Origin of the sequence: Moraxella sp. K02 (genome assembly GCF_041154755.1) — a bacterium.
Lineage (GTDB): Bacteria > Pseudomonadota > Gammaproteobacteria > Pseudomonadales > Moraxellaceae > Faucicola.
Genome location: NZ_AP031590.1, coordinates 1,499,453 through 1,557,123, shown reverse-complemented (window position 1 = coordinate 1,557,123; position 57,671 = coordinate 1,499,453). Strand labels below are relative to the sequence as shown.

Below are 57,671 nucleotides of genomic sequence, written 5' to 3'. Positions count from 1 at the left end.
CCACGCCGATTTGGCTAAGTGTGCCATTTTTGACTTTTATGGGGGCGTGTAATTCGCTACAATTTAGCACGATGAACACCATCAGTATCGCACGGCTTCGCCCAAGTCAAACCAGTAGTGGCAATAGTTTATTATCCGTCAATCAGCAATTGGCGATTAGTTTTGGGATTGGCTTTGGGGCGATGCTGCTACATTTACTGACGCCCGCTCGCGCTTCGCTGGCACAGACGCAAACCGCATTTTCATACAGTTTTATCATATTGGGTATCATGACGATTTTATCTGGGTTGTATTTTTTGCGGTTGCACCGATTTGATGGCAAAGGACTATACCAGTAGTCGCCCTTATATTCTTGCCCATATTGTTGATACTATATTGTCAGTATAAGTTGCCAAGCCATAACGATGGGTAGCGTGGTGATTTATTTCACGCATTTTTATGATAATTTTAATCCTTTAACCCGATTGCCCTAGATTGTCCCTAATTGCTATTCTATGGGCGCAATCGTTTTGGAAACCCTATGCTCTCCAATGCTTTTTCAATGATAATTGATACCCGTTGGTGTCTTGATGAACTGCTAAAAGATGGCATCATTGACCAACGTGATTATAATTTGGTGATGACCCATAACCGCAAAACCTTGCATCCCTTGCAAGTGATTGCAGGCTTTCATCTGGTCGATAAAACCACACACATGGCGCTCAGTCTTGACCAGCTCAATCGCTGGTTGGCACAAAAAGCAGGCGTTGATTATGTACGTATTGATCCGCTGAAAACCGATGTGCCCTCAGTGACATCGATTATGTCATTTGAATATGCGCGCTCGCAGCACATTTTGCCAGTCGCCGTCACCCAAGATACGGTGGAAATCGGCACTGACCAGCCATTTTATCAAGATTGGCAGCTCAATATTGCGCATATCGTGTCGCCCAAAAAAATCAAAACCGTATTAATCAGTCCCGAGCAAATCAACCGCTATCGCCAAGAATTTTATCAAGTCACCAAAGCCATTGCGGGGGCAAACCATCAGCAAAAACGCGCGGATGCCGATATCACCAATGTCGAAGCGTTATTACAACTAGGCAATGCCGCCAATATTGAAAATCCCGATGCCAATGACCAACATATCGTCAAAATTGTCGATTGGTTACTACAGTACGCTTTTGACCAGCGTGCCAGTGATATTCACTTAGAGCCGCGCCGAGATAAAAGCAACGTGCGTTTTCGTATCGATGGTATTTTACATACCGTTTATCAAATGCCGACTGGGATTATGACCGCGGTGGTGGCTCGGATAAAAATTTTAGCCAGACTCAATGTCGCTGAAAAACGTAAACCGCAAGACGGACGGCTCAAAACCCGTACCCCCAAAGGTCAAGAAACCGAGCTGCGGCTATCGACGCTCCCGACTGCGTTTGGCGAAAAGTTGGTGATGCGGGTATTTGACCCCGAGGTACTGGTGCGCTCTTTTGAACAGTTGGGGCTGACAGGGCGGGATTTGCAAAAATGGGATGACATGACCCGTAAAGCCAATGGCATTATTTTGGTTACGGGTCCGACAGGCTCGGGTAAAACCACGACGCTGTACAGTACCCTCAAAAAACTGGCGACAGAGGAAGTCAATGTCTGTACCATCGAAGACCCCATTGAGATGGTAGAGCCGTCGTTTAACCAAATGCAAATTCAGAACAACATTGATTTGACCTTTGCTGACGGTATTCGCTCGTTGATGCGTCAAGACCCCGATATTATCATGATTGGCGAGATTCGCGATACCGAAACTGCAGAAATGGCGGTACAAGCCTCGCTGACTGGGCACTTGGTGTTATCGACTTTACATACCAATGATGCACCCAGTTCGTTAACAAGGCTACATGATTTGGGCGTGGCGCCGTTTTTAACCTCAGCGACCATCTTGGGCATCATGGCACAGCGTTTGGTGCGTACCCTTTGTCCACATTGCAAATCTAATAAGCCCATGAATGACATTGAGCAGCAGACTTGGCAGGCGTTAGTCAGTCCTTGGAAAGCCATAGCCCCAGATACCATCAATCATGCCGTTGGCTGCGAACACTGCCGTAATACGGGTTATCTTGGGCGAGTGGGATTGTATGAAATCATGGTGCTCAGTAATGCGCTTAAAAAATTGATTAGCGAAGGCGCTGACTTGTCGCAAATCGCGCAAAAAGCCTATCAAGATGGGTTGCAGCCGTTAAGGCTGGCAGGCGCGAAAAAGATTGCTGAAGGTATTACCACGTTTGAAGAAGTGATGAGAGTAGTGCCATTGACTTAGGCAGCGGGACATTATTTGAAACACAATAAGTAAAAGTTAAAAAATAACCAACAACAAAAAGCCTAAACGTAAAAGTTTAGGCTTAATCAATGGTGCCCGGGGCCGGACTTGAACCGGCACGCTCGTAAGAGCGAGGGATTTTAAATCCCTTGTGTCTACCAATTTCACCACCCGGGCAGGGTAGTCACAGCACTGACGCTTGGCGTCGTGTGGTGTCTGTGTCAGAAGTGGGTGCTATTATAATCAGTTTTGTTAACTTTGCAAGCAGTTTTTTACGATATTTTTTCGCGTTTATCGCTCACCAATAATAACAAAACAATAGTACCGAAAAATGAAAATGGAGGCTGAGGCCGGAATCGAACCGGCGTCCGCGGATTTGCAATCCGATGCATGGCCACTGTGCTACCCAGCCATTTCATTTAGGTTTGCTATGATAGCAAAAATTTTTAAAAGTGCAAGGACTTTTTTAGCCATTTGAGCGATGTAATGAAGGATGGTGAAGGGTATTTGAGCGCTAATTTAGCGGTTAAACATTTTCAATGGATGTTATCACGCCGCGAAATCGGTTAAAATAACGCAAATTTTTTGCTAACCGACTTTTTGTTAACCGATTCGTTATTGATTGAGGAACCACCATGACTGCGACAGTGTTAGATGGCAAAGCGTATGCCAAACAAATGGAAGCTGAACTTGCCGAGCGGGTTGCCAAGTTAAAACAAGACTCTGGACGCACGCCGATTTTGGCAACGATTTTGGTGGGCGATGACCCTGCCTCTGCAACTTATGTCAAAATGAAAGGCAATGCCTGTCAACGTGTGGGTATGGATTCTTTAAAAGTTGCCATGCCACAAGCCACCACCACCGAGCAGCTATTGGCAAAAATTGCCGAGCTTAACAACAATCCAGATGTACATGGGATTTTGCTACAACATCCTGTGCCCAGCCAAATTGATGAGCGTGCCTGTTTTGATGCCATTGCACTGGCAAAAGATGTGGATGGCGTGACTTGTTTAGGGTTTGGCAATATGGCGATGGGCGAGCCTGCGTATGGTTCTTGCACCCCGCAAGGCATTATGTATTTATTAGAAAAAAACGGCGTTGAACTTGCTGGTAAGCATGCGGTGGTCGTGGGTCGTAGCGCGATTTTGGGTAAACCGATGGCGATGATGCTATTAAATGCCAACTGTACTGTGACCATTTGCCACTCACGTACCCAGAACTTGGCAGAATTGGTCAAACAAGCGGATATCGTGGTGGGTGCTGTGGGTAAACCTGAACTTATCAAAAAAGATTGGATTAAATCGGGCGCCGTGGTGGTTGATGCAGGGTTTCATCCGCGTACCCATGCGGATGGTACGAGCGGTGGCGTGGGTGATATTGAGCTGACAGGTATCGAAGCTATTGCCTCAAGTTATACCCCAGTGCCAGGTGGCGTAGGTCCAATGACCATCAATACACTCATCCGTCAAACGGTAGAAGCGGCAGAAAAAGCAGCAGCAAAATAATGGGTTTGAATTAAAAAAGGAAGTGCTTAAAGCTTCCTTTTTTTGTATTCATTTTTTCACCATGACTGGAAATCTCTACGTGACTGATGCTGAAACTTCCGCTTATAAAACTTCCCCTTATAAAAATTCAATGCCATCAAATGCTTCTGACTCATCAACCGTTTTTCATCGACTGATTACCGCATTGCAGCAAGTGTTGCCTAGCGCTAATCTTGCCAAGACATATGTGCCGTTATTATCTGAGCCGAATCAACCTTTTTATTTATGGCTCGTTGATCCAGATTTTTGTCATGAAGATTTGACGCCAGCGGTGATAGAAAATCTGTGGAATAATTGCCCATATTGGGTGTTTGCATGGGCGTCAGGGCAAGTGTTGGCGCAGTATATTTTGCAGCAGCCACAGATGGTGCGCAATAAAGTGGTGATGGATTTTGGCGCAGGGTCAGGGATTGTCGGTATTGCCGCAAAAATGGCGGGTGCCAAACGAGTCATTTGCTGTGATATTGATAGCGTGAGCCTAACTAGCTGCCAAGCCAATGCGCAATTAAATGGGATAACGGTTGAGCTGCTAGATAATTTATTTGAGTTAAAACAGCAATTTGGCATGGATAAAGTCGATGTGCTGTTGGTCGCGGATGTGCTGTATGACAAAGCCAACTTGCCGTTATTAGATGTGTTCTTACAATACGCGCATGAGGTTTGGGTGGCTGATAGCCGCGTCAAAAACTTTGCTCACCCGCGCTACCACAAGGTAACGACGTTGGATAACACAACCACGTTGCCCGATATGGACGAAGCCAAGCAGTTTAACCAAGTAGTGCTTTATCGCAGTACCGATTGACCCAGACAATAGCAGGGGCACAGTAGTATGGGTAGTGTATGCTCACAAAAACCCCTCGACTTTGTTTTCTGTACTTTTAAGGCTATGAAATAATTTGTAACATAGTTATCGCATTATCGCTATTTTCAAGGCATAATAAGCCACACCCCTATTTTTAATCATTTATTTGTTCAATACCATCCCCGATGGCATGCACCGCGGCATCATTATTGATGGCGACAGCTAGATGATTACCTTGCCGTTTTACGTTTAGAAAAGGAATCCTAATATGAGTATTTGTATCACTGCCACAGGATTATATACCCCGCCTTACAGCATCAGTAACGAAGAGTTGGTCGCTACTTTTAACCAATACGTTAACAACTATAATGCAAAAAATGCCGATGCCATCGCCCGTGGTGAGAAGACAGCACTTGTGCATTCGACGGCTGAATTTATCGAAAAAGCCTCAGGTATCAAATCTCGCTATGTGATGGAAAAAGACGGAATTTTGAACCCAGATATCATGGCACCTGTGATTCCTTATCGCAAGCTTGGCGAAGAGATGTCCATCATGGCAGAAATGGGAATAGATGCGCTCAAACAAGCGCTGGACAATGCCGGTCTACAAGGTAAAGATTTAGACGGTATTATTGTTGCTTGTTCAAACTTCCAGCGCGTTTATCCTGCGATTGCGATTGAAATCCAACAATATATTGGTATGCAAGGCGGTTTTGGCTTTGATATGAACGTCGCCTGTAGCGCAGCAACCTTTGGTATCGCCCAAGCGGTCGGTCTGATTAAAGCTGGCACTGCCAAACGTGTCGCCATGGTCAATATCGAAATCACCTCAGCGCACCTCAACTGGCGCAACCGTGACAGCCACTTTATCTTTGGCGATGTGGCAACAGCGACCATCATTGAAGAGCTTGCAACACCCAAAGGCTATGAAATTTTAGATAGTCATCTGTTTACCCAGTTTTCAACCAATATTAAAAATGAATACGGCTTTTTGGATCGTAGTGAATTCTTAGCCGCTGGCACACCGATGTATCCTGATATCGACGCGCCTGTGACCGACAAATTGTTCTTGCAAGAAGGTCGCAAAGTATTTCGTGAAGTGTGCCCTGCCGTGTCCAATTTAATCCTTGAACTGCTCCATAAAAACCACGTTGAGCCACAACAGCTCAAAAAAATGTGCCTGCACCAAGCCAATGCCAACATGATTGATTTGATTTTACGCACCGTGTTGGGCAAAGAAGCGGATAAGTCGATTGCGCCTATGGTGTTAGCAGAATATGCCAATACCAGCTCAGCCAGTCCTATGATTGTGTTTCATAAACACCAAGAAAATATGCAGTCAGGTGATTTGGGTGTGATTTGCTCGTTTGGCGCAGGTTACTCAATTGGGGGTGTGTTGGTCAAAAAAGTCTAAGCTTTTTATTGCCTCTCACGAAACCCATGCAAATCCCCCCAAAATGTGGCAAAATATCCGATTATTTTGCCATTTTCTATTTTTAAGCCGTAAATTAAGCCAAAACTATTAAGCCATTATTTTTAAGCTATCATTATGAAAGAATCTTTACGTTTTCGCCTTGACCAAATGTCTGACCGTTTCGAAGAAGTCACCGCCATGTTGTCTGAGCCAGAAACCATGAATGACAACAAAAAATTCCGTGAATTATCGGTTGAGCACAGTGATTTATCCGCATTGGTCGATGTCTGGGGCAAATACCGCCAAGCGGAAGAAGATTTGGCAACCGCTGAAGAAATGCTGTCAGATTCAACGGGTGATGGCGACATGAAAGAAATGGCGCAGGAAGAAATCCAAGCCGCCAAAGACACCATCAATGAGCTTGAAGACGTGCTCAATGTGATGATGCTGCCTAAAGACCCGAATGATAAAGTGCCTGCCTTCTTAGAGATTCGAGCAGGGACGGGCGGCGATGAAGCGGCAATTTTTAGCGGCGATTTGTTCCGTATGTATGAGCGTTATGCGGCAACCCAAGGTTGGACAGTGGAAGTATTGTCCGAGAACGAAGGTGAGCATGGCGGCTATAAAGAAATCATCAGCCGCGTATCGGGCACGGGTGTGTATGGCCGCTTAAAATTTGAGTCGGGCGCACACCGGGTGCAACGGGTGCCAGAGACTGAAAGTCAAGGACGGGTGCATACTTCGGCTTGCACGGTCGCGGTGATGCCAGAGGTTGAGATTGATGATACCGTCGATATCAACCCTGCCGACTTGCGTATCGATACTTATCGTGCCAGTGGGGCAGGTGGTCAGCATATTAATAAAACCGACTCTGCGGTGCGTATCACCCATATCCCAACAGGCACGGTGGTTGAATGTCAGCAAGAGCGTAGCCAACACGCCAACCGCGATAAAGCTATGAAAATGCTGGTATCCAAAATTCAGCAAGAAAAAGTACAAAAACAAATCGATGCGTCAAGTGATATGCGTCGCAATTTGGTCGGTAGTGGTGACCGCTCGGAGCGCATTCGCACTTATAATTTTCCCCAAGGGCGGATGACCGACCACCGTATTAATTTAACCTTGTACAAACTCGATGCCATTATGCAGGGTGACTTAGATGAGTTACTTGACAGCCTACTGCGTGAGCACCAAGCCGATTTAATGGCATCGGTGAGTGGGGAAGAATAAGATGGCAAAATTTTTAAATACCAGTGGTACGACATATCATCTTGAAGAAATGATAAAGAAGGCTTCTGACCGCCTTATTTTAATTAGCCCTTATCTAAAGCTCAATGAACGAGTTAAAGAATTACTCGAAGACAAAAATCGCCTAAAAATTGATATTCGCATTGTATATGGTAAGAGCGACTTACAACCTGAAGAAATTAATTGGCTCAAAAATTTAACGTTCATTCGAACCAGTTTTTGCAAAAATTTGCATGCCAAATGCTACATGAACGAGAATGAATGCATTATCACAAGTTTAAATTTATATGAATTTAGCCAAATCAATAATAATGAAATGGGCATTTTGATCGCTCGTGATGCAGATAATCAGCTATATAGCGATGCATATGAAGAAGCGCAGCGTATTATTCGTATTAGTGAAGAAGTGAGAATGTCAGTTGACAAGGTAAATGAAATGTCAACGACATCAGAAAATAAAGAGTATGGCAAAATAACGATTGCTAAATTAGCCAGTCAGTTGGGTATGAAAACCTCAGAACTCTCTGCCAAAATGATTGAAAATGGTTATTTACAAGAAATTGCAGGCGAATTGCGTTTGACCCAACTTGGTAGTGAAAAGGGTGGTGAGGAAAAACGCGGCAAGTTCGGTATTTTTACCATTTGGCATAAAAATTTTAACTTTTGATAGTGTAACTAAAATTGTGGGAAAACATCATGTCACAGCAAAACCAAACTGAAAATGCAGCAACCGAAGCGCATTTGGAAGATAGCCAAGACGTCAATGAACTTATCAAACAACGTCACAGCAAACTTGATTTAATCAAACAAGCCGGTAAAAACCCTTATCCAAACCAATTCAAACGCAAAGAATACGCCCAAGACTTGCAGCAGCAATTTGCCGGTAAAGACAAAGAAGCATTGGCAAACAGCGATAAAGTGATGGTGACTGTCGCCGGTCGTATCATGCTTAAACGCGTGATGGGTAAAGCCAGCTTTGTGACGATTGCCGACATGACAGGTCGTATCCAAGCCTATGTCAGCAAAAACGACTTGGGTGAAGATATTTATAATGACTTTAAAACATGGGATATCGGTGACATTATTGGCGTGACAGGTTATGTATTTCGCACCAACACCGGTGAATTATCTGTGCATGCTACCGAAGTACAGTTATTGACCAAATCATTACGCCCACTACCAGACAAATTCCATGGGTTAAGCGATACAGAGGCTCGCTATCGTAGCCGTCATCTTGACCTGATGACCAATGAAGACAGCCGTAACGCCTTTATTATCCGTAGTAAAGTCATTGCTGGTATTCGTGAATATATGCTAAATGAGCGTTATATGGAAGTCGAAACCCCGATGATGCACGTCATCCCAGGGGGCGCTGTGGCTCGTCCATTTGTCACCCATCATAATGCGCTTGATATGCCGCTTTTTTTACGCATTGCGCCAGAGTTATACTTAAAACGTCTAGTCGTCGGTGGTTTTGAGCGTGTGTTTGAGATTAACCGTAATTTTCGTAACGAAGGGGTATCGGCGCGTCATAACCCAGAATTTACCATGATTGAGTTTTATCAAGCCTATGCCGATTACGAAGATTTGATGAAACTGACCGAAAATATGTTTGAAAAACTGGCAAACGATATTTTAGGTACCACGGAGATTGATTATCAAGGTGAAGCAATTAGTTTTAAAGCACCATTTGAACGCTTGCCAATGACCAAAGCGATTGAAAAATACGCGGATAATTTTGACATGAGCAAAATCGCAGACCGTGATTATCTAGCGGATTATGCCAAAAACGTACTCAAACAAGACGTTAAAGATATCTTTGGGATTGGCAAACTGCAAACCATCATTTTTGAAGAAACCGCAGAAACCAAACTGCGTCAACCAACCTTCGTCACAGAATATCCTGCCGAAACTTCACCGCTAGCACGTCGTAACGATGACAATAGCGAGATTACTGACCGTTTTGAGCTGTTTATCGGCGGGCGTGAGATTGCCAACGGCTTTAGCGAACTCAATGACCCAATCGACCAAGCCGAGCGCTTTAAACAACAAGTGGCTGAGAAAGACGCAGGCGATGATGAAGCGATGCATTATGATGCAGAGTTTATCGAAGCATTGTCCTATGGCTTGCCACCGACTGCAGGCGAGGGCATCGGTATTGACCGTTTAGTGATGTTATTTACCAATGCACCGAGTATTCGTGATGTGATTTTGTTCCCCCATATGCGCCGTAAAGACGTTTAAAAAATGCCAATATAGCATTAATATAGCGTTAGCTTTCAAAACCGCAGTCATTATGGTGACGGCGGTTTTTTATGATAATCCAGTCCTCATCAAAGCCAGCCGTCATTGAATACAGTAATGAAGCCAGTAATGTCAAAGATATCTTTTGAAACAAAACTAATAAAAAATCGGCTCAACTCACCAAATAATCAGTGTTAGACTAAACTGTATTTTTCGCTCAAACCCGTCTATTTTCTGACCTATCGTTGAGAAACGTTGACTATGACAGACCCCCGTTCAGACAAGCCTTTGGAAACCCCACCCGTTTTGCCGCCTACGTATCGTAAACCTAACAAATTTACTCTAATACTACCTTGGATTTTGTTACTGCTACTGCTGTTGGTGGGCTTGTGGATGATGACCAAGCCACAGTTGCCTTGGCAAAAAAATCAAGCGATGGTAGCCAGTCAGCCCGGTTGGCAGCCGCCGAAATCTGAGCCTGTCGATACTAAAAAACTCGGTGACAATCCAAATGCTGCGGTGGCATCTTATCACAATGCTGTTGCCGTCGCTGCCCAGTCAGTCGTCAATATCTATACCACGCAAAAAATCGAGGAACATCCCTATATGAATGACCCGATGATGCGCCGCTATTTTGAATATCACGGTATCCCCAATGGCGAGAGCGATAATACCAATTTAGGCTCAGGTGTTATTATTTCGCAAGATGGCTATATCGTCACCAACTCGCATGTGATTTCCAAAGCCGATAACATTATCGTGATGCTCAATGATGGTCGCAAGGCAACGGCGAAAGTCATCGGCAACGACGTGGAAAGTGATTTGGCGGTGATTAAGGTTGCTTTGATAGGGCTGAAACCCTTAGGATTTCGCGAACAGTCGACCCAAGTGGGCGATGTGGTGTTGGCAATTGGCAACCCGTTTGGGGTCGGTCAAACTGTCACCCAAGGTATTATTTCGGCAACGGGGCGCACGGGACTGGGTATTAACACGGTGGAAGATTTTATCCAAACCGATGCCGCTATCAATCCCGGTAATTCAGGGGGTGCGCTGGTCGATGCTTATGGTCAGCTGGTTGGTATCAACACCGCGATTTTTTCACGCTCGGGCGGCTCAATGGGGATTGGATTTGCGATTCCTACCGAGATTGTTAAGCTTGTGATGAATGGCATTATTAAAGATGGTAAAGTGCGCCGCGGCTGGCTTGGGATTGAATTACAAAGTTCGATGAAAGACCCAACCAAGCTAGGTGATGACACGCAGGGCGTTGAAGTGATGAACGTGATGCGTGATGGTCCTGCCGCCAAAGCGGGCTTGCAAAAAGGAGATATCATCACCGCGATGGATAATAAACCTGTCAATGATGCCAATACACTAATTCAATTGGTCGCACGCAAAGCACCCAACAGTGTGGTCAATCTACAAGTGATGCGTAATAAAGCACAAAGCAGCGTCAATGTGACCCTAGGTGAAAGACAACCCCAAGAGGCTTTGACCGAGCTACCCACGTCACAAAACTTTGACCAAAATAATGACAGCGCTAATCAAAATGGCGCCAGCAATGAGGATGACATTCCAGCAGAATTAATGGAATTATTGAAAAAACAGCATTAAGCGTTATTTAAAACTTTAAAAGTTTGCTGCGTTATGGCTAGTCGGGTGCCTGCTCTGGCTGCCTGCTGTTATTACCTGCTTTCATTACCTGCTAAGGTCAAACTACGACCGCCATCCACTGCAATAATTTGCCCTGTGATATACGGGGCAGCTGCCAAAAATACCGCCACTTGCGCGATATCTTGCGGTGTGCCAATTCTTTTTAACGGTACGGCATGGCAGATTTTTTCAATCGTTTCAGCGGTGAGGGCTTGCTCAGTGCCTTCCATGGGTAGAATGTTGATACCCGGCGCGATACCATTGACGCGGATATCGGGCGCTAGTTCGATTGCTAGGGACTGCACCATCATTTGGTGTGCGGCTTTTGCCATGTTATAGACTGTATAACCCCCAAATGGCTTGCCATTGGCGTGAATGTCCAAAATGCTGATAATGCAGCCTTGCGATTTTTTTAGATAAGGGTATAAATACTGGCTGATAAATAACGGGGTTTGCGCATTGGTCAAAAATAAATTTTGCCAATCTTGCTGGGATATTTGACCAAAGGGCGTTGGGTAAAAGCGTGAGGCATTATGAACCAGACAATCCAATCGACCAAAACCGTTGATTATTCGCCAAGTCAATTGTGGCAACATTTCAAAATCCTCTAAATCCCCTTGCACGCTTTTTGCTGACTGTGGGCGAATGGCATTACAGTAATCAACAAGTTCAATGGCTTCTGATTCACTGGTATGGTAATGGATAATGATATTATAATTGGCTTGGTGCAGTGCCAGCACAAGCGCCCGACCAATTCGTTTCGCGCCACCTGTGACACACGCCACTCGGCACGGATTGGATAATTCGCTCATCGCTGCTTGATTCAACATCATTTGCTACCTATGTCTATTTGATTAAGCGTTTATTTGATTAATCAGTTTGTCGTTTTAATTATTCATGCTTTAATCCATATAAGCCCAATGGGTTGGGATTGGAAAACCTCATGATTATCACACACCTTGAACGAGCGACACAACTTTATCAAGCGCTGCAGGATTATCAGCAAAGCACCCATGCCTTTAGCCAAAGCCTCACCGAATCACGCACCAAGTCCTAACGATTTACCTTAATTTCACATAAAAAAAGAGCAGGGCTTATCCTGCTCTTAATTTTTGACACTTAAAAATTAGTTAGCTTTAAAATAGTTAACTTTAAAAAAATTAGTTACCTTGCTCAAGCGTTTGTTGATAGGCTTGGTCAAAATTGACAGGCGCAAGTAACAATTGTGGGAAGCTACCACGGGTCACAATGTCACTGACTACTTCACGGGCATAAGGGAACAATACGTTTGGACAATACGCACCTAAAATTGCGCCCAATTGTTCTTCAGGGATATTTTGCAACATAAAGATGCCCGCTTGATGTACTTCTGCGATAAATGCGGTTTCACCACCGTTATTGGCAGTTACATTAACCGTTAATATTACTTGGTAATGGTCATCGTCCAATTTTTCAGCGGCACTTGATAGGTTGATATCAAGCTCTGGTTGCCATTCACGGGTAAATACATCTGCACCCGGTACTTCTAATGACATATCTTTTACATAGATACGTTCTAGTGCCAGTTGTGGTAAGTTTTGTTCGTCTGCCATGGTAGTGTCCTCAATTAACTGTTCTTACGGGAATTATAACAATATGACAGCTTTAACTTTTTCTAAAAACTATCAACTGTATTTATAATGGGGATTATTTATCTAGTAAAGTTCTATTAAAGTTTTTTAATCTGCGAACGATTAATCCGCTAATAGACCATCAAGTTTGCCTTGACGCTCAAGACCAGCGAGTTGGTCATAACCACCGATGAAATTATCGCCAATAAAAATTTGCGGTACTGTGCGGTAATTATTGGTTTTTTGCGCCAATGCCTGACGTTCCTCTGTGGTCACATCATACATGTTAACTTCTTCAAATGCTTGGCCTTTGTTTTTTAATAACATTTTAGCTTGCATACAATAGGGGCAAGTCGGTGTGGTATAAATTTTCACCATAGCCATAACAATCTCCTTATCTCTAGATTTTTTAAAATGGGTTAAAAGCTTATTATCAGATACCGATTGAGATAAAAGCGTTATTGATAGTTATGGGGCTTGGCGATTTAAATTTCAAATTGTGAACAGCCAACCAATCTTATTTGGTTTTGCCGGACACGGTTTTTTCTACCACTAAAGGTAAACCTGCGGCTTGCCAATTGGTAATACCACCATCGAGACGATAAACGTTGTCGTTACCAATCATTGCCACTGCGGTACCCGCCGTCATACCCATTTGACAAACGATAATAATAGGATGGTCAGCACTGCGAAGTGCGTCAACGTGATCTTTTAGCTCAGTAAACGGGATATTGCGGCTGCCTTTGATATAGCCTTTTTCAAAATCTTTTCGTGGGCGGATATCAATCAGCTGAGCGTTTTGGTTGTTAACCATCAAGCCCACTGCATTTGGATTGATTTTTTTGCCGCCGCGTTTGTTCTCAAGCATAAAAAATAGCACAATTAGCACAAACATGGTGCCAAATAAAAATGGGTGATGACCCATAAACTCAAACCAACGTTCCAAGATATCCTCCACAGGGGCATGTCGTCAAAATTATCGTTTGATTGCCCATAAAAAATTGACTGTATTATAACGGTAGTTGTCAATTTTAAGAAACTTTTATTTAGTCTACTATTTAGTCTAAAACCGCAAGCTTAAAAATCCTGCGAGGCCGCTTCTTGTTGCAAGAGCACCAAATTATCCACCCGCCTTGCTAGCACTTGCCCGTCTGTCACTGCCTGCCACATCGCACAACTGGGCGTGCACTCGGTATGTTTGCAATCGCGAAAACGGCAGTAGGGTGCAAGCGGTGCAAGCTCGATAAAGCCTTGCAAAATATCATCAGGGGTCAAATGCCAAAGCCCATATTCGCGAATACCGGGCGTATCAATAATGGCACCTTTGCTAAGCGCCATCGGGTCAAACGCTAAAAATCTGCTGGTGGTGGTGGTATGTTGACCCAACTGTGAAATGGTTGAAATTTCATTGACTGATTGTCCTGCAGCAGGCAATAACTGGTTGACCAAGCTGCTTTTGCCAACCCCTGATTGACCAGCAAAAATCACATTCTTGCCGGCAACGGTGTTTTTTAGCTCAGTTAAATCACCATTCGATTGGGTGACCAAAGTGGCATAGCCAAGCTGTTGATAGGCTGACAGTAGCTCTGTTACCTCGCTATGACTGCCTTCTGCCAACAAATCGGCTTTATTTAAAATCAGCAATGGCGTGATGTCTGAGTGATGGCAAGCCACCAAATACCGATCAATCAGCTGGGCAGACGGTAGCGGTAGCGGCGCGAATACGACCGCTAAAATATCGACATTGGCGGCAATGGGTTTGAGCTTGTGATAACGGTCGGGGCGGTTGATGATGCTTTGTCTATCATAAATCGCTTCAATGCGTCCAAGCCCTGTATTTGGGTCAGCGACAAAGCGGACTTTATCCCCAGTGGCAATCAGTGGCAAGTTGGTACGGGTGTGACAACGCCAAACACTGTGCAGGGTGATGGGTTGCCAAAACGGTTCTGGCTGGTCAGCGGCGACAATCGGTTTTTCAGGCAGGGTTTGCGGTAGGCTAGTGGCTTGGACTTCGAGCTGCTTGCCAAAGTTTGCGACAACAATGCCATCCATCAGCTGGGCATCGTCCAGCACTTGCTGGGATTTTTGTTGTTTTTCGATGCGGCGGGTTTGCTGGTCAGTGAGTTTACGTTTACGGATTAACGCCATACGCTATCTACTACCTCAGCCACTAGGGGATTTTCTACCATATTAACACCTTATAAAATTTTGCAATACTTTTAGACTCGCTACATGAGCACCCATGAGCAATCGCCAACAAAACCGATATTTTACCTGTAAAATCTGCTAAGATGGCGGATTATTTGTTAAAGAGTATGAAAAGGCAACAGTATGGCGGTTGATAAAAAACATCTGATTTGGATTGACCTTGAGATGACAGGTCTAGATACCCTCAATGATACCATCATCGAAATAGCGACGATAGTGACTGACAGTGAACTCAATATCCTAGCCGAAGGTCCTGTGTTTGCCATCCATACGCCTGACATTGTGCTCAACAGCATGGATGATTGGAACACGCGCCAACATGGGCAATCAGGACTGATTGACCGTATTCGCCGCAGTAACGTGACGATGGCTCAAGCAGAAAGCGAAACCATTGCATTTTTGAGTAAATATGTCGAATCAGGACGCTCACCGATGTGTGGCAATTCGATTTGCCAAGACAGACGGTTTTTGGCACGTCAAATGCCAACGCTTGAGCGGTTTTTTCATTACCGCAATTTAGATGTGTCAACGGTCAAAGAGCTGGCTTATCGCTGGCGCCCCGATATTTTGTCAAGCTTTGAGAAAAAAGGAAATCATTTGGCACTTGATGATATCCGTGATTCGATTCGTGAACTGCGCCACTATAAAGAGCATTTTTTTAAATTTATTGGTTAACAGTAAAATTTTTAAAACGATACAATTCATATCATAATACTTGAAATTATCCAAAATTTTAGGCATCATAAGCTGACAAAAGGAATTTGTTAGCTTGACTTGGTACAAGTAAATCGAGATATAAGTAAATCAGCGTGAGTGTAAATCAGTGATAGTTGCGAGCCCACCGCAAATAAACTGGTTGTATAAACTCAAATTTATTTCAAGCCAGATTTATTTTAAGTCAGCGTTATTTTAAGCCAGTGGGTGACCTTTGACACTGGCTTTATTCCTATCTCATGGACGACATTAGGAGCCAATCATGGACAATCTTGACACCCAAACCCCGCAGTCTACCCATCCTGATTATCAAAGCTACCGCTATCAAAGCTACATCGACCAATTCAATATTGACGAACTTGAACAGCAAATCCTGCAAGGTTGCCGCATCAATGGTATCAACGCCTATGTAGAATGTGTGGGTCGTCATGCCAACTCTGATAAGGCAAATAAAGTCGCGCTAGTGCATGAAGACACCCAAGGTAATATCCATAAAATCACTTACGCACAGCTCGATAAATTAAGCGGTAAAATGGCAAATCTGCTTACTGCTTTGGGGGTGAAAAAAGGCGATCGGGTATCAACCATGCTGCCGCGTACACCGACTTTGTTAGCAGTGATTGTGGGTGCATGGCGCATCGGTGCGGTATATCAGCCATTGTTTACCGCATTTGGTGTCGATGCGATTGAATACCGCCTTGAAAAAGCCGCTACCAAAGTGGTTTTCACCGACAGCCATAACCGTGAAAAATTCAATGACATAAATCCACTACCAAACATGGTGATGGTGGGCAGCGAGCAAGCCGCCAAACAATATGGCGATTGGCATTTTGATAGCCTAATGGCAGCGCAAAGGGAAGACTTTGAACCTGTGATGCTAACAGGGGAAGATCCTTTCTTGCAAATGTTTACTTCAGGTACCGTGGGCAAGTCAAAAGGCGTGGCAGTACCAGTTAAAGCGCTAACCGCATTTTATTTGTACATGGTACACGCAGTGGGTCTAAGCGATAATGATCAGTTTTGGAACATGGCTGACCCAGGTTGGGCCTATGGCTTGTATTATGCGATTACAGGACCTTTGCTAGTCGGTGCTACTACCCACTTTAATGAGTCAGGGTTTGATGCCAAGCATACATTAGATTTTATCAAAAACCATAAAATCACGAATTTAGCCTCATCACCCACCGCATTTCGTATGATGAAATCAAGTGGTGTTTTTGACAACAAAGCTGATGAGTTACCGCTATTGACGCGTATTAGCTCAGCGGGTGAGACGTTAAATACTGAAGTGGTAACGTGGATTAATGACCATCTTGGCGCATCTATTCTTGACCATTATGGACAAACCGAATTGGGGATGGCGTGCTGCTGTCATCATAAGTTAACCCATGATCAGCCAATTGGCTCAATGGGTATGCCATTACCAGGTTATCGCTTGGCGGTGCTCGATGAAAACTTTAATGAACTAGGGGCAGGCGTCCAAGGTCAACTAGCCGTTGATGTGGCGAACTCGCCATCCTTATTTTTCCAAGGTTATACGTGGAACGAAAAAAATCCGTTTGAAAATGGTTATTATCTGACAGGCGATATGGTCGAACAGCATGATGATGGCACTTTTTGGTTTGTCGGGCGTGATGACGATATTATTACCACTGCAGGGTATCGCGTCGGTCCTACCGATGTCGAGAACACGGTAATGGAACACCCGTCGGTAGCAGAGACCGCAGCGATTGGCGTGCCCGATGATATACGCGGTCATATTATCAAATCCTATGTTGTGCTCAAAGACGGATATACAGGTAATGACCAGTTAGCCAAAGACATTCAAAGCTTGGTGCATGCACGGTTATCTGCCCATGCGTATCCACGTATCGTTGAGTTTATCGATGCCTTGCCAAAAACCCCAAGCGGTAAAGTGCAGCGTTTTATGCTGCGTAGCATGAGTGAGGCGCACTAACAAAAATTTTATCCCTATGCAAAAGAGTATCTAGCGTTAGCTAGGCTTTTTTTATCAACTAAAAATAACAGGTTAACGGAAAAACAATGCAAGTACAAAATAATACCTTTTTAGTCACAGGCGGAGCGTCAGGTCTAGGTGAAGCGACAACCCGTTATTTGGTGGCGCATGGCGCAAATATCATCATCGCTGATCTCAACCAAGAAGCCGGTGAGAAATTAGTGGCTGAATTGGGCGACAACGTGATTTTTGCAAAATGTGACGTCACTAGCGAAGCAGATGTCAAAAATGCGATTGAGGCGGGTGTGACCAAATTTGGGAAATTATCAGGGTCAATCAACTGTGCCGGTATCGTGGTGGTGCAAAAATTACTGGACAAAGAAGGCAATCCAGCCGATTTAACCACCTTTGCCCGTGGTATTCAGATTAACCTCATCGGTACTTTCAATGTGGCGCGACTGGCGGCGGCGGCGATGGCAAAAAATACTGCAGACAGTAATGAAGATAAAGGTGTGATTATCAATACCGCTTCAATTGCCGCATTTGATGGTCAGGTCGGGCAGGGCAGTTACTCGTCATCCAAAGCAGGTGTGGTGGGCTTAACCTTACCACTCGCGCGTGAGCTGCAGCGTCATCAAATACGTATCATGACCATCGCCCCAGGGGTGTTCGGCACACCGATGATGGCAAGCCTGCCAGAAGCTGCCCGTACCAGTCTTGAACAAGCCGTCCCTTTTCCTAAACGTTTGGGCAACCCAGAAGAATTTGCTAAATTGGTGGTACATATCATCGAAAATAGCTATCTTAATGGCGACGTCATTCGTTTGGACGGGGCTATTCGCATGGGTTAATTTAGGTGATTGTTGCCAGTAACTGCGCACAGTGACTGGCAACAGAGCCTATCAATTTAGCCATTTAAAAAAGCCACTCTGAGGAAGATTGGCTTTTTTATTAACAATTTCACCGGGACTATTTGGTAAGTCACTATTTGGTGAGTATTAGGCGGTTATTACGGGTCAATCGAAGACGGTATTCTTCGCCGTCATGCTGAATACGAATCTCTTTGGTCAGCGCAAATAAATGATTGGAATATAGCGTAGGCAAGGAACTTTGTTGGATGAGATTGGCGCGATTTAATAAGTGTAGCATGGGATACTCCTTTTCTCTGTAAGATGGACGAATAGTGTTTTTAATTGATAATGATTATCATTTATATTTAATGGGTCGTCAAGTGACTTTTTTCACTTTTTCATCAAATTTAATGCTTTATAATGGGTAACAATCAATAGTTTGAGAAAAATATGTCAAAAGTCGTCAATGTGGCAGTCGCGGTGATACATTTTAACAATCAATATTTACTGGGATTTCGCCATGCCAATCAACACCAAGGCAATCGCTATGAATTTGTCGGGGGAAAAATTGAGCCAAATGAAACCCCAACACAAGGGTTAATCCGTGAAGTCCATGAAGAAATTGGTTTGGATATCGCGCAAAATACCGCAGTCAAAATGGGGGTGATACGTCATGATTATGCTGATAAAACCGTGGCATTGCACGTTTTTAAAATTCAAGTGAGCCAAGCGCAGTTTGATGGTTTACAACAGGATAAAGGCAAGGAAGGTCAAAATGTCACATGGGTTCATCAGTCAGACTTGCTTGCCAATCAGTACCCATTGCCCGATGCCAATGCCCGCATTTTAGAGTGGTTAAAATTGCCTAGTGCGATTTATATCACGCAGCCTTTAGATGGCTTCGTTGGTGTGGATAAATGGGTTGATTTTTATAGCCAAAAACTGCCTCACGATGCCCATTGTTATCTTCGCCCCCAAACCAGCCATGAAAATGCCACCGCTATGATTGATGGCTTACTAACCCTGAGGGCGGATATTACTCCGATTATTCAATATGCAACACGTGAGCACCTATTTGAGCGTTTAGATGCGTGGTTAAAAAACGGCATGGTGCATTTGAATCACCAACAACTCATGACGCTTGATTTCTTAAATTTATCAAAAAATTGTCGCTATTTTGCCAGTTGCCATGACCAATATAGCCTAAGTAAATTAAATACGCTGGCAACCTCGCATACTGTCATGGGCTGTTTTTTATCCCCGGTGAAAGCCACACCGACACACCCAGAAACCTTTCAAAATGGGGGCATGGGCTGGCAAGCGTTCGGCGAATTAGCAAAGCTTAGTGATGTGCCGGTGTTTGCACTGGGCGGGGTGGGGCAGGCAGATTTAGCCACCGCCTATGAACATGGGGCGATGGGAATCGCGGGTATTCGGTTATTGATCGACAAGGTATAAAAAGTAGCCAGCAGGTTGACTTTTTTTACAATTTGGTTACATATTTTGTGGGTGGTATGAGCGGTTTGCTTTTTTAACTTACTTTTTTGACTTAGTTTATTAACTTGCTTTTTTAACTCAATTGGTTTGCTATCGAAACTGTGTACAATCTTTAACCTAATGAAAAACGTCCATAGCCGTTTGGGCGTTGCTATTTGACAATAGCGCATTCATTGTAACAACTGGCTGACAAAAAGTGCCCCAATAGTCACCGTTTGAGCGTTTATTTTGGGCTAAAATGATTACTTTGATGACTAATAAAATCACCAATCACAATGACCAACTAAGGTGACATACACAATGAAACTGATGAATAAAAAAACGCTAGCAGTGGTAGGTATTGCAGGGACATTGCTTGCGATGAGTGCTTGCTCCACCACCCCCACAACCGAAACCACCGCCAAGCCCACAGGCGTTGGCAAAGCTCAGGCCGTGCAAAGCGTCGATTTAAACCGTTATGCGGGCAAATGGTACGAAATCGCCCGTTTACCGATGTTTTTTCAGCGTAACTGCGCCAGTGATGTCACCGCCACTTACACCCTACAACCGACAGGCAAGGTGGAAGTCAATAACCAATGTATGGGCAAAGATGGCAAACCCATGCAAAGCATTGGTGAAGCCACCAAAAATGGCGACAGTAGCAGTAAACTCAAAGTTACTTTCTTGCCGCAAGCATTGCGTTGGTTGCCTGTGGGTAAAGCTGACTATTGGGTACTTGATTTAGACCCCAATTATACCCATGCGTTAGTGGGTACGCCAAATCAAAAATACTTGTGGATTTTATCACGCACGCCCACGATGGATGAAGACACTTATCAAACAATGGTCGCTACTGCAAAATCTCAAGGCTATGATGTCAGTAAATTGCAAAAAACCGTACAAAATAGCCGATAAGCTTGCTAGCTGAAACACCCTGCTTTAAAATTGCTAAAACGCCTAAATTCCGTTACAATTTAGGCGTTTATTTCTTGCTGCATTTTCCATAGATTTTATTTTTCCTTCACAAAAAAAGGTCATACTATGTCTGCCAATCTCTACCAAGACCACCTCACCACTCGCAAAAATCAAGAAGCCCAAGCGGTTCAGTTATTAGTTGAGCTAAATACCCTAGCCAATAAAGGCGTCAATGTGTTGTTTTTTGGCAACCGCATTGCGCTAAATCTTGTTGATATCATCGCTCATCATGACAAAAACGCCCTTAACATCGCTGATACACTTGCCTTTGCCACCGCGTTAAATGACCAAAATCTAAGCCATACCACAGTGGACTTGGGTCAAGCGCTAAAATCAGGCAAACAAGCCGACAGCTTTACCAGCGGTGACGAAGTGCCTGCGACTGATGTCGTGTTGTACGGTTTTGGTCGTATCGGTCGTATTTTAGCTCGTTTGCTGATGAGCCGTCCTGCCTCAGACAAAGGCTTACAATTAAAAGCCATCGTCGTCCGTCCAGCCGGTGAAGCAGATTTGGAAAAACGTGCAAGTTTGCTTGAGCGTGACTCGGTACATGGCTGGTTTGATGGCTCAGTGGTGGTGGATAAAGCAAACAGCGGTATCATCGCCAACGGTCGTTTTATCAAAGTCATTTATGCTACTGACCCAAGCGAAATCGACTACACGTCTTATGGTATCGACAATGCCTTAATCATCGACAACACCGGTAAATGGAAAGATGAAGCAGGTCTTGGCAAGCATTTACAGTCAAAAGGTGCTAAAAAAGTGCTATTGACTGCGCCAGCGTCAGGCGATATCAAAAACATCGTCTATAATGTCAATGATGACACCATCGGCAGTGATACCATCGTATCAGCGGCAAGCTGTACCACCAATGCAATTACCCCTACGCTCAAACTCTTAAACGATAAATACGGTATTGAAAACGGTCACATGGAAACCATCCATGCGTTCACCAATGACCAAAACTTGGTTGATAACCACCATAAAGCCGAGCGTCGTGGCCGTGCTGCAACCTTGAATATGGTAATGACAAGCACAGGTGCTGCCAAAGCGGTCAGTAAAGCAATTCCAGAACTAAAAGGCAAATTGTCAGGCAGCTCGGTACGTGTACCAACGCCAAACGTGAGCCTTGCGATTTTGAATTTGAATTTCAAAAACCCGGTCAATTCAAGCGATGAACTCAATGCCTTTATCAAAGAAGCCAGTCAGAGCGAACAATGGCAAGCGCAAATTGCTTATTCAGATTCGGATGAAGCCGTTTCTACCGACTTTGTGGGCTGTGAAAAAGTGGCGATTTGGGACGCCAAATCTACGCTTGCTCAAGACAACCGTGCAGTGATGTACTTATGGTATGACAACGAAATGGGCTATAGCACCCAAGTATTGCGAGTCGCTGAAACCATGGCAAAAAATGCCTAAATGTTCCTAAGCGCTAAGAACGATTACAAAACCGCTCAAGTTTGGGCGGTTTTTTATTGGATAAAATTTCAAACATCGATTGTTCAAATTTTTCTTGCTAAAATTCATGCTATAATATTTGGTTATTCAAGAATTTAAGGAAAGTCTTCAATGCGTTTTATCGATGAAGCAATCGTAACAGTCAAAGCAGGCGACGGCGGCAATGGTATCGTCAGTTTTCGCCGAGAAAAATACGTCCCCAAAGGTGGTCCCGATGGCGGTGATGGCGGCAAGGGCGGGGATGTATATGTGGTGTGCGACGACAACACCAACACCCTCGTCGATTACCGGTTTACACGTCGCTATGATGCCAAGCGCGGCGAAAATGGCGGCGCCAAAAACTGTTCAGGTCGTGGCGCGGATGATATCTATCTATCTGTGCCCATCGGTACCACCGTGGTTGATACTGAAACAGGTGAGGTTTTAGCGGACTTGACCAAAAAAGGGCAAACGGCGAGGATTGCCAAAGGCGGTGACGGCGGGCAAGGCAATACCCATTTTAAAACCTCCACCAATCAAGCACCAAGACGGGCGACCCCAGGTTTCCCAGGCGAATTAAAAGTCTTGAAGTTTGAGCTAAAAGTAGTAGCTGATGTGGGTCTTATCGGTCTGCCAAACGCGGGTAAATCCACCTTTATTCGTCAAGTCTCTGCTGCCAAACCCAAAGTTGCCAATTATCCGTTTACCACTTTGGTACCGAATCTAGGTGTCGTGGATGTGGGTAAACACCGCTCATTTGTCATGGCAGATATCCCAGGGCTGATTGAAGGCGCCTCTGAAGGGGCAGGACTGGGTATCCGCTTTTTAAAACACGTCGCTCGTACCCGTCGATTATTGCATCTTGTCGATGTACAGCCCATTGATGGTAGCGACCCGGTAGCAAACGCCCAAGTGATTTTTAATGAGTTAGAAAAATTCTCGCCAGAGTTGTCAAAATTGCCACAGATTTTGATTTTAAATAAAATCGACCAAGTACCCGAAGAGTCATTAAACCAACTTTGTACCCACATAGTGGCAGAGCTTGGTTGGACAGGGATGGTTTTTCGTACCTCTACGCTCACAGGGGAAGGGGTTGATGCGGTGGTTTGGCATTTGATGAACGAAATCGAGCAAGAGCGCGAGATGGAAGAAACCGATCCTGACTTTGCTGAAAGTCAGCGGTTGCGTTTTGAACGACTGGAAGCGGAAGTGCGCGCCAATACGGAAGAACAAAAAGAAGCGTATCGTGCCAAACGTAAAGCTGAGCGTGAAGGTCGCGCATTGGATGAAGATGATTTTGATGACGACGACTACGATGACGATGATGGCGTGGAAGTGGTCTATGCACCTTAGCGGTGATGAAAATAGCTTTAAAAAGGTTAGCCCGCGCTAACCTTTTTTATTAGCTGAAGTTAGATAAGGACAGGTCATTTTTTTAATACTTTGACAATGTGGGGTAATTCACCATAAAACACCCCAATGCCTGTTCCCATCAAGCCGTGATTGGCAAGCGAAATGGTGGACACGCGAATGACAGGCAAATCATGCCAACCAAAATGCGTCGCCAATATTTTTTTAAAAAATTCGGTACTTTCATGATGCCCCGTATCTGTCAAATAGATAAACGCGGGTTGATTTGCGGCAAGTTTTTCGACGGTTTTTCCCATGGTAGTCAGGGTTTTTTCAAGTTTGCGCACTTTCTCCACCGCGACAATCTCGCCAATTTGATTAATTTGCATAATCGGTTTGATATCAAATAAGTTGGCAACAAATGCGGCAGGGGCGGACAATTTTTTGTTGCGAATAATATAGTCCAAGTCACTGAGGGTAAATAAAAATTCACTGCGACGTCGCAAATCGTCAAGCTTTTTTGCCACCTCTTCAAACGATTCACCCTGCTCAATCAATACTTTTGCCTCGTATGCTAGCGCCCCTTCAGCAATATTGAGTGTTTTGGTGTCATACACAAAGATGTGCAGACGATTGGCATAATGTACTTTGAGTTCTTCTAGCATGGGCAAGGTTTGGCTAAATTTGGACGAAATACCGCAAACAAATACCTCAGTGACCCCGCGAGCAATCAAATCATTAAACAATAGATGCATCTCATGGATGGATGGCGGAAATGTCCTCGCCACCGATTTGAGGTTGGTTTTCATGATGGTTGCCAGACGCTCATTGGTGATATTTTTACCATCGATAAAATCAACATTATTGATGTTTACGTGTAAGCGCAGAATGTCCATGCCTTGGGACAATTCAAGGGCTTCAAGACAAGATGAGGAAGTGGTGACAACAGCTCTTTTCATAAATTTGATAAACCCAGTAGCACATGAAGATGAGCAAATTTATATAAAAGCAAAGTTGATAGCAAGTTATCCTCATCTAAATTAAGAAAACCTCAAGTCGATATTTTTTAGTTGACAATTTCAATTTGTTTTTTCAATGGTTGCTATTTGATTGGGATAAAAATGCATATGAAAAAAACGTGTGATATTTAACGGCTACCGGCATCGAATTAGCATTTATAAAGCCAGTAAAAATTGTTACAATGCTCAGCCAAGCCATTATGGCATTTCATTTGATTAAAAAATTGCACTTGACTGATTATGACTGCCAACGCCTCACCTAGCTCAACTAAAAAAGCCCTTAAGTCCAACACCATTGTGGTAAAAATTGGTTCATCGCTACTGACCAATAATGGAAAAGGCTTGGATCGCACCGCAATTTATGAATGGGCGAAGCAAATTGCCAAGCTGCATAATGAAGGATACCAAGTATTGCTAGTATCCTCAGGGGCAGTGGCAGAAGGGGTGGTGCGGATGAATTTGGAAGAACGCCCCAAAAAACTACAAGCCTTGCAAGCCTGCGCCGCCATTGGGCAGATGGGCTTGATTGAAACTTGGTGGTCGGCGTTGATTCAGTATGGTGTACAAAGCGCACAATTGCTGCTGACACATGACGATCTTGCCAATCGAAATCGTTATCTCAATACCGCCAGTACGTTAAATCAGCTACTTGAATGGCGCGTGCTACCTGTTATTAATGAAAATGACACCGTGAGTGTTGATGAAATCAAATTTGGTGATAATGACAGTCTAGGTGCGATGGTGGCAGCCATGGTCAAAGCTGATTTATACATTATATTGACCGACCAGCAAGGCGTATTCACCGATAATCCTCGTACCAACCCCGATGCCAAGCTAATTAAGAGCGAACGAGCAATGGCAGATTATTTGTTTGATGTGGCGGGGGATGGTGGCAAATTGGGTCGTGGCGGGATGATTACCAAAATTCGCGCGGCAAGGCTTGCGGCAATGGGTGGTTGTCCCACCGTGATTGTCAGCGGCAGCATCGATAACGTGATTAATCGCGTGGTCAAAGGGGAATCCTTAGGTACGATGCTCACCACCAATGACGATGATAAACGCATTGCCAAAAAACAATGGTTAGCCGCGCATCTGCGTATGGCAGGTCGCTTGGTGATTGACGATGGCGCAGTGGATGCCATCATCAAAAATAACAAAAGTTTATTGCCTGTCGGGGTGATTGAAGTGCAAGGTGATTTTGATGAGGGGGATGTGGTGGAGTGCGTTGATAAAACAGGGGTACGTATCGCGGTCGGTCAGGTGGATTTCTCATCAAATGAAGCTCGGCGCATCGCTCGCAAACGTAATAGCGACATCGAAGCGATTTTGGGTGAAAATGAGGAACGCCACGTGATGGTACATCGTGATAACATGGCGATTATCGTATAATTTTCGACAATTTTTGATTGAAATTTAACTACTTTTAGACTGATTCAATAGTATTTTTACCCAATAGTATTTTTATCCAAGATTATTTTTAAAGGCAACGACATGACCCATAATTTTCCGATGTTAAAAAATGACCGCATTTTAAGAGCCATGCGTTTTGAATCTGTGGATGTGACCCCTGTGTGGATGATGCGACAAGCCGGTCGATATTTGCCTGAGTATAAAAAAACCCGTGCCCAAGCCGGTGACTTTCTATCGCTTTGTAAAAATACCGATTTGGCGACAGAAGTCACCATTCAGCCATTTCGCCGTTTTGAGTTGGATGCGGCGATTTTGTTTAGTGATATTTTAACCATTCCTGATGCGCTCGGATTGGGTCTGTATTTTGAGGCAGGGGAAGGTCCAAAATTTCACAAAACTGTCAGAAGCATGGCAGAGGTTGAAGCCTTGCCAACCGTCGCGATGGCAGATGCACTCGACTATGTGATGAAAGCGGTGACCAGTATTCGTCATGTGTTGGCAGGCCGTGCGCCATTATTTGGCTTCTCGGGTAGTCCGTGGACGCTAGCGACCTATATGATTGAAGGCGGTAGTTCTAAAGAATACCGCTATGCCAAAGCCATGTTGTATGGCGAACCTGACACCTTGCATGCGCTGCTCGCTAAAATCACCGATGCCGTGATTGATTATTTGCTAGCGCAAATAGCAGCGGGCGCGCAGTTAGTACAAATTTTTGATAGTTGGGGCGGGGCATTGGCGCACCGCCAGTTTGTTGAATTTTCACACCATTACAACACTAAAATTGTCGCGGCGATCAAAGCAACATACCCAGAGGTACCTGTGGTATTGTTTACCAAAGGTGGCGGATTGTGGTTAGATACCCAATGCCACAGTGGCGCGGATGCACTAGGACTTGATTGGACAATGCCACTGGATAGAGCCCGCAGCATTGTCTTTGAACAGCAAAAAGAATTGACCAAATTGCACAAAAAGCTGCATACAGGCATCGCGCTGCAAGGTAATCTTGACCCCGCGACATTATTTGCATCGCCTGAGCATATTCGCCAGCAGACGCATTTGATGTTACAGGACGCCTATAGCCTCGGTGACAAAACAGGCTATATAGCAAACTTAGGTCATGGCATTAACCAATGGGTTAATCCTGACCATGCCAAAGCTTTTATTGATGCGGTGCATGAGTACAAACTTTAATACCAACATTAGGAGACGACCATGATCAAAGTAGGTATTGTCGGTGGCACTGGCTACACTGGCGTAGAGCTAATTCGACTATTGAGTCGTCATCCACAGGCAAAAGTTACGATGCTGACATCGCGCTCAGAAGCGGGCAGACGCGTCGATGATATGTTTCCAAGTTTGCGGGGCGTGACCGATTTAACGTTTTCGGATTTGGATGAAAAAAAATTAGCAGCATGTGATGTGGTATTCTTTGCTACTCCCCACGGCGTTGCGATGAAGCATGCCAGATTTTTAACCGAAAATGGCACTAAAGTCATCGATTTGGCGGCAGATTTTCGTTTGCAGTCGCTACAAGATTTTGAAACTTGGTATAAACTTGAACATGCTTGCCCCGATATTTTAAAAGACGCTGTGTATGGGTTACCCGAAGTCAATCGTGATGCCATTGCCAAAGCCAAGGTTATTGGCAACCCAGGTTGTTATCCCACCACGGCGATTTTGGGGTTAAAACCGCTAATCGATGCCCAAAACAGCCAGCAGCAGGCATTAATTGAGCCTTGGATTATTATTGATGCCAAATCAGGCGTCTCAGGTGCAGGTCGCCAAGCCAAAATGAATTTATTGTTTAGCGAGACATCGGATAGTTTTAGCGCCTATGGGGTGGCAGGTCACCGTCACGCTCCAGAGATTACCCAAGGGATTGACCAAATACTGGGTCAAAGCAAACGCTTTCAGCCGCATGATATCCGCTTTGTACCCCATTTAGTACCCATGATTCGCGGTATGTTTACTACGATTCATGTTCGCTTGACGGCGGCGGGTCAAGCATTAGATTTACAATCTTTGTATGAAACTAGCTATCAAAACGAATATTTTGTAGACGTCATGCCAAAAGGGATGTACCCAGATACCCGTAGTGTACGGGGTAGCAATTATTTAAGAATTGCGGTGCAAACACTAGAAAATAGCCCGATGGCGACGATTTTGGTGGTACAAGATAATTTGGTCAAAGGTGCGGCAGGACAAGCCGTGCAAAATATGAACGTGATGTTTGGGCTTGCAGAGCAAACAGGGTTGGCGTTGGTTGCCGTCGTGCCGTAAGTTATTTCTTGAATAAGTGGTTTTCTTAAGCTATTTATGGTCAGCGTATTTAGAAATATTAATACCATAATAAGCATTGCTTTATTCTTTTTAGCCAAAAAAATATGACGCTATGATGAAATGGGTTAACTTTATTATTTTTTCAGTCAATAAATTTAGCTGAATTCATCATAATTTTTGTTTATAATGGGGTTCGCTTTAATGGATGTCATATTCATCAACCCTTTTTGAGCTATCGTCAGTACTGTGATTATCCATGTTTTGATCGTTTTTCAATTTGAGTATCTCTATGGATTTGCCCGAAGATAATAACTCTTCTCAATCTTTGCCAGAAGCACAACGCAATTATATTACCCAACCCAACAAGGTATCTGGGTGGTTGATTGCGTTTGGGGTTAGCTTGTTGTTAGTTGCCATCATTGCACTGGTGTTAGGTCAACGCATTGGTTATCATCGCGGCTTAAGCTTTGCTGCTGAAGAAGCGAAAAAAACCGCCGCAGGTCTTGAAATTTCAGCAGAAAACATCAAATCATTAAAGCTAAAATCTGATACGTTGCAAAGCCAATTAACCACCGCGCAGCAAGAGCGAGATATCAGCTTGGCGAACCTATCAGCACTGCGTACCGATATTCAAGATCTAAAAGTTACCAACTTACAGCTTGAACAAGGTCAGCAATTCTTAACCACGTCGCTTGCCAAAAAAGGCGGTATGAGTTTACAAGTCATCGGGGCAAAAATCGCACCGTTGCCAGAAAATGCCTATGAATACCGCTTTGATGTCGGTATGGTCGATCCGTCAAATCAGCCAAAAAATTTGATACCAAAATTGACCTTGCTCGATGAAGTTAATATGGTCGAAGTCCCATTGCAACCCAATAGTTACTCGATTCATGGGATTGCGAGAATTCGCGGGCGTTTTTTGATGCCCAAAAACTTTGTGCCCAAACAAGTGAAACTTGAATTAACCGCCGGCAACCAAAAAACTGAGCAAGTGTATGATTGGCAACTCGGTCAACCGATTGATAACATGCCGTATACGCTTGAAGAAACGCCTGAAGCGGATAAACGACCTGTGAGCTCGACCGATAGCACGCCAGTGGCAAGCACAGCCAATACGCAAAAACCTGCTGCAAAGTAGTGTAATCAATGTTTAATCTAATCTTAGGTAAATGTTCAATTAATGATGCTTCAACCGCTTAATTTTTCTCGTCAATCAGTCGTGTCACAGCCAACCACCACGAATATGGATTGGCATCTACCGGCATGGTTGCCAACACAGTCCCCTAAACAGCCACCTAGCCAATCACCAAATTCATTGCCAGCCCGTTTGACCGACATAGAAGGCGAGCCAAATACCGACCCCGTCGAAGATGTGCTATTGGCTGACCCTGAACTGAAAAAACCACAGATGTATGCGGTGGTCATGTATAACGATGACTATACACCGATGGAATTTGTGGTGGATGTTTTACAAAATCATTTTAAACATTCGCTAGATTCAGCCATCAGTATTATGCTTGCCATTCATCAACAAGGCAAAGGAATTGCCGGTATATACCCTAAGGACATCGCAGAAACCAAAGCGCAAGCCGTCAACCGTGAAGCGCGTCAGGCAGGCTATCCGTTACTGAGTCAAATTGAACCCCAAGGTTAGTGGCAGTTTGCGATTTAACCCCGTTTTATTTTTGGTGGTATCTCCTTTCTGTTTTTTATTCACCATTGAATTTTTTATTTACTATTAAAATTTTTTGCGATTCTAAAACCCGCCATTAACTACGTTTTATCACTTGAATTTATTAGCAATGTCATTATATTAAACGTAATGATTTTGATTTTTCCCATTTTGTCATCTTTCATTTTTACTTCCTTTTAACTGAACTTAGCATGATTAGCCAGATATCCATAAGATATTTGGTGCTGAGGTGACGGCAAATGAAACTTGAGAAAACATCAATACACAATACACATAACCCTCAACACCAATAACCATATCAAACCAATTAAAGCGCATGGTGTTTTTCAAGTAGGGCAAAATCAAAAACCGTCGGTGACAAGTATTAAGGACATCTTATGTTAAGTTTAGAATTACAAAGCACGTTGCGGTTGGTAGTGACACTCGCAAAACAACGTGCCCATGAATATTTAACGGTCGAGCATTTGCTATTGGCCCTGTTAGAGAATGAAAATGCGGTAGAAGCCTTGGTGGCTTGTGCAGTCAATGTGGATCAGCTTGGCAAAGATTTGACTCAGTATATTGATGAACATACACCAACGGTCGATATCAACGAAGATTACTCGCCACAACCAACGCGCAGTTTTGACCGTATCTTGCAGCGGGCGATTTTTCATGTGCAATCGGTTGCCAGCAGCCGTTTGGTAGAAGGCTCAGATTTGCTAGTGTCGATGTTCTCAGAGCATGACACCTACGCGGTGTATCTGCTTAAAAAACAAGGGGTGACGCGACTTGAGTTAACCCAGTACCTATCGCATGGTCAAGACAAAAAAGTGCGCGACAAATTAACCAGTGTTGAAACTGAGGAAACGGGTGAAAAAGCCAATAAAGACCCATTGACTGAATTTACCGTTAATCTCAATCAAAAAGCCTCTACGGGTGGCACCGATCCGTTAATTGGTCGCCAAGCAGAAATCGAGCGTACCGCGCAGATTTTATGCCGTCGCCGCAAAAACAATCCCCTACTGGTGGGTGACCCAGGGGTGGGTAAAACGTCGATTGCGGAAGGCTTGGCATGGCTGATTGTCAATGACAAAGCACCAAAACCATTATCAGGTTGTGTGGTTTATAGTTTAGATATTGGTGCGCTGATTGCCGGTACAAAATACCGCGGCGATTTTGAAAAACGGATGAAAGCGCTATTAGATGCCTTAAAAGCCAAGCCCAATGCGATTTTATTTATTGATGAAATCCATATGATTATTGGCGCTGGCTCATCGATGAGCAGCAATATGGATGTGTCCAATTTAATCAAACCTGCGTTGGCATCAGGTGAGCTGCGTTGTATCGGCTCAACCACCTTTACCGAATACCGCCAAGTGTTTGAAAAAGACCATGCCTTAAGTCGTCGTTTCCAAAAAGTTGATGTCAACGAGCCATCCATTAATGAAACGATTGATATTCTACGCGGTCTGAAAAAACAATATGAGAAATTCCATAATGTGAGCTATACCGATCAGGCGCTACAAAGTGCGGTGCATCTGGCGGTAAAACACATTCACGAACGCTTTTTGCCTGACAAAGCCATTGATGTGATTGATGAAGCGGGTGCATTTGTTCGCCTGCAAAAACAAGCCGAAAATCAGGTTGAATCTGGTGTGGACAGCAATCAATCCATTGATGCCGTCGCAAATGACAAGCTATCAAATCAGCCTGTGGTAGATGAAGACGCACTTGTCGATGACTTAGATGTTAGCCATGCAGCAGATGGTGTTGTCGAACCTGAAGCTATGTTAAGCGAAGCAGATAATCAAGTGATTGACGCCGCACAACAGGGTGGACAAGTGGTGATTGATGTCCCGCAAATTGAATACATTATCTCAAAAATTGCGCGCATCCCGCCAAAATCAGTTTCAACAGATGACAAATCGGTGCTACAAAATCTTGAAAGCAACCTAAAACACCTGGTGTTTGGTCAAGATGAAGCCATCAAAAACTTGGCAGATGCCATCAAGTTGTCACGTGCAGGCTTAAAACCAGATGATAAACCGATTGGTTCGTTTATGTTCGCCGGTCCTACCGGTGTCGGTAAAACTGAAGTCAGTCGTCAGTTAGCGAATTTGTTAGGCATTGAGCTGGTTCGTTTTGATATGTCTGAGTATATGGAAGCACATACAGCGTCACGCTTGATTGGGGCACCGCCAGGCTATGTGGGCTTTGATCAGGGTGGTTTATTGACCGAAAAAATCAATCAATTTCCGCATTGTGTGCTATTGCTAGATGAGATTGAAAAAGCCCATCCTGACGTATTTAACTTGCTGCTCCAAGTGATGGATCATGGCTCGCTCACCGACAATAACGGTCGCACGTCAAGCTTTAAACAAGTGATACTGATTATGACCACCAACGTCGGCGCTGATAGCATCAGTCGCAACAGCATGGGCTTTACCAAACAAGACCATAGCCGCGACAATAGTGAAGCGATGAAACGGATGTTTACCCCAGAGTTTCGCAATCGTTTGGATGCCATCATTCAATTTAACCCATTGGATCAAAATGTCATTGTATCTGTGGTTGATAAATTCTTGGTTGAGCTGCAAGCCCAGCTCGATGACAAGAAAGTGGTGCTTGAAATTGATGATGAGGTCAGAAATTATCTGGCAGAAAAAGGTTACGATCGTCTCATGGGTGCACGCCCAATGAACCGCTTGATTCAAGATGAAATCAAAAAACCATTGGCAGAGCAGATATTATTTGGTGATTTGGTGAATGGCGGTACGGTGTCGATTCGTATGAATGCAGATAAAACAGCGATTGAGCTTGTGCCCATTGATGAAAAGCAAATCGACAATGTCTAGGTCTAGGTTTAGTAATGTCTAATAAAAAAAAGGAGCCATTGAGCTCCTTTTTTTTATGCTTACTGATGATGTTTAATGACTATACTTAATAAATGGGCTTAATAATTATACAAAACCAAATTTGGGTTTTTCTGCTTGTTTCTCTCGATAGGACAGATGATCCATGTTGGTTAACTCTGCCAATGAGTGCGGTTTATTGACGGTGATAGCTTTATCAATGGATGCCAAAAACGCGTTGGATTTTTCAACGGACAGTTCTTTGAATTTATACTCGGCTATCAATCGACCTTTGCGCAGCAGCGCGGGGTCAATTTTTGAGATATCGGAGTTAAAGGTACAGATAAACTGGCACTCCAACACATCCGACAGCATACCATCAGCAATGTTCAAAATCGCCGATACCACATCGGTATTGGCGTTATCAATGCTACGTTCGGCAATGTAGTTTTCACAGTCTTCAAGTACTAATACCGAGTTTTTATTATCTACTAATAGTGACATAAATTCAGGGTTGGTCAAATACCCAATCATGGTAGTGGGCACAAAGATGAATTTTTTATTAGGTACTTGGCTAGTTAGCCATTTGATATAGTTAGTTTTACCTGAACCCGCCACACCATGCAACAGTACCACGCCTTTACCATCGTGATTGAGCGATTCTTTGATGTGCTGATGCACGGGCAGAAAATCATCGTGATACATGGTATCTAAATTGATGGGAAATGGCTTGATACGATGGGTTTTAAACACAAAACCATGGACTTCTTTGAGTAAAATCGATACTTTAGCCTCTTGCGACACATACTTTTGCAAGTATTCATCAAACACGTTTTTGACACTGGCCGCCGAATGCGGATTGGTCGAAATATAGTAAATACTGACGACTTTTAACAAGCCTGACTCAAAGATGTATTCGTCATAGTCATTGGATAAATCTTCATTGGTGAGCATGAACACTTCATATTTGGGATGAAAATAACAAGCTTCACGCTCATACAATGTATTATTTTTATGCGAATAGGCGACGGTGGTAAAATCGGTGCAACGTTCAAAATCTTTGAGCTGCTCTTTGCGAATTACCATGTCATGGTTGCCAACATGTACCCCAGGGAAAATATCATCGAGTAGCGACTCAAAAGGGTTATATTTGCTAGCGTATTGGATGTTGTCCTCAATAAGTTGAACAGTATAGGGCGGCTCAGAGGAGGCGCTGAGCAGCTTTCGTGGTTGATAATAGGGCGATTGTAAAATTTTCATAGGAATATAGGCTTATAAAAGGCAGTAGAAAAATTAACATAGTTAGCAGTAAACAAGCTAACTATAGAGATGGGGTGGTTAATATTGGATGCAAGCTAAAAAGTAGCTAGTTAGAAATCAGTTAAAAAATTTTTTAGCAACACAGTGAGCAACATACGGGCTAACAGTGAGGCAGTAAGTAAGCAATGGTGAGATAAGATAGACAGGAATTTTGGGCATAAAAAAACCTGCAAGAGGCAGGTTAATTTAACTAATACCGATTTGAGTGGTGGGGCTGAAGAGACTCGAACTCTTACACCTCGCGGCGCTGGAACCTAAATCCAGTGCGTCTACCAATTTCGCCACAGCCCCATGAGTTGCCTCAAAGTGTTGACTCAATATTTGTATCAGTGTCTTTGTGGTTGGCTATTATATAGAAAAATTTCGCTTTGGCAAGGGGTTTTTTAAAAAAATTGCATTTTTTTATTGGTTAAGTAAAATTTTTAGCGCATTGATAATGTTTGCCAAGTCATTAATACGGTTTTCCACGCGTTTTGCCAGCAGCTTGTCAATAAAAGGCTGGCAAGCTTGGCAAGCAAATTCTGATAGCTGATGATTTGGGCATAAAAAAGGCACAGGCTGTTGGCAATGCGCGATTGCCCAACCAGGATAATCATTAGCCATAAAAGGTAGACATCCCATCAATAATTCATACCATACCACCCCCAAGCTATAGTAGTCGCTAAATTTGTCAACAGGCTGTCCTGTGAATTGCTCAGGACTCATATAGGCGGGTGTACCAGCGGTGTAAGTTTTGCAGTTGAGTGAGGCATTTTTTGCCCTAGTATCGCTAAGAGCAATATTATTGAAATCAATATCACTAAAACTAAAATCACTCAGACCAAAATCAATTAACACCACCTCAAGATTGGGTTTTACAATAAAGTTGGCAGGTTTGAGATCTAAATGCATCAGCCCAAATTGATGTAAACGGTTGACCACTTGGCAACTATGTAAAAAAATGGTCATTTTTTGCTGAAGATTAAGTAGTGGCAATTTAGCATGCGCATACATCAAGGATTTTAACGTCTCCCCTGAATGATAGGACATGACCAGACAGGGACTAACAGATTGCTGCGGCTGCTGTTGGTCAAAGATGAGGGTGTCGGGTAGAAGGTTTGAAGCATACAGCGTGGGAATGCCGCTCGTCGCATGGGTGCTGTCAATCGCTAGGCTTTGGCAATGATGAAGGGCGTTGATTTGTTGCTCAAAATGGGCGAGATTGGTTGCGCTAAAGTGAGGTAGTAATTGTTTAACCACAACGGCAGTAGGCGGGGAGTGAGTTGAATGCCATACCCCATACCAAAGCTCGGTATGGTTGAGTGGATTTGAAGCTGATAGTGGCTGTAGGTCAGTAACGACCGACTGAAAGCCATTTTTTATGATAACCAGTGCTGGGTGAGTTGACCTTGTCTCAATCATGATGGCTTAACGGATCTGCCTTCAATCAACTGCTGGTATTTTCGGGTCACGGTATTGCGCCCCCAACCGAGTAGATCAGCTGCTTGTCCTTTATGCTGAGCAGTATGGGCAAGTGCCACTTCAAGTAAACATTTCTCAAACATCGGATAAGCGGTTTGCAGAATGTCATACTGTCCTTCAGCCAGTGCTTGCTGTGCCCAAACTTGGAGTGGCGTGATCCAATCTGCGGTTGCGCCAGTTTGTGAGGCGTGCAAGGTCGGTATGACCGTTGTAGCGGACAAAGGCGTTGGCAGCTCACTCGAATGGGCACTCAAATTAGAACTAGCACTGGGACTGGGACTGTTACTCGGAGTTAGCAAAGATGACGGATGGTCGCTAGCAGGTGACTCAAACTGAGTGTCGGGCTGATAGTTATGTGTTTTATGTGTATTGGGCTCACGCGTAGTTACAGGCGTGGTATCTTGCGATTCAAAAGCTTGTAAAATCTCGGGTGGCAAATCACTGGGCTGAATGGTTTGCCCTGTTGTCATCACACTGAGCCAGCGGCAGGTATTTTCAAGTTGGCGCACGTTACCTTGCCAAGGATAGCTTTGCAAAATATGCATGGCAGACGGCGTGATGGTTTTGTTCGAGGTATGCATGCTTTTGGCGATATTTTGCATAAAAAAATCGATTAACAGCGGAATGTCTTCGCGGCGCTCACGTAGGGAAGGTAGCGCCAGTCGAATGACATTGAGCCGATAAAACAAATCTTCACGAAACTTGCCTTGCTGCACAAGGGTTTCTAAGTTTTGATGGGTCGCTGCGATGATACGTACATCGACTTTAATGGGTTTGAGACCACCGACACGGTAAAACTCACCATTTGCCAAGACGCGCAGCAAACGCGTCTGGGTCGGTAAGGGCATATCGCCGATTTCATCCAAAAATAAAGTACCGCCATGCGCCTGCTCAAAACGCCCTTGGCGCGTGGTAGTCGCACCCGTAAACGCGCCTTTTTCATGACCAAATAGTTCAGCTTCAATCAAATCATGCGGAATCGCCGCCATATTGAGCGCGATAAATGGTTTGGATTTGCGTGGTGAATGTTCGTGTAAGGCACTGGCAATCAGCTCTTTACCCGTACCCGATTCGCCGGTGATGAGGACTGTCATCGGCATATGCGACAAGCGACCAATCGCACGAAAAACTTTTTGCATGGCAATCGATTGCCCGATGATGCCTGATGGGTTAGTGGTGGCTTTTTCTGGCTCGGCTGTCACGGGTTCAGGTGGCGGCTGCTGTGCATCACGAATCAGAGAGTCGTTGTGGTTCTCGGACTTACTGCGTTTCTGTGTTTGGTTTGACTGGCTTTGCAGGCAAGCTTTTTTCACCATGGCAATGGCATCATCCAACTCAAATGGCTTGGGTAAGTAATCAAACGCGCCTGATTGATAGCTATCCACCGCGGATTGCACATCGGCATGCGCGGTCATGATGATGACAGGAATTTGTGCAAAGGCTTGTTTGATTTTACTGCTAAAGTCCAAGCCGTTCATCATCGGCATTCGAATATCGGTGACGATGACGTTTGGCAAGGAGGCACTATTGTTATTGTCACTCTTCGGTTGGCTGTCTTGCTCGCTATCTTGTAGTAGCCGCCACGCCGATTGCGCATTGCCAAAGGTTTGCACTTGAAATCCACTATCTGTTAGCGTATCTTCCAAAATCATGCGTAACGCTTGGTCGTCATCGATGACCCAAACAATAGGCTCGGCGGTTGGCGTTTTATTATTGGTATAAGTCATATAAAAACCCTATATGGGAAACTGTATTGGTTTAAACATTATTGATTGAAAAATTCATAGCCGATCAGTCATGATGCTGTGGTGTATCACGCTTAAACTATCATTTGGTTATTTGCCGAATTTGCCAAGGTAAAAAAATCGTAAATAGGGTTTCACCTGGCTGAGAGGTCACACTGATTTGCCCTTGATGGCGCTGAATAATGTCATGAGCAAGGGCCAGTCCCAACCCCGTACCATTGGCGCGTCCTGTGACCAAAGGATAAAAAATTTGCGGTAACAACTCACTATCAATACCCAAGCCATTATCAATAAAATCAACCCGCAAGACGCTTTTATGCCGTATATCACCAATGGTTTGTTGGTGCTGAATACGGGTTTTTACCGTGATGATAGGCGACACAATGTCATTTTCATTGAGCGCTTGTATCGCATTATTGACGATATTCATAAATACTTGTACCAGCTGGTCTTTATCAGCGGTGATTTCTGGTAACGATAAATCAAAGTCTCTGACTAGACTAATGTTGGGGTTTTGTATCTCTGCCAACGTTAGCACATGCTGCAGAGGCTCATGTACATTGATTAATTGCCAGTTAGGCAAATTTGGCGCGCCCAGCAATTGGGTCACCAAGTTATTGAGTCGTCTGGTCTCATCCATGATTATACTGAGATAATTGGCGACCTTTCGCGCCTTGGTGTCATTAATATAGTTCACAATCCCATCAGATTTCATGATTTGATTAAAATTCTTCTCAAGCAGTTGGCTTGCCCCAAGGATGCCGGCTAAAGGGTTTTTGACTTCGTGTGCCATACTGCGAATCATTTGACGGGTTATCAAATGTTGGTGATTTTGATATTGTTCTTGTTGAATACGACTTTCGCGATCTTTTGCCCAAATTTCAATCAAATAGAAAAACCCCGCCTCGGTTTCTAATGGGGAAACCCCATAATCGACCAATAATGGTGCACCAATCCCTTGGGTACTTAGCCCCAAAATGGTGCAATCATGATGGATAAAGGCTTGGTACATTTTTTTGGTATGTTCAAATTGGTTTTGCAGCGCCACTTTGGCCTGTACTTTGGTTTTTTTATGGGTTATCGGGTCATCATCCGTATGCGATTGCTCTGATGTTTGCGTTAGTAATTTTTCATAGTTTGCGGGGGTTAAAATATCGATAACATTTTTATGAAGTAAATGCTGCTGACTGACTGACAAAATCTGCTCAGCCGTCGCGTTGATATAGACGCACTCATAGTTGCTGTCAGCGATAATTAACCCCGATAATAGGTTATTGAACATGTCATCAAACAGGGTCTGGTTGGATTCAAGACTATGTAAAAAAGTAGGATGGGTCATTGGATAACTACCACAAATTTGAGCAATGGTTAAAGTGCAATTTAAATGCCAACAAACTATTGAATAATTTTTGGATTATTTTCACAACAGATAAATAATGGAACGCGATGGGTATCAAATCAGTCATTTGATATTAAAAAATCCCTCATTTATAGCAACGTGCTAATCGTAGTATGATATATTTTGAACCAAAATAGTGCAAAAGTTAAAACGTAATTACTAAAAAAAGAACTATAAAAAAGGCATATAAAAAAAGGGCATAAAATCTATGCCCTTTGGTGTATGGTAGCTATAAACATTAGAACCATTGATAGGTTAGTGAGGCAAACGCATTGGTACCTTTAGCGTTATAACCATAAACGGTTTGATAAGAGGTGTCTGTTAAATTATTGATTCGCGTATTAATCGTCAAGTTCGGGCTGAGATAATAATTGGCTAAAATATTCAGCAGAGCATAATCATCCAAGGTTTGTCTGGTTTCTGGATAGGTACGGTAATCAGGTGAGATGGATTCGTCAGTATAAGACACTTCAGCACGCAAATCGTATTTAGGTTGCTGATATCCGACATACACTGTGGCTTTATTTTTTGGGTGATAATACAAGGTTTGATTAGTCGTCTCATTCTTGGCTTTTTGATAGTCATAGTCAAAACCAAATAACAGCGCGTTTGATTTCCAATCAGAACTTAGATTGATACCATCAATCGAGGCATTGGGAATCACTTGGGTTTTTCCGTCAGCCCAAATGGTTTTATTTTCAATGTCCGACTGATAACCTGTTAAACGTGTAGTGCGATTCTTGCCGCTATTTTCAATAAAGGCTTCCCAGTTTTTGTTCGTTTGGAAAGGTACTTTGCCACTGCCATAGTATATGTCTTGGACAGTCGGCGCTTTAAAACCTGTTGAATAAGCTAGACCTAAACGGGTTGTTGGGTTGATACGATAAGCGCCGCCAATATTATAAGAGGTATGCTTGTCGTACTCAGAGTGATCATCTTGTCGCACGCCTGCTTGAAAATCAAAATTATTTTGGGTAACTAGGTAGCTAGTAAAAAGGCTTTTGACAGTTCGGTCTAAATCATAAATCGCATTATAGCCGCCACCGTAATCAGCATTAACATCGGCTTCTTGCTTAAGATGCTCTAAGCCTGCAATCAATTGTCCCACGGGTAACTTATAGCCCAATTGAAAATTGAGCTGTATTTGTGTGGTATCAAAGGTATTGCCTTGAGGTGATGTCGAGTCGTAAGTTGTTGTTTTATCAAAACTTTGACCATATTTGAGATTGGCAGAGAGTTTATCTTGATTGAAGTTAATATAGGCTGATGCTGCGCCGTTTTTTTGATCGGAGTAAGTATTGATTAGGGTAGCACCACTATCAAAATCACTGGTAGATTTTGAAACTAAGCCATTGACACCCACATCGACTGCGTCATTTATTTTGTGTTTAGCGACAAAGCTTGCACTTTTTGACTCAAAACCATCTTTATCTGCAAAATAATTAGATCCGACATCGGGTCGCGTGGCATTGATACCATCGGTTTTTTCATAGCCTGTAGATAAGCTTAAGGTAGAAGTATCGTTGACATATTGTCCCGTGATTTGCGCTCTATAGCTGTTTTGTGTACCGCCGCCAATTGTCAAGGCAACATTAGACTGCTGAGCATTTTGACCTTTGGTAAAGATTTGAATCACGCCGCCCATCGCATCAGCGCCATATAGACTAGCACCTGAGGCGCCATACAATATCTCAATACGGTCGATTTGGTCGGCTGGAATAAGATATAATGCAGGCGTACCAATGGTCATCGAGCTATAGCGAACCCCATCAATAAGCACTAAGACTTGCTTGCCTTCATAGCCTCTAAGATAAAAATTACTCGCACTGCCGTCCGCGCCATTTTGGGTAATATGCACCCCTGCTTGACTACGCAATACATCTATCACGCTTTGACCGCGATAACGTTGCAATTGTTCTTCATCAATCACAGTGGTTTGGGCGATGGTATTCTTGACAAGCGTCGGCGTTTTGGTTGCTGTAGTGGTAAAAGTAAGGCTCGGCAAAGTAGATTCAGCTTCGCCATTAGCAGCTTCGCTAGTCGCTGCATGAGCGCTAACACCAGTCATGGACATACCAATAATTACCAAAACGCTTTGCGTTATTGGATGGATATTAAAAAATGGCTTTTTGATAAAACGTGGTGATGTCTGACAGGTATAACGCATAACTTGACCTAAAAAAATAGTTTAAAGACACATTTTAGAAAAATATCGTTACATAAGCTATTACTTTTGGTTGGTCATTGCTCATTAAAGCTTGAGAATTTTTCAATAAAAAACCCCTCTAGTAACTAAAGGGGTTTTAATACAAGCCTTCGTATCAACAGTTAGCTGGCTTGCTGTAATTTTTTAGCTTTTTGGTAGCATTCATTGATGTGATTTTCAGCAATTTTTTTAAACATCAAATAGCCGATGGTACCTGCCACTAATTGACCGCCAAATGGTACAAATTTGGTCACTTGCTTGGCAATAATACGGCTACCAAAGCCTTGGAAAGTTTTTTTGGCGATACTGCGCGACACCACTAGCCCTGCCAAATCCACCGCTTTATCTTTTAGTTGGTTGATTTGCGTGCCGTTGTTCAAATCTACCGCTGCTTGGGCTGGTTCAATTAAACCAAATTTAGCAGAAATTTCAGGTAGCAATTTTGATAATAGACCTGCGTCAACCGCAACGTCTAGGAGCGGCACTGGGACAACTGCTGCTACGGCAGACATTTTGGCTTTACTTTTAATCATCGCCTCGCATTCGCGTTTGATTTTTTCTAAATCAAGTTTTGGGTCGATGGTTTTGGTCAAATTTTCTGCTGACATAATTTTTCCTTCTAAAAAATTTCAATTATCAATAGTAAAGGTAGTATTGCAAAACGCTTGCAACAAGAGATGATTATTCATTAATGGTCATTGATACTATTTCATTAATGGTAAGTGATGACTCTTTGGTTTGATTATAACTGAGTGTAAACGTATGAATAAGCATCTTTTTGCAAAAAAATGCTAATGGTTTGTAGTGGCATTATTACGATATGCAAAATTCACAAATATCTACGGAAGCTGATGGGGTGTTTTTCACCGTTTCGCTGTTGTAATTTTGCCTATTCACTATCATTATGCTAGTTTGTTCTATCCATTTTATTTGACAACCATGATAAGTTTATGTTGACTGTGACTCCCCGTTTTATTGCGACCAAGATTGACGAGATTCCCCGTGATTTACAGCCGTTGGCGCAGACATCGATGACATTAGCACGCGTTTTGGCTGGGCGAGGCGTGCAAGATGTGGCAAATTTAGACACCGCCTTTAATAAGATGTTACCTGCAAGTTCGCTGACTGGCATTACCAAAGCAGTGGCGCTGCTTGACAAGGCGATTGATACGCAGCAAAAAATACTGATTGTGGGTGACTTTGACTGCGATGGCGCGACCAGCACTGCCTTAATGGTAAGGGTGCTCCGTGAGATGGGCGCGCAGGTTGAGTTTTTGGTGCCCGATCGTTTTAAGTACGGTTATGGACTGACGCCAGAAATTGTTGCGCTAGGTATTGAAACCTATCATCCTGATGTCATTGTCACGGTTGATAATGGTATCTCCAGCCATGCTGGGGTCGAACTTGCCAAAGCCAAAGGGCTAACGGTGATTATTACCGATCACCACCTGACGACGCAGGCGACACCAAACGCTGACGCCGTGGTCAATCCCAATCAGCTGGGCTGTGATTTTGCTAGTAAATCATTGGTAGGGGTTGGGGTGGCATTTTATGTGCTAGGCAATCTTGCCAAGGTCAGACGCCAAGCCAACAAATCCACCACCCAAGTGAGTCGCTATATTGATTTGGTGGCACTTGGTACGGTGGCGGATGTGGGCGTATTAGACCAAAATAATCGCATCTTGGTGCACCAAGGTATCCAAGCCATCAAGCAAGGTCGTTGCTGTGTGGGTATTTTGGCGTTGTTGGAGCAGGCGAGTCGGCAGGCAGGAGACATCACGGCTCAAGATTTTGGTTTTATTTTAGGACCCCGCATCAACGCCGCAGGTCGTATGGATAGTATGCGGATTGGCATTGACTGCTTACTGACCGATGATTGGGGAGAAGCACAGCGGCTTGCGCATCAGCTCGATAAACTCAATCAAGAGCGCCGCCAAGTCGAGCAGGGCATGCGACAACAAGCCGATAGTGTATTAACGACGCTTGAGAATCCATCTGAGCAAAGCGCTGTAAATCAAGCAACCCACCGCAAACGCAGTATTATTTTGTATCAAGATGAGTGGCACCAAGGGGTGATTGGTATCGTCGCAGGCAGGCTAAAAGAAAGCTACCATGTGCCTGCTATCGTGTTTGCCCCTGCTGATACGGCGTTGATTGAAGATGACGATGCTATCAAAGGCTCAGCACGCTCCATTGAAGGCATTCATATCCGTGATGCCATTGAATCAGTCGCGCAAACCTACCCCGAACTTATTAGCCACTTCGGTGGGCATGCGATGGCGGCAGGTCTGACAATCAAACGAAAAAACTTTGAGCCGTTTTGTAAAGCGTTCGATGAGGTAATTGCAGCGGTGGCTGATGAGGTATTTGCAGAGACGTTATATAGCGATGGCGAATTGACAGCCCGTGAATTCACGGTCGATTTTGTAGATAGTTTGCAGACGTTGGCTATTTGGGGACATGGTTTTGTGCCACCGATATTTGATGGGGTGTTTGTGGTGCAAGATTATCGGGTGTTAAAAGAGCGGCATTTAAAACTATGGTTATCGTATCCCGATGTACCTTTTACTATTGAAGCGATTTGGTTTAATGCTGATTTTGACGCGATAGCTTTGTCTGCCATCAATCGCAGTTTGTCAAAAGTGCATTTACTCTATGAGCTGGAGAAAAATTTATTTAATGGACAAACTAAATTGCAGTTAAGGGTAAAAAAGGGTGTGCTAATCTAGACAAGCGTTTTTACTCATTCATACACAATCTGATAACCATAACACCCAATAAAGATGATAAACGACATAAAATGACATGTTAATATAATTTATCACCTACACCGCCCCAATTTTTGCTAAATTATGCAAGTATAAGGTGTTAATGTTTAGCGCTAATTTTTTAAACTTTGAATAAAGCTTTGGCGCTTAGCTAGCTAGTATTTATTATTTAATCGTTTGTCTTTTAACTGGTTATTATTTAACCGTTTGCCTTTTAACTGGCTGTTTTTAACTATCTGTCTTTTACCTGCGTATGGAGAATTGCCATGAGTAAATCGCTTGCCAACAATGCAACCGCAACGACGGCTCGGCAATGGCAAATCCTCTCACAGCTGGATCGCAAACGTTGGCTCGGTACAACCCATATTAAAGAACAGCTTGATTTGATGGGTTTTGATATCAGTTTGCGAACCATTCAGCGAGATTTAAACGCCTTGGCAACGCGTTTTCCGATTGAAAAAAATAACACCAATCCACAAGGTTGGCGCTGGCGTGAAGATGCACCGATGCAAAGCTTGCCGCACATGAATTTGTCGCAAGCGGTGGCGTTTAGTATGATGCGCCATAATTTGACCCAGCTATTACCCCCCGCTATTTTAGATGAATTGATTCCGTGGTTTGACCTAGCGAATAGACAACTCAAAGAAAGCAAAGTAGTAAACACTTGGCTTGATAGAGTGCGTATCCTGTCAGCCAATCAACCGCTCATCCCACCATCGGTCAATCCAGCCGCCAAAGACGCCGTCTATGACGCGTTGTTTCAAAATAAAAAACTCATCGCCTGTTATAAAGCTCGTGGGCGAGAGGAAGCGCAAAAATACACTTTAAATCCGCTAGCCATTGTGCAGCGTGGTGTGGTGATTTACTTGATTGCCTCGAGAACTGACAGAGCCTCTGACGATGTACGCCAATTTGCTTTGCACCGTTTTGAAAGTGCGGAAGTCAGCGCAAGCGACGCGCAAACCCCAAAAGATTTTAATTTAGACAATTACATCAACACAGGCGCGATGGGGTTTAATTACCCGTTGTTCCAAAAACTCATGCCTGACAGTGAAAAAAACAACCACGAGCCCCCCATACAGCAAGTGCATTTATTGTTTCATCCGTTATCGGGGGCTAGTTTGCTTGAAAGCCCATTATCAACTGACCAGCAAAGCTGGGAAGATGACGAAGGATTGCATATCACAGCCACAGTGAACATGACGTCGCAGCTAGTATGGTGGCTACGCGGCTTTGGTAAAGGACTGCGAAAAATCGAGCCTGAGATTTTATCAATCGCCGTCTTTGAGACCCAAACGCCCAATCAGCAACTGCCTAATCGACAAGCGTTCGACCAACAACCCACCGTCCAAACAATAAGCGAATAACTAACAAACGCCCAAGTAAACTAACTACTTTGTCCGATTTTTCGAGAATCTTATGAAACATACTGATAATAACACCCTTGAATCCACTGCCACCGACACCAGCTTGCAGCAGCCTAGTAAGCCAAAAACCACAATTTTATACAGTGATTTGACAGACGATTCACCTATCACATCTGTCAAATCGCCTGATAATCTGATGCCCAGCACTACCACAGAGACCTACCAGATTATTTCGACGCAGTTTGCCGACCCAACGCCAGCACCATCGGTTGAAATACTAGCGCCTGTCAACTCACCCAATTTGACCGATAAAAATAGCAATGAGACGGTAGTGTCAGGCACCTTGCCGCTACACCATTCACTACAGAAGGCGCCAAAAATCAACTCAATGACTGATGACAAGATTTTGCAAAAAAGTCATCAGCTAGCAATCACCCAAGACGATCAGCTTGAAGATGATAAAACGGCGACAGGGACAGCCATCGAGCATATGGATGTGGTACTCAAGCAGTGGTATTTTAGCGTGCAATGGCAGCAAACGCAGATGCCAAAAGCAGGGCTTTACAATAAATTTAAAAAACGCACGCAAGCGATAGATATAGACTTATCCTGCTTGCTTTGTAACCGATATGGCGAGGTAATCGAAACCGTTTGGTTCAAAAATGTCCGTGATAAAGCGCAATCCGTACGCCATCAAGGCGATGAATTATTGGGCAAAAAACCATTTAGCGCTATCGATGACCGCAAAGAAGACCCTGACAACGACCAAGGCACCAAGGTCAATGATGCCAACCTCAATCAAGAAAGTATGGTGCTTTTTTTAAGTAAGCTGCCGCCGCAAGTATTTCATGTGGTGATGATTGTGTCATCTTATCATGGCTATGCGCTTAGCAAAGCGAAACAAGCGTCTTGTCAGCTCAGTGATGATGAAGGTAATGTGATTAGTGAACTAGCTTTAGCCAAACTGGCGACTGATACTAAGGCCTTATGGTTTGCCAGTCTGACCCGTTCTGCCGATAGCTGGCGCTACAACACTGAGCATCAACCTTTAGATAATAACAAGATGGCGCTAATTGAAAAAGAAGTGAGTGAAAAATTGGTACGTACGGCCAGATGATTGGGCATGTAGCCTAAGCTTATTGTTTCTCATGGGTAAAATAACCAAGCATTTTGAGAGCCAAAAATTTATACATTTGACGACGTTGCCATAGCGTCTGGCAATGATTGGATATATTCGCCACTGTGATACTATGGTACACTATGACAAAAAAAGGGATTGTCTTAATCGATAGGGATACAGCGCATCTGCATTATTTTTCTCCTAAATATAGGTATTCCTAGATACATTATTGACTCATAATGCGGTAACCGTATACTTTGCGTTTAAAATGGTCAATAACATTTTATCCCCTAATTAGTAATACTCACTGTGAAATTTCTCACGCTGCTAGATGTATCATCTAGTGTCTCAATTAACATTCATATAAAAGAGGTTCTCTATGGCTAGTGGAAAGTCAAATATTATCTATACCTTAACTGACGAAGCACCGCTACTGGCGACTTATTCACTACTTCCTATCATTGAAACATTTACCAAACCTGCTGGCGTTGACATCACTAAAACCGATATTTCCGTTGCCGCGCGTGTATTGGCAGAGTTCTCCGACTACCTGACCCCAGAACAACAAGTGACCGACAATCTTGCTGAGCTTGGTCGGTTGACCCAAGACCCAGACACCAATATCATCAAATTGCCTAATATCAGTGCCTCAGTGGCTCAGCTACAAGAATGTATTGAAGAGTTACAAGCCAAAGGCTATAACATTCCCAATTACCCAGAAAACCCAACCACAGACGAAGAAAAAGCCCTCAAAGCCCGTTATGGTAAATGTTTAGGTTCTGCGGTAAATCCCGTATTACGTGAAGGTAACTCAGATCGCCGTGCCCCAGCTGCCGTAAAAAACTATGCCAAAAAACACTCGCATTCAATGGGTGAATGGAAACAATGGTCAAAAACCCACGTCTCTCACATGGAAGAAGGGGACTTCTACCATGGCGAAAAATCAATGACCCTTGATAAAGCGCGTAAAGTCAAAATGGAACTCATCACCCAAAGTGGCAAAGCTTTGGTGCTAAAACCTGAAGTTGCCCTACAAGACGGTGAAGTGATTGACTCAATGTTCATGAGCAAAAAAGCCTTAATCGAGTTTTATGAAAAAGAGCTAGAAGACTGCCGCGAAGGTAAAATCCTGTTCTCTTTACACGTCAAAGCCACGATGATGAAGGTATCACATCCTATCGTATTTGGTCACTGCGTGAGAGTATATTACAAAGATGCCTTCGAAAAATGGAACAAAACCTTTGACGAGTTAGGTATTAATGTTAACAACGGTATGGCAGGACTATACGAAAAAATCGAAACCTTACCGACTACTATCCGTGAAGAAATCGTCCGTGACCTGCATGCCTGTCAAGAACATCGCCCCGCACTGGCGATGGTTGACTCAGCGAAGGGAATTGATAACTTCTATTCGCCAAATGATGTCATTGTAGACGCCTCAATGCCAGCGATGATTCGTAATGGTGGTAAAATGTGGGCAGCCGATGGCAAGCCTTACGACTGTAAAGCAGTGATGCCGGAATCAACCTTTGCCCGTATTTACCAAGAAGTCATCAACTTCTGTAAATGGCATGGCAACTTTGACCCAGCGACCATGGGTACCGTACCAAACGTAGGTTTGATGGCACAAAAAGCGGAAGAATACGGTTCTCACGACAAAACTTTTGAAATCCCAGAGGCAGGTGTTGCCAATATCACTGACATTGAGACAGGCGAAGTATTGATGTCACAAAATGTTGAAGAAGGCGATATTTGGCGTATGTGTCAAGTCAAAGATGCGCCAATTCGTGATTGGGTAAAACTGGCAGTGACGCGTGCACGTAACTCAGGCATGCCAGCTATCTTCTGGCTTGACCCATACCGCCCACATGAAAATGAGCTTATCAAGAAAGTTAAAAAATACTTACAAGAGCATGATACCACAGGGCTAGATATCCAAATCATGTCTCAAGTTCGTGCGATGCGTTATACCCTTGAGCGTGTGGCGCGTGGTTTGGACACCATCTCAGTCACAGGTAACATCTTGCGTGACTACTTAACTGACTTGTTCCCAATCTTAGAATTAGGCACGTCAGCCAAAATGCTATCAATCGTCCCATTGATGAAAGGCGGTGGTCTTTATGAGACAGGGGCAGGTGGTTCAGCCCCAAAACATGTCGAGCAGTTGGTTGAAGAAAACCACTTGCGCTGGGATTCACTCGGCGAGATGCTGGCGCTTGCGGTATCTTTAGAAGACTTAGGGATTAAAGAAAACAACCCACGGATAAAATTACTGGCAAAAACCCTAGACTTGGCAACAGGTAAATTGTTGGATAACGACAAATCACCATCGCGCCGTACCGGTGAGCTTGACAACCGTGGTAGCCATTATTATCTAGCTAAATACTGGGCAGAAGAATTGGCAAACCAAGAGGAAGATAGCGAGCTTAAAACCAAGTTTGCGCCACTGGCTCAAGCGTTGTCAGAAAACGAAGACAAAATCGTTGCTGAATTAAATGATGTTCAAGGTCAAGGCGCAGATATTGGCGGTTACTATAAACCAGACCAACAAAAGCTAAGCCAGGTGATGCGACCAAGTGCGACATTTAACCAAGCATTGGCTGCGTTTGATGCCTAATTCAATAGTATAAAAAAAGCCGAAGCTGAATGCTTCGGCTTTTTTAATGTCTAGAAATAGTTAAACATAGCTAAGCTAAGAATACAGCTGAAATAAAAACATAGCTGAGCTAGGAATATAGATGAGCCAAAACCGTCAACATCATTATTTTTGCTTTTCCTCAACAAGCGCCAATGCAGCTTTTAGCTGGTTAGTAATATCATTTTTATCATAATTACGAATATCATGAAAATTTAAATGCAAGTTAAACCCAGGTAAATTAAAGTCCACCCAATCGGTTTGTTGCATGGATTCGCTTTTGGGTTCAAGCAATTGCCACACATTCATGACATCTTGAAAGCCTTTAAATTTAAATTGCCCCACGGCTTGGCAATGATGGACATGACCAATTAAATTAAACGTACTTTCACTGATCAAAATTTGATTTTTTTGCGCGGCAGATTCAAGGCGAGAGGCAAAATTCGCTTCTTTTCCAACCACGGTATAAGTCATACGATTGCGGCTGCCAAAATTACCGACATAACAATACCCTGTATTGATACCCATACGTACATGCAGCCCTTCAAAACCGAGTAATCGCCATTGGTGGCGCAGCACTTCCATTTCACGGCGCATCTCAATGGCCATACTGGCACAAGCAATCGCGTTATCACGGTCATTACCACCCACGTCACCAAAATAGCACAATAACCCATCCCCCAAAAACTTATCGAGGGTCGCACCATATTTTTGGCTAACTTGGGTCATACGGTCAAGGTAAGTATTTAAAATATTGGCTAAATGGTCGGGGCTAATATGATCCGACAAATCAGTAAAACCAACAATGTCCGAAAACAAAATAGTTAGCTTGCGCCGTTGATTAATGACTTCAACCTTGGTGTTATTTTTGACAATGGGTTGCCAAATTTGGGGCGGCAAAAAACGGGTTAATTTATTGGTGACATTGACCAAGGTATCAATCCGTGCTTGTTGCTGAGCAAGCATTTGATTTTTTTGGCGTAAGCGAATCACCAAAGAACAGATATGATAACCAACAATCAAAATATCGGTAAATACGATGACAAAATTTAAAATATCTTCTTGCTTGGCGGACAAACTAATGGCGGGTAATAAAAAGTGCGCGAATATCAGACTAAGTAGACCCACTGCTACGGTTAATAATACCAACGAAACAGTGTATTTGGTATCTGAAAAAATCAAGCGAATTAAAATCAACAACCATAACGCAAGGCTTGGGATATAGTTAAACTGCAACATACCCGTTGCCAACGCCATCAGGGTTAATACACTGGCCGAAGTAATGTAGTGATGGGGCCGGATAACACTCAAAGTAGTGACAATAATGCCTGCTACCAACAGCAAAATACTGAGCGTATGATAAATAGGCGGTACATCAAGAGAGGTTAAGGTAAGCAATAAAATAAAAAATGCCGCCAGTTCAATGAATTTCGGACTTTTTAGATTGGTCGAAAGACCTTGAATGGATTCACGCAATTTAGTTTGTCTACCTCGTGCCTCGTGGTGAAAATTTTTTAGACGTTCATTTGCCAATCAAATGGCATATCACGATGACCCCGCAGTGCCATCATCAGTGTCTGCTGCATATGGCTCAAAAATTCAGGCGTATAAGGGATGGCTGGATTACCCCATACCGGATTGGGCCAAGCAATGTCATTTTGGTAGCGCACGATATGATGAAAATGCAATTGCGGCACTTGGTTGCCAAGCGCGGCGATGTTCATTTTGTCGGCTTGAAAAGTTTTGGCAAGCTGACTTGATAGCCAGCTAGATTCACGTAAAAACTGGGCTTGGTCGCTGGCGGATAATTCGTATAATTCTTTGATACCGGGTACACGCGGAATTAAAATCAACCAAGGAAATTGACAGTCGTTCATCAAGCGGCAAGTAGATAACGGAAATTCGCCCACCAAAAAAGTATCTTTTGCTAGTTGTGGATGTAAATTAAACATAATAACTCAATGCATTTAAAAGTGTTTTTGGAATTTAAAACTGATAAAATCAAATAATTCGCGTATTTTAGCAGTTATACCTACAAGACGAAATACTTTATTCAGAATAAGCGCATTGCAATTTAAGATTTCTTAAAGCATAAAGCAAGGCCGTTATCATCTAGGCTAACTATTAGCCTAATTATGTCTGAGCGTTTTACAAATTTTGGGAAGTTTATGCAGTTGTCAAAGTCTCTTAATCAATGTCAGCATCATGCTGATGCAACATCTTTATACCGCCGTTGTTTTATGATGGCATTGTTTGCCTTATTCATGGTTATCACCAGTGTCAAACCCACCGCTGCATGGGCGGCTGATAGCAGCAAATCAGCCAGTAGCGCCAGTGGCACGGCAACCCCACAAGACACCTTTGGGCGTGACACCCCCCGCGGCAGCATGCAAGGCTTTATTGAAGCTTTGGCAAAAAGTGATTGGATGCTCGCGAGCCGTTATGTGGATTTAAGTTCTACCAAAAACCCCAGTGACACGCTCGAATCTTTAAAATCGGCACTCGATAGCGGCGGACGTATCAACGAGCAGCTACAAATTAGCAATGACCCTACCGGCAATCTCGATGACAAACTAGCGCCCAATCTCGATAAAGTCGGGGAAATCAACAATCCCGACGCTGACAAAAAGAGTATCGATATCTTAATGCAGCGTGTCAAACAATCTAACGGCACCCATATTTGGCTGATTTCACAACAAACCTTGCAAGAAGTTGCCTCGTTATCACTCGTTACCCAGCCGACACTGGTAGAAAAGTACATTCCCAAACAATGGATTGAGAAAGATATTAAAGGCTATAGTCTTGGGCATATCGGGGCAGTGATTGCGCTCATGATAGCGACTTATCTCGCCTGTCTATTGATTAGCCAAATCTTATATATGATTATCACGCGGATTTATCTAGCGACCCACCCAGATAAAGAAAAGCAATTTCCGATTGATGGGCGCGTGGTTGTACCTGCCGCAATGGTGCTGACGGCGCTGATTATCAAAGAAGCCATGATTTTGGTGGGTATTAATTTGGTTGTGCGTAATATGGCGTCCAGCCTTGCCGATATTTTATCTTGGGTATCCATGGTATGGTTGATTTTACGTATTTTAGATTTGATTTTTAAACGTGCAGAAAACTATGCCAGTAATAACCATCATCCAGAGCGGCTATCTGTCCTAAATCTGCTGCGAAAAGTGGTAAAATTGATTTTGATTGCGATTGCAACCATTGTGATTTTGGGTAATCTAGGCTACGACTTAACCACAGGTATTGCCGCATTGGGGATTGGTGGTGTGGCGTTGGCCTTGGGTGCACAAAAAACAGTTGAAAACTTGGTGGGCAGTGTATCGGTCGTTGCTGACCAGCCTGTAAATGTGGGCGACTACTGCCGCTTTGGCACGCAAGAAGGCACGGTTGAAGACATCGGTATCCGCTCCACCCGTCTGCGTACCACCGATCGCACAGTGGTGACGATTCCCAATGGTAATTTCTCATCGATGAGCATTGAAAATGTCTCTCAGCGCGATATGTTTCATTTTTCGCAAGTGTTCTATATCTCTCGTGATAGCGATATCGATAAATTACGTGAATTTATGGAGCAAACACAAATTTATATCACCAATCATCCGGACACCAACAGTGTGTGGAATCAAGTGCGTATCTCTGGCACTCAGCAAGACGCGTATCTTGTTGAAGTACGATGCTATCTTAATGTGAAAGGCGCGATGGATTTTAATCAAAAACAAACCGATATGATTTTAAAAATCGCTGAAATGATGAAAGAAGTGGGTCTCAAAAATGCGTTACCGACCAGCCGTGTGATGATGGGCAAACCGATTGATATTACCTATTCAAATTTTGCTAATACTGTACCTGTAAAAGATAAAGTAGCGGCGTCAGCAAAACTGGCACAATCGGACAAGTCTGATACCAAGCCTTAGTGACTCATAGTTTTGGCTTTTGAGTTTGAATTGGGCAGGGTGGTGGCAGGTATGGCATCACCCAAGTCAACATACACAGGAATCGGACTGTCGTATGTTTGCGGCAAAGAAGCACACGAGGTAAGGTTCATCAGTAAAATGGCATAAACAATCAACGGGTTTTTCAAGTTCAAACATCCTATGTAATAAAAATCCATGCAATGAAAATTTCTAGGCTTTTAATAATAAAAACCTAGATGTTACCTTAAAAATGATTTAGGTAATCAATTTAATGGGTTATGCCATTTTTATTTGTATTTACAAAAGATAAATCACTGAATAAAAAACTAGGGATAATCCATCAGTATTATCCCTAAATACTCTCTTATAAAGTACAAGCACCGCCAGCACAGCCATTTTCAAGGTCGTCTTGGGCATCATTTGCACCGTCACGGGTATTATGATAATACAGCGTCTTAACGCCCAATTTATACGCCATCAACAAGTCTTGAATCATCACCTTCATCGGGACACGGCTATCTTCAAACTTGGTTGGATCGTAGTTGGTATTCGCTGAGATACTTTGGTCAATAAATTTTTGCATAATCGCCACTAGACTCAAGTAACCTTTGTTATTTGGCATTTGCCATAATAGCTCATATTGATCTTTGAGCCTATCAATCTCAGGCACTACTTGTTTTAAAATACCGTCTTTTGATGCTTTGACAGATACCAGACCGCGGGGTGGCTCAATGCCATTAGTTGCGTTAGCAATCTGGCTAGAGGTTTCTGATGGCATCAAGGCGGTCAAGGTTGAGTTGCGAAGACCGTGGGTTTTGATATCATGACGCAGCGCTTCCCAGTCGAGTTGTAGCGGCTCATTACAAATCGCATCAATGTCTGCTTTATACGTATCAATCGGTAAAATACCTTGTGAATACGTGGTATCGCCAAATGCAGGACACGCCCCTTGCTCTTTAGCCAGTTTATTGGACGCCACCAACAGATAATACTGTAAGGCTTCAAAAGTGCGATGGGTTAAACCGAGCGCCGTAGGATCTGAATATTTGGTACCATTTTTGGCAAGATAATAGGCGTAGTTGATGACACCAATACCCAGCGTGCGGCGTTTCATAGAGCCATTTTTAGCGGCGATGACAGGATAGTCTTGGTAGTCAAGCAACGCATCTAGCGCACGCACGATCAGTTCCGCGGGCTCTTTGATGTCTTCTAATTGGTTGATTTCACCCAAGTTAATGCCTGACAGCGTACAAAGGGCGATTTCACCGCTTTCATCATTGATGTTGTCAAGCGGTTGGGTCGGTAGCGCGATTTCCATACATAGGTTGGATTGGCGAATTGGCGCCACACTTGGGTCAAACGGACTGTGGGTGTTGCAATGGTCAACGTTTTGCACATAGATACGACCCGTGCTGGCACGCTCTTGCATCATCAAGCTAAACAACTCTTGCGCGGGCACACTGCGTTTGCGAATGGATGCATCTTGCTCATATTGCTGATACAAACGCTCAAACTCGGCTTGATCGGCAAAGAAAGCATCGTACAAACCTGGCACATCCGATGGTGAAAACAGGGTCACGTTTTGATTTTTAATCAAACGTTGATAGATGGTTTTATTGATTTGCACGCCATAATCCATGTGGCGAACACGGTTGTCTTCCACGCCGCGGTTGTTTTTGAGTACCAGCAGATTTTCCACTTCTAGATGCCAAATCGGGTAAAACAAGGTCGCTGCACCCCCGCGCACGCCGCCTTGTGAGCAGCATTTGACAGCAGTTTGGAATAGTTTGTAAAAAGGAATACAACCGGTGTGCTGTGCTTCACCGCCACGAATTGGACTACCTAATGCGCGAATACGACCCGCATTGACACCAATACCGGCACGCTGTGACACATACCGCACGATGGCACTGGTGGTGGCGTTGATACTGTCTAAGCTATCATCACATTCAATAAGTACACATGAGCTAAACTGACGCGATGGGGTACGCACGCCCGACATGATTGGCGTTGGCAGTGAGATTTTGAAAGTGGACGTGGCGTCATAAAAGCGCTTGATATAATCTAATCGCGCAGCCTTTTCATATTGTTTGTCGTAACTGGCAAACAGACACATGCCGACGAGCATGTACAAAAATTGTGGGCTTTCAAAGACTTGTTTGCTGACGCGGTCTTGCACCAAATATTTGCCTTCCATTTGTTTGACGGCGGCATACGCAAAGCTTAAATCACGGTTGTGGTCAATATAGTCATTGAGTATATCAAATTCTTCTTTGCTAAAGTCTTGCAAAATATGCGCATCATACCGACCTTCTTGGGTCAATTTGGTGACATGATCAAACAAATGCGGCGGCTCAAACTGACCAAACGCGATTTTGCGTAAATGAAAAATTGCCAATCGCGCTGCCAAATATTGATAATCAGGCGTTGCTGCAGAAATTAAATCCGCGGCTGATTTAATGATGGTTTCATGGATGCTTTTGGTGGTGATTTTGTCATAAAACTGGATGTGTGAGCTGATTTCTACTTGTGAGACAGACACATTATCAAGCCCTTCTGCTGCCCACTCGATGACTCGGTGAATCTTATCCAAATCAATTTTTTCCAAACGCCCGTCGCGTTTTTGCACGAGGATATCTTCAGTACGAGTCATAATACGTTCCTTTTTTTACCTGTTTATCAACGTCATATCTGTATATATTAAAAAGGCGCTGAGTGAGAGGTGGTGAGATAAAAATGCCAAGTAAAACAGCTAACCGAAAGTATAGTGAGTGTGTGGACCGCTTTTAAATACCGCTTTTGAGCCGAAGCCACATCACGTATGTAGCATTGCAAAGTCAATGCCGTATTATTGCAAGGTTTTGCAAAAAACTACTATATCTAGGGGTTATTTTGTTATTTCGCACAATATAGCGTAAAAAAATTTGTAATTCTAGCTTGTATTTTTTTCAATTTTTTGCCTATTTTTTTGCAAAAATCCTAGACGCTTGATTTTATTAGCAGTTCATCAAGTCAAGCAAAAAGATAAAAAATTTGTAATTATTAAAATCAGATGGATTCATGAATACGTAGTCATTGTCATAAAAATTTGAAAAATTTATGCTATAGTCAAACTTATAGTCAAACCATCAAAACGATTTTGCAATCGTGGTTTTTTATGAAGTTAATCAACAAAAACAAAAGGACGGACAATGACAACTTTTAGTAATTTTACCTATGATGAATTAACTATCGGGCAAACTGCCAGCATGACCCGCCAAGTGACCGCAGATGATGTTAAAGCATTTGCGCTTGTTACCCATGACTACAACCCTGCGCATCTCGATAATGAGTATGCCGAGCAAAGCCAGTTTAAAGGCGTGATTGCGCATGGTATGTGGACAGCCGGTCTATTATCAGCCTTGATTGGCACCAAATTTCCAGGCTTGGGGACAATTTATTTGAACCAAAGCTTGTCGTTTCGTCGTCCTGTGCATATCGATGATACCTTAACCGCGACCTTGACCGTGAAAAGTAAAGACGATAGCAAAAAATGGGTGGTGTTAGATTGCCAAGTGACCAATCAAGACGGTAAAGCAGTAGTGACAGGCGAAGCGCAAGTGATTCCCCCCACTGAAAAGAGCAGCCGTGAAGCGGTCAAATTAGACGATTTTACCCTGCGTCAAACCTTCACAGAATAATTAGTGAGTATAAAATAGACAGCATCAAAGTGTTGCAGTTATTGATGACAATTATTTGCTACAATAAAGCCAAGAAATTCTTTGGCTTTTTTTATACTTTTTTGATAGCAGATAAACCATGAAAACATTAACGCCTGAAAAACAACAAATTTTAGCCAATGTCAAAATGCCGGACGATTGGAAGCACGCCTTGGCGACAGAGCTAACCAGCAGCAATATGGATAAGATTCGCCAGTTTTTGCGAGATCAATATCATGCGCAAAAAGTGATTTATCCCTCGGGCAGTCAAATGTTCAATGCGTTTAATTTGACGCCTTTGTCGCAGGTTAAAGTAGTTATTTTGGGTCAAGACCCGTACCATGGCGCGGGACAGGCGATGGGGTTATCTTTTTCTGTGCCCAAAGCCATCCCCAAACCGCCGAGTCTACAAAATATTTTACGAGAACTCGCCGCCGATTTGGGTATCGCCCCGTCAAAACATGGCGATTTGACCCATTGGGCAACCCAAGGGGTGTTGCTGCTTAACAGTATGTTATCTGTAGAAGCAGGGCAGGCAGGCAGTCATCAGCGTATTGGCTGGGAAATATTTACTGATGCGGTGATTGAGGCTGTTAATCAGCACTGTGAGCACTGTGTCTTTATCCTATGGGGGAGTTACGCGCAGAAAAAAGGCCGTTTTATCGATACCTCTAAGCATTTAATCATTACAGGCACGCATCCATCACCGCTTGGCGCCAATCGGGGTGGTTTTTTCGGCACGCGTCCTTTTTCCAAAGCCAATGATTATCTGATAGCGCACGGCAAAAGCCCGATAGATTGGCAGTTGCCACAGTAGTTTGGGTGGTATAAAAAATGGGTGCTAGTGAGCATGACTATTATAAAAGCGGCTTTTGTGACAGCGACTTTTGTGACAGCGATGACGCCTTTATGCAAGCGGCGCTTGACGTGGCAGCCGAGGGCGGACAGCTGGGGGAAGTGCCAGTGGGTGCCGTGATTGTGCATCAAGGCACCATCATCGCCAAAGGC

Annotated in this window: 47 protein-coding genes and 3 tRNA genes (2 of these 50 running past the window's edge); 30 read left to right on the top strand and 20 right to left on the bottom strand. The window is 43.6% G+C overall.

The genetic code is table 11. The annotated features are described in order from the left end of the window. Window positions 1–338, top strand: partial view of a DHA2 family efflux MFS transporter permease subunit gene (locus ACAM39_RS06950; RefSeq protein WP_369627135.1) — the 3' end only. It extends 1,132 nt beyond the left edge of the window; 338 of the gene's 1,470 nt are visible here — the last part of the coding sequence; its start codon lies off the left edge, out of view; it ends in the stop codon at window positions 336–338. Between the two features lie 182 nt (window positions 339–520). Then, window positions 521–2,293, top strand: a complete 1,773-nt coding sequence (tfpB, locus tag ACAM39_RS06945) for a type IV pilus assembly ATPase TfpB (protein WP_369627134.1) — start codon at window positions 521–523, stop codon at window positions 2,291–2,293. 90 nt (window positions 2,294–2,383) lie between these two features. Here the strand turns inward: tfpB and ACAM39_RS06940 are convergent. Together ACAM39_RS06940 and ACAM39_RS06935 are read right to left on the bottom strand one after the other, a co-directional pair. Further along, window positions 2,384–2,470: transfer RNA gene (locus ACAM39_RS06940), tRNA-Leu, on the bottom strand. 161 nt (window positions 2,471–2,631) lie between these two features. Next, window positions 2,632–2,705 (bottom strand) — tRNA-Cys (locus ACAM39_RS06935). 223 nt (window positions 2,706–2,928) lie between these two features. Here ACAM39_RS06935 and folD point away from each other — a divergent pair. The 7 genes from folD (at window position 2,929) to ACAM39_RS06900 (ending at window position 11,159) form a co-directional block, all read left to right on the top strand. After that, window positions 2,929–3,798 (top strand): bifunctional methylenetetrahydrofolate dehydrogenase/methenyltetrahydrofolate cyclohydrolase FolD, encoded by an 870-nt coding sequence (gene folD, locus ACAM39_RS06930; protein WP_036589930.1) that lies wholly within the window; start codon window positions 2,929–2,931, stop codon window positions 3,796–3,798. Window positions 3,799–3,928: 130 nt separating this feature from the next. Continuing rightward, window positions 3,929–4,639: a class I SAM-dependent methyltransferase gene (locus ACAM39_RS06925; RefSeq protein WP_369628583.1), complete on the top strand. Its 711-nt coding sequence runs from the start codon at window positions 3,929–3,931 to the stop codon at window positions 4,637–4,639. 268 nt (window positions 4,640–4,907) lie between these two features. After that, complete coding sequence (locus tag ACAM39_RS06920; protein WP_369627133.1) at window positions 4,908–6,053, top strand: beta-ketoacyl-ACP synthase III; 1,146 nt, start codon at window positions 4,908–4,910, stop codon at window positions 6,051–6,053. 135 nt (window positions 6,054–6,188) lie between these two features. After that, on the top strand, window positions 6,189–7,283 hold the full coding sequence (gene prfA / locus ACAM39_RS06915; RefSeq protein ID WP_060994394.1) for a peptide chain release factor 1: 1,095 nt from the start codon (window positions 6,189–6,191) through the stop codon (window positions 7,281–7,283). 1 nt (window position 7,284) lies between these two features. Beyond that, entirely contained in the window at window positions 7,285–7,968 is a 684-nt protein-coding gene (locus tag ACAM39_RS06910; RefSeq protein WP_369627132.1) for a phospholipase D family protein, read from the top strand. Between the two features lie 29 nt (window positions 7,969–7,997). Further along, window positions 7,998–9,545 (top strand): lysine--tRNA ligase, encoded by a 1,548-nt coding sequence (lysS, locus tag ACAM39_RS06905; RefSeq protein WP_369627131.1) that lies wholly within the window; start codon window positions 7,998–8,000, stop codon window positions 9,543–9,545. Window positions 9,546–9,800: 255 nt separating this feature from the next. Then, the gene (locus tag ACAM39_RS06900; RefSeq protein ID WP_472828139.1) at window positions 9,801–11,159 is read left to right on the top strand and encodes a S1C family serine protease; all 1,359 of its coding nucleotides are present in this window, start codon (window positions 9,801–9,803) and stop codon (window positions 11,157–11,159) included. A gap of 71 nt (window positions 11,160–11,230) precedes the next feature. On the opposite strand, the gene ACAM39_RS06895 is transcribed toward ACAM39_RS06900, so the two are convergent. From ACAM39_RS06895 to rsgA, 5 genes are all read right to left on the bottom strand, one after another. After that, window positions 11,231–12,031, bottom strand: a complete 801-nt coding sequence (locus tag ACAM39_RS06895; protein WP_369627129.1) for a pteridine reductase — start codon at window positions 12,029–12,031, stop codon at window positions 11,231–11,233. A gap of 327 nt (window positions 12,032–12,358) precedes the next feature. Beyond that, window positions 12,359–12,790 carry a protein-export chaperone SecB gene (gene secB / locus ACAM39_RS06890; protein WP_007114956.1) on the bottom strand — a complete coding sequence of 144 codons (432 nt, stop codon included), beginning with the start codon at window positions 12,788–12,790 and terminating at the stop codon, window positions 12,359–12,361. Window positions 12,791–12,931: 141 nt separating this feature from the next. Further along, window positions 12,932–13,192 (bottom strand): glutaredoxin 3, encoded by a 261-nt coding sequence (gene grxC / locus ACAM39_RS06885; protein ID WP_036589920.1) that lies wholly within the window; start codon window positions 13,190–13,192, stop codon window positions 12,932–12,934. A 133-nt stretch (window positions 13,193–13,325) separates the two neighbouring features. Further along, window positions 13,326–13,754 carry a rhodanese-like domain-containing protein gene (locus tag ACAM39_RS06880; RefSeq protein ID WP_007114958.1) on the bottom strand — a complete coding sequence of 143 codons (429 nt, stop codon included), beginning with the start codon at window positions 13,752–13,754 and terminating at the stop codon, window positions 13,326–13,328. A gap of 131 nt (window positions 13,755–13,885) precedes the next feature. Then, window positions 13,886–14,956 (bottom strand): ribosome small subunit-dependent GTPase A, encoded by a 1,071-nt coding sequence (gene rsgA, locus ACAM39_RS06875; RefSeq protein ID WP_369627128.1) that lies wholly within the window; start codon window positions 14,954–14,956, stop codon window positions 13,886–13,888. Window positions 14,957–15,139: 183 nt separating this feature from the next. Between rsgA and orn the strand changes: the two genes are divergently transcribed. The 3 genes from orn to ACAM39_RS06860 all read left to right on the top strand — a co-directional run bounded on the left by orn (window position 15,140) and on the right by ACAM39_RS06860 (window position 18,538). Then, window positions 15,140–15,691 carry an oligoribonuclease gene (orn, locus tag ACAM39_RS06870; protein WP_099808247.1) on the top strand — a complete coding sequence of 184 codons (552 nt, stop codon included), beginning with the start codon at window positions 15,140–15,142 and terminating at the stop codon, window positions 15,689–15,691. A gap of 301 nt (window positions 15,692–15,992) precedes the next feature. Next, a complete protein-coding gene (locus ACAM39_RS06865) occupies window positions 15,993–17,687 on the top strand; it encodes an AMP-binding protein (RefSeq protein WP_369627127.1) in 1,695 nt (564 codons plus the stop codon). A gap of 86 nt (window positions 17,688–17,773) precedes the next feature. Beyond that, entirely contained in the window at window positions 17,774–18,538 is a 765-nt protein-coding gene (locus ACAM39_RS06860; RefSeq protein ID WP_369627126.1) for an SDR family NAD(P)-dependent oxidoreductase, read from the top strand. Window positions 18,539–18,671: 133 nt separating this feature from the next. Here ACAM39_RS06860 and hemP read toward each other — a convergent pair whose 3' ends face one another. After that, entirely contained in the window at window positions 18,672–18,836 is a 165-nt protein-coding gene (gene hemP, locus ACAM39_RS06855; protein ID WP_007114963.1) for a hemin uptake protein HemP, read from the bottom strand. 152 nt (window positions 18,837–18,988) lie between these two features. Here hemP and ACAM39_RS06850 point away from each other — a divergent pair, with 152 nt between their 5' ends. From ACAM39_RS06850 to obgE, 4 genes are all read left to right on the top strand, one after another. Beyond that, on the top strand, window positions 18,989–19,996 hold the full coding sequence (locus ACAM39_RS06850; protein WP_369627125.1) for an NUDIX domain-containing protein: 1,008 nt from the start codon (window positions 18,989–18,991) through the stop codon (window positions 19,994–19,996). Between the two features lie 339 nt (window positions 19,997–20,335). Beyond that, on the top strand, window positions 20,336–20,929 hold the full coding sequence (locus ACAM39_RS06845) for a lipocalin family protein (protein WP_369627124.1): 594 nt from the start codon (window positions 20,336–20,338) through the stop codon (window positions 20,927–20,929). Window positions 20,930–21,055: 126 nt separating this feature from the next. Next, complete coding sequence (locus ACAM39_RS06840) at window positions 21,056–22,408, top strand: glyceraldehyde-3-phosphate dehydrogenase (protein ID WP_369627123.1); 1,353 nt, start codon at window positions 21,056–21,058, stop codon at window positions 22,406–22,408. A gap of 150 nt (window positions 22,409–22,558) precedes the next feature. Beyond that, entirely contained in the window at window positions 22,559–23,779 is a 1,221-nt protein-coding gene (gene obgE / locus ACAM39_RS06835; protein ID WP_224054159.1) for a GTPase ObgE, read from the top strand. 74 nt (window positions 23,780–23,853) lie between these two features. On the opposite strand, the gene ACAM39_RS06830 is transcribed toward obgE, so the two are convergent. Then, complete coding sequence (locus ACAM39_RS06830) at window positions 23,854–24,735, bottom strand: DegV family protein (RefSeq protein WP_369627122.1); 882 nt, start codon at window positions 24,733–24,735, stop codon at window positions 23,854–23,856. Between the two features lie 300 nt (window positions 24,736–25,035). Between ACAM39_RS06830 and proB the strand changes: the two genes are divergently transcribed. The 6 genes from proB (at window position 25,036) to clpA (ending at window position 33,015) form a co-directional block, all read left to right on the top strand. After that, entirely contained in the window at window positions 25,036–26,184 is a 1,149-nt protein-coding gene (proB, locus tag ACAM39_RS06825) for a glutamate 5-kinase (protein WP_369627121.1), read from the top strand. A gap of 102 nt (window positions 26,185–26,286) precedes the next feature. Then, the gene (hemE, locus tag ACAM39_RS06820) at window positions 26,287–27,396 is read left to right on the top strand and encodes a uroporphyrinogen decarboxylase (protein WP_369627120.1); all 1,110 of its coding nucleotides are present in this window, start codon (window positions 26,287–26,289) and stop codon (window positions 27,394–27,396) included. A gap of 21 nt (window positions 27,397–27,417) precedes the next feature. After that, window positions 27,418–28,485 carry an N-acetyl-gamma-glutamyl-phosphate reductase gene (gene argC, locus ACAM39_RS06815; protein WP_369627119.1) on the top strand — a complete coding sequence of 356 codons (1,068 nt, stop codon included), beginning with the start codon at window positions 27,418–27,420 and terminating at the stop codon, window positions 28,483–28,485. Window positions 28,486–28,774: 289 nt separating this feature from the next. After that, the gene (locus tag ACAM39_RS06810; protein ID WP_369627118.1) at window positions 28,775–29,623 is read left to right on the top strand and encodes a hypothetical protein; all 849 of its coding nucleotides are present in this window, start codon (window positions 28,775–28,777) and stop codon (window positions 29,621–29,623) included. A gap of 42 nt (window positions 29,624–29,665) precedes the next feature. Next, entirely contained in the window at window positions 29,666–30,139 is a 474-nt protein-coding gene (locus ACAM39_RS06805) for an ATP-dependent Clp protease adaptor ClpS (protein ID WP_369627117.1), read from the top strand. A gap of 416 nt (window positions 30,140–30,555) precedes the next feature. Beyond that, window positions 30,556–33,015, top strand: a complete 2,460-nt coding sequence (clpA, locus tag ACAM39_RS06800; RefSeq protein ID WP_369627116.1) for an ATP-dependent Clp protease ATP-binding subunit ClpA — start codon at window positions 30,556–30,558, stop codon at window positions 33,013–33,015. A gap of 105 nt (window positions 33,016–33,120) precedes the next feature. Here the strand turns inward: clpA and ACAM39_RS06795 are convergent, their stop codons facing one another. The 7 genes from ACAM39_RS06795 to ACAM39_RS06765 all read right to left on the bottom strand — a co-directional run bounded on the left by ACAM39_RS06795 (window position 33,121) and on the right by ACAM39_RS06765 (window position 41,751). Next, window positions 33,121–34,272, bottom strand: coding sequence for an AAA family ATPase (locus ACAM39_RS06795; RefSeq protein ID WP_369627115.1), 1,152 nt, complete (start codon window positions 34,270–34,272; stop codon window positions 33,121–33,123). A gap of 266 nt (window positions 34,273–34,538) precedes the next feature. Then, window positions 34,539–34,623: transfer RNA gene (locus ACAM39_RS06790), tRNA-Leu, on the bottom strand. 111 nt (window positions 34,624–34,734) lie between these two features. After that, entirely contained in the window at window positions 34,735–35,733 is a 999-nt protein-coding gene (locus ACAM39_RS06785) for a serine/threonine protein kinase (protein WP_369627114.1), read from the bottom strand. Further along, window positions 35,730–37,520: a sigma 54-interacting transcriptional regulator gene (locus ACAM39_RS06780; RefSeq protein WP_369627113.1), complete on the bottom strand. Its 1,791-nt coding sequence runs from the start codon at window positions 37,518–37,520 to the stop codon at window positions 35,730–35,732. The genes ACAM39_RS06785 and ACAM39_RS06780 overlap by 4 nt, the downstream gene beginning before the upstream one ends. Before the next feature lie 100 nt (window positions 37,521–37,620). Then, entirely contained in the window at window positions 37,621–38,877 is a 1,257-nt protein-coding gene (locus ACAM39_RS06775) for a two-component system sensor histidine kinase NtrB (RefSeq protein WP_369627112.1), read from the bottom strand. A 298-nt stretch (window positions 38,878–39,175) separates the two neighbouring features. Continuing rightward, on the bottom strand, window positions 39,176–41,005 hold the full coding sequence (locus ACAM39_RS06770) for a TonB-dependent receptor domain-containing protein (RefSeq protein ID WP_369627111.1): 1,830 nt from the start codon (window positions 41,003–41,005) through the stop codon (window positions 39,176–39,178). A 260-nt stretch (window positions 41,006–41,265) separates the two neighbouring features. Continuing rightward, a complete protein-coding gene (locus ACAM39_RS06765; RefSeq protein ID WP_369627110.1) occupies window positions 41,266–41,751 on the bottom strand; it encodes a hypothetical protein in 486 nt (161 codons plus the stop codon). A gap of 342 nt (window positions 41,752–42,093) precedes the next feature. Here ACAM39_RS06765 and recJ point away from each other — a divergent pair, with 342 nt between their 5' ends. The 4 genes from recJ (at window position 42,094) to ACAM39_RS06745 (ending at window position 49,015) form a co-directional block, all read left to right on the top strand. Continuing rightward, window positions 42,094–43,872 carry a single-stranded-DNA-specific exonuclease RecJ gene (gene recJ / locus ACAM39_RS06760; RefSeq protein ID WP_369627109.1) on the top strand — a complete coding sequence of 593 codons (1,779 nt, stop codon included), beginning with the start codon at window positions 42,094–42,096 and terminating at the stop codon, window positions 43,870–43,872. A 305-nt stretch (window positions 43,873–44,177) separates the two neighbouring features. Next, entirely contained in the window at window positions 44,178–45,278 is a 1,101-nt protein-coding gene (locus tag ACAM39_RS06755; RefSeq protein ID WP_369627108.1) for a helix-turn-helix transcriptional regulator, read from the top strand. Between the two features lie 52 nt (window positions 45,279–45,330). After that, window positions 45,331–46,395 carry a TerD family protein gene (locus tag ACAM39_RS06750; protein ID WP_369627107.1) on the top strand — a complete coding sequence of 355 codons (1,065 nt, stop codon included), beginning with the start codon at window positions 45,331–45,333 and terminating at the stop codon, window positions 46,393–46,395. A gap of 382 nt (window positions 46,396–46,777) precedes the next feature. Then, a complete protein-coding gene (locus ACAM39_RS06745) occupies window positions 46,778–49,015 on the top strand; it encodes an NADP-dependent isocitrate dehydrogenase (protein WP_369627106.1) in 2,238 nt (745 codons plus the stop codon). Between the two features lie 144 nt (window positions 49,016–49,159). On the opposite strand, the gene ACAM39_RS06740 is transcribed toward ACAM39_RS06745, so the two are convergent. After that, window positions 49,160–50,509 (bottom strand): adenylate/guanylate cyclase domain-containing protein, encoded by a 1,350-nt coding sequence (locus ACAM39_RS06740; protein ID WP_369627105.1) that lies wholly within the window; start codon window positions 50,507–50,509, stop codon window positions 49,160–49,162. A gap of 38 nt (window positions 50,510–50,547) precedes the next feature. Further along, on the bottom strand, window positions 50,548–50,985 hold the full coding sequence (locus tag ACAM39_RS06735; RefSeq protein WP_369627104.1) for an HIT domain-containing protein: 438 nt from the start codon (window positions 50,983–50,985) through the stop codon (window positions 50,548–50,550). Between the two features lie 216 nt (window positions 50,986–51,201). Here ACAM39_RS06735 and ACAM39_RS06730 point away from each other — a divergent pair, with 216 nt between their 5' ends. Beyond that, window positions 51,202–52,965 carry a mechanosensitive ion channel family protein gene (locus tag ACAM39_RS06730; RefSeq protein WP_369627103.1) on the top strand — a complete coding sequence of 588 codons (1,764 nt, stop codon included), beginning with the start codon at window positions 51,202–51,204 and terminating at the stop codon, window positions 52,963–52,965. On the opposite strand, the gene ACAM39_RS06725 is transcribed toward ACAM39_RS06730, so the two are convergent. Together ACAM39_RS06725 and nrdA are read right to left on the bottom strand one after the other, a co-directional pair. Further along, window positions 52,962–53,132: a hypothetical protein gene (locus ACAM39_RS06725; RefSeq protein ID WP_369627102.1), complete on the bottom strand. Its 171-nt coding sequence runs from the start codon at window positions 53,130–53,132 to the stop codon at window positions 52,962–52,964. The two genes, ACAM39_RS06730 and ACAM39_RS06725, sit on opposite strands and share 4 nt — an antisense overlap. A gap of 197 nt (window positions 53,133–53,329) precedes the next feature. Next, window positions 53,330–55,618 carry a class 1a ribonucleoside-diphosphate reductase subunit alpha gene (gene nrdA, locus ACAM39_RS06720; protein WP_369627101.1) on the bottom strand — a complete coding sequence of 763 codons (2,289 nt, stop codon included), beginning with the start codon at window positions 55,616–55,618 and terminating at the stop codon, window positions 53,330–53,332. A gap of 538 nt (window positions 55,619–56,156) precedes the next feature. Between nrdA and ACAM39_RS06715 the strand changes: the two genes are divergently transcribed. The 3 genes from ACAM39_RS06715 to tadA all read left to right on the top strand — a co-directional run. Then, the gene (locus tag ACAM39_RS06715; protein ID WP_369627100.1) at window positions 56,157–56,645 is read left to right on the top strand and encodes a MaoC/PaaZ C-terminal domain-containing protein; all 489 of its coding nucleotides are present in this window, start codon (window positions 56,157–56,159) and stop codon (window positions 56,643–56,645) included. A 118-nt stretch (window positions 56,646–56,763) separates the two neighbouring features. Next, complete coding sequence (gene ung, locus ACAM39_RS06710) at window positions 56,764–57,480, top strand: uracil-DNA glycosylase (RefSeq protein ID WP_369627099.1); 717 nt, start codon at window positions 56,764–56,766, stop codon at window positions 57,478–57,480. 17 nt (window positions 57,481–57,497) lie between these two features. After that, window positions 57,498–57,671, top strand: partial view of a tRNA adenosine(34) deaminase TadA gene (gene tadA / locus ACAM39_RS06705; protein ID WP_369627098.1) — the start only. It continues 375 nt past the right edge of the window; 174 of the gene's 549 nt are visible here — the first part of the coding sequence; its start codon is at window positions 57,498–57,500; its stop codon lies beyond the right edge, outside the window.

Bases quoted from the DNA above. Each gene is read 5' to 3' on its own strand.
- ACAM39_RS06920 (WP_369627133.1), top strand. From the start codon at position 4,908: ATGAGTATTTGTATCACTGCCACAGGATTATATACCCCGCCTTACAGC.
- folD (WP_036589930.1), top strand. From the start codon at position 2,929: ATGACTGCGACAGTGTTAGATGGCAAAGCGTATGCCAAACAAATGGAA.
- hemE (WP_369627120.1), top strand. From the start codon at position 26,287: ATGACCCATAATTTTCCGATGTTAAAAAATGACCGCATTTTAAGAGCC.
- ACAM39_RS06850 (WP_369627125.1), top strand. From the start codon at position 18,989: ATGTCAAAAGTCGTCAATGTGGCAGTCGCGGTGATACATTTTAACAAT.
- obgE (WP_224054159.1), top strand. From the start codon at position 22,559: ATGCGTTTTATCGATGAAGCAATCGTAACAGTCAAAGCAGGCGACGGC.
- ACAM39_RS06775 (WP_369627112.1), bottom strand. From the start codon at position 38,877: ATGACCCATCCTACTTTTTTACATAGTCTTGAATCCAACCAGACCCTG.
- prfA (WP_060994394.1), top strand. From the start codon at position 6,189: ATGAAAGAATCTTTACGTTTTCGCCTTGACCAAATGTCTGACCGTTTC.
- argC (WP_369627119.1), top strand. From the start codon at position 27,418: ATGATCAAAGTAGGTATTGTCGGTGGCACTGGCTACACTGGCGTAGAG.
- ung (WP_369627099.1), top strand. From the start codon at position 56,764: ATGAAAACATTAACGCCTGAAAAACAACAAATTTTAGCCAATGTCAAA.
- lysS (WP_369627131.1), top strand. From the start codon at position 7,998: ATGTCACAGCAAAACCAAACTGAAAATGCAGCAACCGAAGCGCATTTG.
- ACAM39_RS06795 (WP_369627115.1), bottom strand. From the start codon at position 34,272: ATGAAAATTTTACAATCGCCCTATTATCAACCACGAAAGCTGCTCAGC.
- ACAM39_RS06730 (WP_369627103.1), top strand. From the start codon at position 51,202: ATGCAGTTGTCAAAGTCTCTTAATCAATGTCAGCATCATGCTGATGCA.
- ACAM39_RS06810 (WP_369627118.1), top strand. From the start codon at position 28,775: ATGGATTTGCCCGAAGATAATAACTCTTCTCAATCTTTGCCAGAAGCA.
- proB (WP_369627121.1), top strand. From the start codon at position 25,036: ATGACTGCCAACGCCTCACCTAGCTCAACTAAAAAAGCCCTTAAGTCC.
- ACAM39_RS06765 (WP_369627110.1), bottom strand. From the start codon at position 41,751: ATGTCAGCAGAAAATTTGACCAAAACCATCGACCCAAAACTTGATTTA.
- ACAM39_RS06750 (WP_369627107.1), top strand. From the start codon at position 45,331: ATGAAACATACTGATAATAACACCCTTGAATCCACTGCCACCGACACC.
- ACAM39_RS06755 (WP_369627108.1), top strand. From the start codon at position 44,178: ATGAGTAAATCGCTTGCCAACAATGCAACCGCAACGACGGCTCGGCAA.
- ACAM39_RS06805 (WP_369627117.1), top strand. From the start codon at position 29,666: ATGATGCTTCAACCGCTTAATTTTTCTCGTCAATCAGTCGTGTCACAG.
- nrdA (WP_369627101.1), bottom strand. From the start codon at position 55,618: ATGACTCGTACTGAAGATATCCTCGTGCAAAAACGCGACGGGCGTTTG.
- ACAM39_RS06840 (WP_369627123.1), top strand. From the start codon at position 21,056: ATGTCTGCCAATCTCTACCAAGACCACCTCACCACTCGCAAAAATCAA.
- secB (WP_007114956.1), bottom strand. From the start codon at position 12,790: ATGGCAGACGAACAAAACTTACCACAACTGGCACTAGAACGTATCTAT.
- grxC (WP_036589920.1), bottom strand. From the start codon at position 13,192: ATGGCTATGGTGAAAATTTATACCACACCGACTTGCCCCTATTGTATG.
- ACAM39_RS06925 (WP_369628583.1), top strand. From the start codon at position 3,929: ATGCCATCAAATGCTTCTGACTCATCAACCGTTTTTCATCGACTGATT.
- ACAM39_RS06780 (WP_369627113.1), bottom strand. From the start codon at position 37,520: ATGACTTATACCAATAATAAAACGCCAACCGCCGAGCCTATTGTTTGG.
- orn (WP_099808247.1), top strand. From the start codon at position 15,140: ATGGCGGTTGATAAAAAACATCTGATTTGGATTGACCTTGAGATGACA.
- ACAM39_RS06830 (WP_369627122.1), bottom strand. From the start codon at position 24,735: ATGAAAAGAGCTGTTGTCACCACTTCCTCATCTTGTCTTGAAGCCCTT.
- ACAM39_RS06785 (WP_369627114.1), bottom strand. From the start codon at position 35,733: ATGATTGAGACAAGGTCAACTCACCCAGCACTGGTTATCATAAAAAAT.
- recJ (WP_369627109.1), top strand. From the start codon at position 42,094: ATGTTGACTGTGACTCCCCGTTTTATTGCGACCAAGATTGACGAGATT.
- ACAM39_RS06735 (WP_369627104.1), bottom strand. From the start codon at position 50,985: ATGTTTAATTTACATCCACAACTAGCAAAAGATACTTTTTTGGTGGGC.
- ACAM39_RS06845 (WP_369627124.1), top strand. From the start codon at position 20,336: ATGAAACTGATGAATAAAAAAACGCTAGCAGTGGTAGGTATTGCAGGG.
- ACAM39_RS06860 (WP_369627126.1), top strand. From the start codon at position 17,774: ATGCAAGTACAAAATAATACCTTTTTAGTCACAGGCGGAGCGTCAGGT.
- ACAM39_RS06910 (WP_369627132.1), top strand. From the start codon at position 7,285: ATGGCAAAATTTTTAAATACCAGTGGTACGACATATCATCTTGAAGAA.
- ACAM39_RS06745 (WP_369627106.1), top strand. From the start codon at position 46,778: ATGGCTAGTGGAAAGTCAAATATTATCTATACCTTAACTGACGAAGCA.
- tfpB (WP_369627134.1), top strand. From the start codon at position 521: ATGCTCTCCAATGCTTTTTCAATGATAATTGATACCCGTTGGTGTCTT.
- ACAM39_RS06770 (WP_369627111.1), bottom strand. From the start codon at position 41,005: ATGACTGGTGTTAGCGCTCATGCAGCGACTAGCGAAGCTGCTAATGGC.
- ACAM39_RS06895 (WP_369627129.1), bottom strand. From the start codon at position 12,031: ATGATGTTGAATCAAGCAGCGATGAGCGAATTATCCAATCCGTGCCGA.
- hemP (WP_007114963.1), bottom strand. From the start codon at position 18,836: ATGCTACACTTATTAAATCGCGCCAATCTCATCCAACAAAGTTCCTTG.
- clpA (WP_369627116.1), top strand. From the start codon at position 30,556: ATGTTAAGTTTAGAATTACAAAGCACGTTGCGGTTGGTAGTGACACTC.
- ACAM39_RS06865 (WP_369627127.1), top strand. From the start codon at position 15,993: ATGGACAATCTTGACACCCAAACCCCGCAGTCTACCCATCCTGATTAT.
- ACAM39_RS06715 (WP_369627100.1), top strand. From the start codon at position 56,157: ATGACAACTTTTAGTAATTTTACCTATGATGAATTAACTATCGGGCAA.
- rsgA (WP_369627128.1), bottom strand. From the start codon at position 14,956: ATGGCGTTAATCCGTAAACGTAAACTCACTGACCAGCAAACCCGCCGC.